At 70.7% G+C, this 55,813-nt stretch carries 51 protein-coding genes and 1 pseudogene (1 of these 52 cut by a window edge); 29 read left to right on the top strand and 23 right to left on the bottom strand.

The genetic code is table 11. The annotated features are described in order from the left end of the window. Positions 1 to 271 precede the first annotated feature (271 nt). Both ACFVJQ_RS04220 and ACFVJQ_RS04215 read left to right on the top strand, forming a co-directional pair. Positions 272 to 1,777 (top strand): glycosyltransferase family 29 protein, encoded by a 1,506-nt coding sequence (locus ACFVJQ_RS04220; RefSeq protein WP_385512702.1) that lies wholly within the window; start codon positions 272 to 274, stop codon positions 1,775 to 1,777. Then, complete coding sequence (locus ACFVJQ_RS04215; RefSeq protein ID WP_385780770.1) at positions 1,774 to 4,110, top strand: glycosyltransferase; 2,337 nt, start codon at positions 1,774 to 1,776, stop codon at positions 4,108 to 4,110. The genes ACFVJQ_RS04220 and ACFVJQ_RS04215 overlap by 4 nt, the downstream gene beginning before the upstream one ends. An 82-nt stretch (positions 4,111 to 4,192) precedes the next feature. On the opposite strand, the gene ACFVJQ_RS04210 is transcribed toward ACFVJQ_RS04215, so the two are convergent. From ACFVJQ_RS04210 to ACFVJQ_RS04200, 3 genes are all read right to left on the bottom strand, one after another. Beyond that, positions 4,193 to 5,188: a hypothetical protein gene (locus ACFVJQ_RS04210; RefSeq protein WP_385780768.1), complete on the bottom strand. Its 996-nt coding sequence runs from the start codon at positions 5,186 to 5,188 to the stop codon at positions 4,193 to 4,195. Between the two features lie 206 nt (positions 5,189 to 5,394). Beyond that, complete coding sequence (locus tag ACFVJQ_RS04205) at positions 5,395 to 6,726, bottom strand: alpha-2,8-polysialyltransferase family protein (protein ID WP_385517685.1); 1,332 nt, start codon at positions 6,724 to 6,726, stop codon at positions 5,395 to 5,397. Next, a complete protein-coding gene (locus tag ACFVJQ_RS04200; protein ID WP_385780765.1) occupies positions 6,726 to 7,712 on the bottom strand; it encodes a glycosyltransferase family 2 protein in 987 nt (328 codons plus the stop codon). The genes ACFVJQ_RS04205 and ACFVJQ_RS04200 overlap by 1 nt, the downstream gene beginning before the upstream one ends. Before the next feature lie 198 nt (positions 7,713 to 7,910). Between ACFVJQ_RS04200 and ACFVJQ_RS04195 the strand changes: the two genes are divergently transcribed. Genes ACFVJQ_RS04195 through ACFVJQ_RS04175 form a run of 5 tightly spaced genes read left to right on the top strand, consistent with a single transcriptional unit; the run spans position 7,911 to position 12,894 of the window. Next, on the top strand, positions 7,911 to 9,260 hold the full coding sequence (locus tag ACFVJQ_RS04195) for a DUF6716 putative glycosyltransferase (protein WP_385780763.1): 1,350 nt from the start codon (positions 7,911 to 7,913) through the stop codon (positions 9,258 to 9,260). A 41-nt stretch (positions 9,261 to 9,301) separates the two neighbouring features. Continuing rightward, on the top strand, positions 9,302 to 10,582 hold the full coding sequence (locus ACFVJQ_RS04190; protein ID WP_224735115.1) for an N-acylneuraminate cytidylyltransferase: 1,281 nt from the start codon (positions 9,302 to 9,304) through the stop codon (positions 10,580 to 10,582). Positions 10,583 to 10,596: 14 nt separating this feature from the next. Continuing rightward, the gene (locus ACFVJQ_RS04185) at positions 10,597 to 11,535 is read left to right on the top strand and encodes an N-acetylneuraminate synthase family protein (RefSeq protein WP_224735114.1); all 939 of its coding nucleotides are present in this window, start codon (positions 10,597 to 10,599) and stop codon (positions 11,533 to 11,535) included. A gap of 58 nt (positions 11,536 to 11,593) precedes the next feature. Further along, positions 11,594 to 12,658: a hypothetical protein gene (locus tag ACFVJQ_RS04180; protein ID WP_385780759.1), complete on the top strand. Its 1,065-nt coding sequence runs from the start codon at positions 11,594 to 11,596 to the stop codon at positions 12,656 to 12,658. Positions 12,659 to 12,714: 56 nt separating this feature from the next. Further along, positions 12,715 to 12,894 carry a hypothetical protein gene (locus ACFVJQ_RS04175; protein WP_129801984.1) on the top strand — a complete coding sequence of 60 codons (180 nt, stop codon included), beginning with the start codon at positions 12,715 to 12,717 and terminating at the stop codon, positions 12,892 to 12,894. Here the strand turns inward: ACFVJQ_RS04175 and ACFVJQ_RS04170 are convergent. After that, complete coding sequence (locus ACFVJQ_RS04170) at positions 12,883 to 13,545, bottom strand: class I SAM-dependent DNA methyltransferase (RefSeq protein WP_385780756.1); 663 nt, start codon at positions 13,543 to 13,545, stop codon at positions 12,883 to 12,885. The genes ACFVJQ_RS04175 and ACFVJQ_RS04170 overlap by 12 nt on opposite strands. A 263-nt stretch (positions 13,546 to 13,808) precedes the next feature. Here ACFVJQ_RS04170 and ACFVJQ_RS04165 point away from each other — a divergent pair, with 263 nt between their 5' ends. The 9 genes from ACFVJQ_RS04165 (at position 13,809) to ACFVJQ_RS04125 (ending at position 24,228) form a co-directional block, all read left to right on the top strand. Next, positions 13,809 to 15,038 (top strand): M20 family metallopeptidase, encoded by a 1,230-nt coding sequence (locus ACFVJQ_RS04165; protein WP_385517713.1) that lies wholly within the window; start codon positions 13,809 to 13,811, stop codon positions 15,036 to 15,038. Positions 15,039 to 15,305: 267 nt separating this feature from the next. Further along, entirely contained in the window at positions 15,306 to 16,358 is a 1,053-nt protein-coding gene (locus ACFVJQ_RS04160) for a BMP family protein (RefSeq protein WP_385517696.1), read from the top strand. 476 nt (positions 16,359 to 16,834) lie between these two features. Beyond that, positions 16,835 to 17,887 carry a BMP family protein gene (locus ACFVJQ_RS04155; protein ID WP_385517699.1) on the top strand — a complete coding sequence of 351 codons (1,053 nt, stop codon included), beginning with the start codon at positions 16,835 to 16,837 and terminating at the stop codon, positions 17,885 to 17,887. Between the two features lie 161 nt (positions 17,888 to 18,048). Continuing rightward, positions 18,049 to 19,644 (top strand): ABC transporter ATP-binding protein, encoded by a 1,596-nt coding sequence (locus tag ACFVJQ_RS04150; RefSeq protein ID WP_385517715.1) that lies wholly within the window; start codon positions 18,049 to 18,051, stop codon positions 19,642 to 19,644. Next, positions 19,644 to 20,765, top strand: a complete 1,122-nt coding sequence (locus ACFVJQ_RS04145) for an ABC transporter permease (RefSeq protein WP_385517702.1) — start codon at positions 19,644 to 19,646, stop codon at positions 20,763 to 20,765. The genes ACFVJQ_RS04150 and ACFVJQ_RS04145 overlap by 1 nt, the downstream gene beginning before the upstream one ends. Further along, positions 20,762 to 22,027 (top strand): ABC transporter permease, encoded by a 1,266-nt coding sequence (locus tag ACFVJQ_RS04140; RefSeq protein ID WP_385780753.1) that lies wholly within the window; start codon positions 20,762 to 20,764, stop codon positions 22,025 to 22,027. The genes ACFVJQ_RS04145 and ACFVJQ_RS04140 overlap by 4 nt, the downstream gene beginning before the upstream one ends. Continuing rightward, positions 22,024 to 22,419 (top strand): cytidine deaminase, encoded by a 396-nt coding sequence (locus ACFVJQ_RS04135; protein WP_385517707.1) that lies wholly within the window; start codon positions 22,024 to 22,026, stop codon positions 22,417 to 22,419. The genes ACFVJQ_RS04140 and ACFVJQ_RS04135 overlap by 4 nt, the downstream gene beginning before the upstream one ends. Positions 22,420 to 22,490: 71 nt before the next feature. Continuing rightward, complete coding sequence (locus ACFVJQ_RS04130; RefSeq protein ID WP_385780750.1) at positions 22,491 to 23,774, top strand: thymidine phosphorylase; 1,284 nt, start codon at positions 22,491 to 22,493, stop codon at positions 23,772 to 23,774. Positions 23,775 to 23,841: 67 nt separating this feature from the next. Continuing rightward, positions 23,842 to 24,228, top strand: coding sequence for an STAS domain-containing protein (locus tag ACFVJQ_RS04125; protein WP_385517790.1), 387 nt, complete (start codon positions 23,842 to 23,844; stop codon positions 24,226 to 24,228). Here the strand turns inward: ACFVJQ_RS04125 and ACFVJQ_RS04120 are convergent. Together ACFVJQ_RS04120 and ACFVJQ_RS04115 are read right to left on the bottom strand one after the other, a co-directional pair. Next, positions 24,112 to 25,128: a sigma-70 family RNA polymerase sigma factor gene (locus ACFVJQ_RS04120; protein ID WP_385517787.1), complete on the bottom strand. Its 1,017-nt coding sequence runs from the start codon at positions 25,126 to 25,128 to the stop codon at positions 24,112 to 24,114. The genes ACFVJQ_RS04125 and ACFVJQ_RS04120 overlap by 117 nt on opposite strands. Before the next feature lie 546 nt (positions 25,129 to 25,674). Next, a complete protein-coding gene (locus ACFVJQ_RS04115) occupies positions 25,675 to 26,946 on the bottom strand; it encodes an MFS transporter (RefSeq protein ID WP_385780747.1) in 1,272 nt (423 codons plus the stop codon). A 63-nt stretch (positions 26,947 to 27,009) separates the two neighbouring features. Here ACFVJQ_RS04115 and ACFVJQ_RS04110 point away from each other — a divergent pair, with 63 nt between their 5' ends. Further along, the gene (locus ACFVJQ_RS04110; RefSeq protein WP_224737226.1) at positions 27,010 to 27,963 is read left to right on the top strand and encodes a LysR family transcriptional regulator; all 954 of its coding nucleotides are present in this window, start codon (positions 27,010 to 27,012) and stop codon (positions 27,961 to 27,963) included. Positions 27,964 to 28,002: 39 nt separating this feature from the next. Here ACFVJQ_RS04110 and ACFVJQ_RS04105 read toward each other — a convergent pair whose 3' ends face one another. Next, positions 28,003 to 28,764 (bottom strand): alpha/beta hydrolase, encoded by a 762-nt coding sequence (locus tag ACFVJQ_RS04105; protein WP_385517780.1) that lies wholly within the window; start codon positions 28,762 to 28,764, stop codon positions 28,003 to 28,005. A 113-nt stretch (positions 28,765 to 28,877) separates the two neighbouring features. Here ACFVJQ_RS04105 and ACFVJQ_RS04100 point away from each other — a divergent pair, with 113 nt between their 5' ends. Both ACFVJQ_RS04100 and ACFVJQ_RS04095 read left to right on the top strand, forming a co-directional pair. Then, positions 28,878 to 30,041, top strand: a complete 1,164-nt coding sequence (locus tag ACFVJQ_RS04100) for an adenosine deaminase (protein WP_224737224.1) — start codon at positions 28,878 to 28,880, stop codon at positions 30,039 to 30,041. A gap of 142 nt (positions 30,042 to 30,183) precedes the next feature. After that, entirely contained in the window at positions 30,184 to 30,540 is a 357-nt protein-coding gene (locus tag ACFVJQ_RS04095; protein ID WP_385517777.1) for an ATP-binding protein, read from the top strand. Between the two features lie 79 nt (positions 30,541 to 30,619). On the opposite strand, the gene ACFVJQ_RS04090 is transcribed toward ACFVJQ_RS04095, so the two are convergent. The 5 genes and pseudogenes from ACFVJQ_RS04090 to afsQ1 all read right to left on the bottom strand — a co-directional run bounded on the left by ACFVJQ_RS04090 (position 30,620) and on the right by afsQ1 (position 34,589). Then, positions 30,620 to 30,820: a PspC domain-containing protein gene (locus ACFVJQ_RS04090; protein WP_385263609.1), complete on the bottom strand. Its 201-nt coding sequence runs from the start codon at positions 30,818 to 30,820 to the stop codon at positions 30,620 to 30,622. Positions 30,821 to 31,162: 342 nt separating this feature from the next. Beyond that, a pseudogene (locus ACFVJQ_RS04085) lies at positions 31,163 to 31,663 on the bottom strand (VanZ family protein); the annotation flags it as partial. 81 nt (positions 31,664 to 31,744) lie between these two features. Beyond that, entirely contained in the window at positions 31,745 to 32,350 is a 606-nt protein-coding gene (locus ACFVJQ_RS04080) for a hypothetical protein (protein ID WP_385517770.1), read from the bottom strand. Beyond that, the gene (locus tag ACFVJQ_RS04075) at positions 32,350 to 33,855 is read right to left on the bottom strand and encodes an ATP-binding protein (protein WP_385517768.1); all 1,506 of its coding nucleotides are present in this window, start codon (positions 33,853 to 33,855) and stop codon (positions 32,350 to 32,352) included. Before ACFVJQ_RS04075 ends, ACFVJQ_RS04080 begins: the two co-directional genes overlap by 1 nt. A gap of 56 nt (positions 33,856 to 33,911) precedes the next feature. Continuing rightward, complete coding sequence (gene afsQ1, locus ACFVJQ_RS04070) at positions 33,912 to 34,589, bottom strand: two-component system response regulator AfsQ1 (protein ID WP_073940367.1); 678 nt, start codon at positions 34,587 to 34,589, stop codon at positions 33,912 to 33,914. A 262-nt stretch (positions 34,590 to 34,851) separates the two neighbouring features. On the opposite strand from afsQ1, the gene ACFVJQ_RS04065 reads away from it, so the two are divergent. After that, the gene (locus ACFVJQ_RS04065; RefSeq protein ID WP_385517765.1) at positions 34,852 to 35,622 is read left to right on the top strand and encodes a SigE family RNA polymerase sigma factor; all 771 of its coding nucleotides are present in this window, start codon (positions 34,852 to 34,854) and stop codon (positions 35,620 to 35,622) included. Between the two features lie 148 nt (positions 35,623 to 35,770). Here ACFVJQ_RS04065 and ACFVJQ_RS04060 read toward each other — a convergent pair whose 3' ends face one another. Then, on the bottom strand, positions 35,771 to 36,472 hold the full coding sequence (locus tag ACFVJQ_RS04060; RefSeq protein ID WP_385780741.1) for a uridine kinase: 702 nt from the start codon (positions 36,470 to 36,472) through the stop codon (positions 35,771 to 35,773). Between the two features lie 933 nt (positions 36,473 to 37,405). Beyond that, positions 37,406 to 38,080 (bottom strand): PH domain-containing protein, encoded by a 675-nt coding sequence (locus ACFVJQ_RS04055; protein WP_385517760.1) that lies wholly within the window; start codon positions 38,078 to 38,080, stop codon positions 37,406 to 37,408. 116 nt (positions 38,081 to 38,196) lie between these two features. On the opposite strand from ACFVJQ_RS04055, the gene deoC reads away from it, so the two are divergent. The 3 genes from deoC to ACFVJQ_RS04040 are packed head-to-tail and all read left to right on the top strand — an operon-like array spanning position 38,197 to position 41,466. Then, positions 38,197 to 39,147: a deoxyribose-phosphate aldolase gene (gene deoC / locus ACFVJQ_RS04050; protein ID WP_129802082.1), complete on the top strand. Its 951-nt coding sequence runs from the start codon at positions 38,197 to 38,199 to the stop codon at positions 39,145 to 39,147. Positions 39,148 to 39,152: 5 nt separating this feature from the next. Continuing rightward, complete coding sequence (locus tag ACFVJQ_RS04045; RefSeq protein ID WP_224734971.1) at positions 39,153 to 40,589, top strand: aldehyde dehydrogenase family protein; 1,437 nt, start codon at positions 39,153 to 39,155, stop codon at positions 40,587 to 40,589. Then, positions 40,582 to 41,466: an aldehyde dehydrogenase family protein gene (locus ACFVJQ_RS04040; RefSeq protein WP_385780738.1), complete on the top strand. Its 885-nt coding sequence runs from the start codon at positions 40,582 to 40,584 to the stop codon at positions 41,464 to 41,466. The genes ACFVJQ_RS04045 and ACFVJQ_RS04040 overlap by 8 nt, the downstream gene beginning before the upstream one ends. A gap of 46 nt (positions 41,467 to 41,512) precedes the next feature. Here the strand turns inward: ACFVJQ_RS04040 and ACFVJQ_RS04035 are convergent, their stop codons facing one another. The 3 genes from ACFVJQ_RS04035 to ACFVJQ_RS04025 form a co-directional block, all read right to left on the bottom strand. Then, a complete protein-coding gene (locus ACFVJQ_RS04035; RefSeq protein ID WP_385780735.1) occupies positions 41,513 to 43,144 on the bottom strand; it encodes a phospho-sugar mutase in 1,632 nt (543 codons plus the stop codon). Between the two features lie 59 nt (positions 43,145 to 43,203). Next, a complete protein-coding gene (locus ACFVJQ_RS04030; RefSeq protein ID WP_385780732.1) occupies positions 43,204 to 44,028 on the bottom strand; it encodes a purine-nucleoside phosphorylase in 825 nt (274 codons plus the stop codon). A 114-nt stretch (positions 44,029 to 44,142) separates the two neighbouring features. Next, positions 44,143 to 44,580, bottom strand: a complete 438-nt coding sequence (locus ACFVJQ_RS04025) for a gamma-glutamylcyclotransferase (protein WP_385780729.1) — start codon at positions 44,578 to 44,580, stop codon at positions 44,143 to 44,145. Between the two features lie 105 nt (positions 44,581 to 44,685). Between ACFVJQ_RS04025 and ACFVJQ_RS04020 the strand changes: the two genes are divergently transcribed. Together ACFVJQ_RS04020 and ACFVJQ_RS04015 are read left to right on the top strand one after the other, a co-directional pair. Beyond that, positions 44,686 to 46,134 carry an NAD(P)H-quinone dehydrogenase gene (locus ACFVJQ_RS04020; RefSeq protein WP_385780725.1) on the top strand — a complete coding sequence of 483 codons (1,449 nt, stop codon included), beginning with the start codon at positions 44,686 to 44,688 and terminating at the stop codon, positions 46,132 to 46,134. A 167-nt stretch (positions 46,135 to 46,301) separates the two neighbouring features. Then, positions 46,302 to 47,270: a DeoR/GlpR family DNA-binding transcription regulator gene (locus ACFVJQ_RS04015; protein WP_385510956.1), complete on the top strand. Its 969-nt coding sequence runs from the start codon at positions 46,302 to 46,304 to the stop codon at positions 47,268 to 47,270. Positions 47,271 to 47,357: 87 nt separating this feature from the next. Here the strand turns inward: ACFVJQ_RS04015 and ACFVJQ_RS04010 are convergent, their stop codons facing one another. Continuing rightward, on the bottom strand, positions 47,358 to 49,130 hold the full coding sequence (locus tag ACFVJQ_RS04010; RefSeq protein WP_385510955.1) for an acetyl/propionyl/methylcrotonyl-CoA carboxylase subunit alpha: 1,773 nt from the start codon (positions 49,128 to 49,130) through the stop codon (positions 47,358 to 47,360). 406 nt (positions 49,131 to 49,536) lie between these two features. Between ACFVJQ_RS04010 and ACFVJQ_RS04005 the strand changes: the two genes are divergently transcribed. Beyond that, entirely contained in the window at positions 49,537 to 49,998 is a 462-nt protein-coding gene (locus tag ACFVJQ_RS04005; protein ID WP_385780722.1) for a hypothetical protein, read from the top strand. On the opposite strand, the gene ACFVJQ_RS04000 is transcribed toward ACFVJQ_RS04005, so the two are convergent. From ACFVJQ_RS04000 to ACFVJQ_RS03985, 4 genes are all read right to left on the bottom strand, one after another. Next, positions 49,967 to 50,587, bottom strand: coding sequence for a Maf family protein (locus ACFVJQ_RS04000; protein WP_385510953.1), 621 nt, complete (start codon positions 50,585 to 50,587; stop codon positions 49,967 to 49,969). The genes ACFVJQ_RS04005 and ACFVJQ_RS04000 overlap by 32 nt on opposite strands. A 31-nt stretch (positions 50,588 to 50,618) precedes the next feature. Beyond that, positions 50,619 to 50,747: a morphogenic membrane protein MmpB gene (gene mmpB, locus ACFVJQ_RS03995; protein ID WP_385510952.1), complete on the bottom strand. Its 129-nt coding sequence runs from the start codon at positions 50,745 to 50,747 to the stop codon at positions 50,619 to 50,621. Positions 50,748 to 50,857: 110 nt separating this feature from the next. Next, positions 50,858 to 51,067, bottom strand: coding sequence for an acyl-CoA carboxylase epsilon subunit (locus ACFVJQ_RS03990; protein WP_385510951.1), 210 nt, complete (start codon positions 51,065 to 51,067; stop codon positions 50,858 to 50,860). A 17-nt stretch (positions 51,068 to 51,084) separates the two neighbouring features. Beyond that, positions 51,085 to 52,668, bottom strand: coding sequence for an acyl-CoA carboxylase subunit beta (locus ACFVJQ_RS03985; protein ID WP_224734960.1), 1,584 nt, complete (start codon positions 52,666 to 52,668; stop codon positions 51,085 to 51,087). Positions 52,669 to 52,778: 110 nt separating this feature from the next. On the opposite strand from ACFVJQ_RS03985, the gene ACFVJQ_RS03980 reads away from it, so the two are divergent. Beyond that, positions 52,779 to 53,645, top strand: a complete 867-nt coding sequence (locus ACFVJQ_RS03980) for a biotin--[acetyl-CoA-carboxylase] ligase (RefSeq protein ID WP_385510950.1) — start codon at positions 52,779 to 52,781, stop codon at positions 53,643 to 53,645. Positions 53,646 to 53,794: 149 nt separating this feature from the next. After that, positions 53,795 to 54,955 (top strand): adenylate/guanylate cyclase domain-containing protein, encoded by a 1,161-nt coding sequence (locus ACFVJQ_RS03975; RefSeq protein WP_385510949.1) that lies wholly within the window; start codon positions 53,795 to 53,797, stop codon positions 54,953 to 54,955. Positions 54,956 to 54,962: 7 nt separating this feature from the next. On the opposite strand, the gene ACFVJQ_RS03970 is transcribed toward ACFVJQ_RS03975, so the two are convergent. Further along, positions 54,963 to 55,565 (bottom strand): hypothetical protein, encoded by a 603-nt coding sequence (locus tag ACFVJQ_RS03970; RefSeq protein ID WP_385510948.1) that lies wholly within the window; start codon positions 55,563 to 55,565, stop codon positions 54,963 to 54,965. Between the two features lie 202 nt (positions 55,566 to 55,767). Between ACFVJQ_RS03970 and ACFVJQ_RS03965 the strand changes: the two genes are divergently transcribed. Continuing rightward, positions 55,768 to 55,813: the beginning of an enoyl-CoA hydratase/isomerase family protein gene (locus tag ACFVJQ_RS03965; RefSeq protein WP_385510947.1), read on the top strand. The gene runs 755 nt beyond the window's last position; the window shows 46 of its 801 coding nt (coding positions 1–46); its start codon is at positions 55,768 to 55,770; its stop codon lies off the right edge, out of view.

Here is a 55,813-nt window from a genome sequence, read left to right as displayed (position 1 = left end):
TACCTCGTTTGTCCGCAGGCCTGTTCGGGCGCCCATCCTGCCCAATGCACCCGTATCAGTCATAACCCCCGGAGGTGTCTGTCAACGCCCTTTGACGCCGCCCGCCACCCTAAACGTCGTTCGACGGAATTCCGTTCGACGGAAACACGATTTGCCCACCGGTCCCGAGCGGTTCACCTTGTCGTCGTATTGGTTTCTTACTGTTCTCCAATCCACCACGTTTACCCAGGCAGATCCTTGCCTGCTTCGTCATATCCAGAGCAGGAGCACCATGACGGTTCGCAGCAGATGGTCCCGTTCCCGAACAGGGGACCCGGCATCGGCGGCCACTGACGCCGGGCCGCCGACCGCACAGGTGAACCCGGCCGAGCTGGAGGACTGCCTGCGTGCCTGCGCCGTCCACAGCGGCAAGCTCGTGGGCAGCCTCGACCGGCGCCGAACAGCGCTGGCCGAGAAGCTGCGCGAGCTGCTCGCCCTGTGGGCCGCACAGGAGCAGCCCCAGCCGGCCGCGACGGGGGCCGGCAGCCTGATCCGGCGTGGCGCCAAGGCCGTCAGCGGTAGCGGGCTGAGCAACGAACTCCTCGACGCACTCCTCGCCGTCGGCAACAAGGCCCTGGACTGCGGCTACGACGACGAGCTGAACCTCGCCCTGCTCATCAACGACACCGTGCTGACGCAGCGCAAGAACTCCCGCGCCGGCTGGCGGCTGCGCGGCCGGCTGCTCGAGGCGATGGGCCGCCCGGCCGCCGCCGTCGAGGCCTTCGACCGCTACCTGAGCCTCACTCAGGAGGACGGCTTCGGCGTCCGCGCCAAGGTGGCCGGCCTGCGCACCGCGCAGGAGCGGCGCGGCGAGCTGCTCGCCCTGCTCCAGCGGACCGTCCCGGACGCCGCCGCCTTCGCCGCAGGCCCGGCGACCGACGTGTGGGCCGACGGTCTCGAGGCGCACTCCGCCGGCGACTGGGACGCCGCCCAGGCCCGCCTCGTGGGAGCGCTGCTGGCCATGGACCGCGCGGAGGCTCCTGAACAGGAGTTCCAGGAGGCGCTCAGTCACTACCTGGACCTGTGCACCGGCATCCACCAGCGGCCCACCCCCGAACTCACCGAGGCGATCGCCCTGTTCGCCGAGCAGCGCCGCAACCGGATGCGCGGCCCGCTGTCCGACCCGCTGTTCGGCGGCCTGCAGTGGATCAGCCTCGGCGAGTTCCGCAACAGGATCGCCGGCAAGTCCATCTGCCTCATCGCCAACTCCGGCAAGGTCGGCGAAAGTGCGATGGGCGCCGAGATCGACGCCTACGACCTGGTCGTGCGCTTCAACTCGTACAAGATCGACGCGGTGCACACCGGCAAGCGGACCGACATCCACGTCTCCATCCACAAGCACGGCTTCAACTGGGACCAGCCGGTCGACACCCGCCTGATCTTCGGCGGCATCTCCGGCGACTGGAAGTGGTCCCTGCGCAACCGCCTGGTGCCCGGCGCACAGAAGTACCTGGGCGACGAGTCGCTGCGCTGGCCCGTGCGCAACATCGGCAAGCTGGGCACCGACGTGTGGCCCGCCATCCCGACCTCCGGCTTCAACATGCTCTGGCTGCTCGACTTCCTCGACGTCAGCCCGACCCTCGACCTGATCGGCTTCGACTTCTACGAGAGCGGTGCCTACCGCATCGACGCAGCGATGAAGATGCCCATCACCTCCGTTCACGAATACACCAGCGAGAAGGCGTGGGTCATGGAACGGGCCCAGAGCGTCTCCGGCATGAGGATTTCCCTGAGATGACCGCGACCCACATATCCGCCGCCGAGGCCCGCACCGCGGCCCCGGCCACCGATGCCCGCGCGCTGACCGGCAAGCGCCGTATCGCCTTCGCCAGCTTCGTGGACGAGAACTACCTGCCCGGTTTCCTCGCCCTGCTGCGCTCCCTCGCCCTGTCCAACCCGGGCGTGTGCGAGGACTTCATCGTCCTGCACGACGACCTCAAGCCGTCCTCCGTGGCCCGCATCCGCGCCCTGCACCCGCGCGTGAGCTTCCGTCGCGTCGACGCCGACCACTACGACTCCTACGCCAAGGGCGACCAGGACAACTACCTGGTCCGCAAGGCGTACTTCATCCTCGACGTCTTCAAGATCCGCGACTACGACACCGTGATCACCCTGGACACCGACATGGTCGTCCTCGGTTCGATCTCCGAACTCCTCTCGCTGCGCGAGGGACTCGCCGCCGTACCGCAGTTCTTCTACGGCCAGCACAAGCTCAACAGCGGCCTGCTCGTCATTCAGAAGGAGTATCTGAGCGACGAGTTCTACGCGAAGATCGACCAGGTCGGCCGCAGCGGCTCCTACGAGCTCGACAAGCACGACCAGGGCATCCTCAACGCCGTCCTCGACGGCGACTTCGTCCGCCTCGACGCGAAGTACAACTTCGTGAAGCGGCGGCTGTCCGGCGACCTCCCCGTCCCCGACGACACGGCCATCCTGCACTTCACCGGCCGCCACAAGCCCTGGCAGGGCGGCGAGGCCGGCTACGAGCAGGCGCAGGAGCGCTGGCGCGAGTTCGACCTGAGCGACGCCGAGCTGCAGGCCGCCTACCTCACCGGCGGCGGCACCATGCACCACGACCTGCTGGTGCACTTCGGCACCCCGCACGTCGAGCGCACCGGCCATGTCGACACCGCCCGCCGCGTCGCCCACGCGCACATCGCCAAGGGTGACTACCAGGCCGCCGTCGACATCATGGAGCGCGTCCACCTCCCCATCGACGAGGCCTGGCCGCACGAGGTCTACGGCCACGCCCTGATGAGCGTCTCCCGCTACGAGGAGGCCAGGGCCCAGCTGCTGCTGGCCACCGCCGCACCCAACCGCGCCGCGACCGCCTTCGCCCGCCTCGCCCAGATCTCCTGGGTGCACGGCGACGACGCCACCGCGCAGAAGTACGCCGTCCAGGGCCTCACCGTCGACCCCACGCACCGGGCCAGCCGCATCTGGCAGCAGCGCACCCTCGGCGTCCCCGCCCAGCAGTCCGGCAGCCCCGCCGAGCAGCTCGCGCACGTCGCCTTCTACATGGACCGGCAGGGCAACGCGGGCGACAAGCTGCTCCCGGAGAGCGTGCGCCTCGGCTTCGACCCCGACACCACCAGCCGCCGCTGGCACTCGGTGCACGCCCACCGCCTGTTCGACGAGGCGGCCCTGGAGCGCGTCAACGCCCGCCGCGGACTGGTCATCGGCGGCGGCGGCCTGTTCATCCCGGACACCATGCCCAACGGCAACAGCGCCTGGCAGTGGAACGTTCCGGACGAGCTGCTGAAGCGCATCGACGTGCCGATCGCGGTGTACGCCGTCGGCTTCAACGCCTTCGACGGACAGTCCTACCGCGCCCAGCGGTTCCGGGAGTCGCTGCGCCTGCTCGTCGAGAAGTCCGCCTTCTTCGGGCTGCGCAACCACGGCTCGATCGAGAAGGTACGGGCCATGCTCCCGGCCCACCTGCACGACAAGGTGCGCTTCCAGCCCTGCCCGACCACGGTCACCCGCCAGCTCGTCGCGAACTGGCAGGACCCGGCGACGCGCGACGACACCATCCTCATCAACGCCGCCTACGACCGCGCGGGGCTCCGCTTCGGCCACGACTACGGCTACTTCCTGGCCCAGATGGCCAAGGCGGTCAGGGAGCTCGGCAACCTCGGCGAGGTGCAGTGCGTGGCGCACTCGCTCGACGACGAGAAGCTCGCCTTCGACCTGCGCCGCGAGCACGGCGTCTCGATGCCCGTCATTCCGATGTACGACTTCGAGAACGACGAGATCCGCGACCTGTACGCCAGGACCAGGCTGGTCATCGGCATGCGTGGCCACGCGGGCATGATCCCGTTCGGCTGCGGCACGCCCATCATCAGCCTGATCTCGCACCCGAAGATGGCGTACTTCCTGCGGGACATCGAGCGCCCCGAGTGGGGTGTCTCCGTGCACGACCGCAACCTCGCCGACGTGCTGGTGGAGCGCTCCCGCGACCTGCTCGCCGACCACGACCGGACCGTCGCCGACGTGCACGGCCGGCAGCAGGAACTGTGGAAGATCACCCAGGCGAACGCAGCGGAGCTGCGCACCGTCCTGGGCGGCTGACACACGACAAGGGCCGCCCGGCCGGGACACGCGTCCCGGCCGGGCGGCCCTTGTCGGTCGAGCGGGTCCCTCGGCCCCTCACTCAGCTGCGTACCGCCTTGCGGACCAGCCGCTTGATGCGGGTCATCGGGGAGCGCCCGGCGGCCTGCCGGCGGTCCTGCTCGTAGGCCTTCTTCAGCTGCTCGAAGTGGTCGGCGCGGGTGCGGCTGAGGTACTCGTCCGAGGTGAGCGGCCTGGCGATGGCCCAGGCCTGCTTGTGCTTGCCGTCGTAGTGGGCGACGTACGCCTTGGCCAGCTCCAGCACCGACTTGAACGGGATGCCGCCGGTGTGGTCGCGGTCGATGCGCTCCTGCACGGCGGAGATCAGCTCCAGCTTCCGGTCGTAGCCGAAACTGTCCTCGCTGATGGCGGTCAGCACGTCCTCGGGGATGGGCTTGACGACCTCGAAGGCGAGGGTGGAGCGGATCGGCGGGCCGGCGATCTCGATGTAGGGCAGCAGGGCACCCGTGCTGTAGTGCAGCCAGGGCAGGCGCGGTCCCGCGAAGTCCTGGTGCAGGACGACCGATCCGGGCCGCAGCCGGGTCAGGAACCGCTCGGACACACACTTGAACACGCGGGCCGTCTTGGCTATGTCGATGTGCAGGAACTCGACGGGCGTGCGGTCGTCCGGGTCGGAGGTCTGCCAGAGGTCACCGGCGTGGATCTCCAGGAAGGGCAGGAACGGCTCCAGCCGCTGGCGGAACTCGTTCAGGAAGGAGTTGTCGCCCTCGGGTGCCTTGCCGGCGTCGAAGAACTTCTCCGTGGCGAAGGTCCCCTTGCCGACCCGGAAGAAATCGTAGGCGTGCAGCCGTCCCGTCTTCTCGTCGAACACCGGGCTCTCGTGCAGCCCCATGGCCAGCGCATACGTCGAACCGCCCCCGCCGGAACCCAGCTCGACCAGTCGGTCCTCGCCCGTGAGGTGATGCCGGCCCAGCAGGTAGAGGAACTTCAGCTCCCACGAACTCACCTGTGTGTAGGGGAGGTTGTCCGGGAGCTGGACATCGTCGAAGAGGGAGTAGAGCCGGCCGAGGTTCGTCATGGGGGCCTCACGGATCGGTTGAGGTTGTTCTGAAGACCTGGTGCGCGATTGCGTGATCGTAGGCACCTGCACGACCGACCCGTTCGATTGTTCCCGGCTGTTCACCTGCTCTTCGCCGAAGCGCGGGGAACGAGGGAAACCCGGTGACCGTCCGGGACCCGGCGGGTGGACGACGCCGTGGTCCACCCGCCTCCGGACGGTTCACCTCAGCGGCGTACCGCCTTCTTCAGCGCCCGGGCCTGCCGGACCACCCGGCGGGCCGCGGAGTTGCGCGGCAGGAACGACAGCCGCTCCGGGATACCGCCCGGCAGTCCCAGCGACGTGAGCCGGCGCTTCTTGAAGTAGCGCTGGGTGCGCGGCCCGAGGTGCTGGGAGAGGAAGCGTTCCGCTGCGGGCCTCAGGCCCGCCTGGATCTGCGGCTGCATGGTGAAGCCGACCGCCTCGACCAGGCCGGTCAGCAGCTCGTCCGCGAGCGTCTCCTCGCCCTTGCCGTCCTCCAGGTCCGGCAGCAGCGCGTCGGCCAGGGTGACCGGGAGGCGGTTGCTGTTCTGGTAGGGGGTGAGCCGGTCCAGCAGCGGCGCGGTGCCGATGCGGGCGACCGGCAGGTCGTAGAACGCGGACGCGGTGAACAGCGCGGTCGAGAAGCAGCCGACGACCAGCGCGGGCTGTGCCTTGGCGAACAGCACCTCCGCGAGCACCGGCGTGTCCAGCACGGTGAGGTCGACGCCGAGCTTCCCGGCCTCGCTCTCCAGGGCGCGGCTGTAGCGGGCCGGCGCGGTGGGGTGCGGCTTGAACACGATGGAGCGGTGCCCGCGGGCCACCGCCCCCCGCATCATCCGCACGTGCAGGTCCTCCTCCTCGGCCGGGGAGAGGATGTTCAGCGCGGACAGGTACTGGCCGAGCAGCAGCGCCGCGTTGTCCGGCAGCAGGGGCAGCTCCCCGGCGGTGTCCGTGAGGCCGCTCATCACCTTCAGGAAGGCGTCCGTCGGCACCACCTGCGCCGGCACGTCGAACTCGGTGAGCAGCAGCGGCGTGAGCCCCGGCACCAGGTCCAGGTGCAGCAGCCGCCGCACCCGGGTGCCGACCAGCGGGTCGAGCTTGTTGCGGGTGGGGCCGTAGCTCATCAGCCCGTCGGCGTAGACGACGAGGGGGGCGCCGGTGAAGATCTGGGCCAGCCCGAGCGCCGGGTTCACCTGGATGGACTCCATGACGAGCTCCACCCGGTCGTCGCCCAGCCCCCACAGCAGCCGCAGATGGCGCTCGAACAGCGGCAGGTCGTCGGGGCGCGGCGCCCAGGCGCCGGGGTGGAAGGGCCGGATCGCCTCGTTGTACGACAGGACGTCGTCGAAGTGGTCGCGCAGCGTGCCGAAGCCCGGCATCTCGTCGACGGCCGGGGTGGTCTCCGGCGTCGCCGAGTTGTTGAACACCAGCAGCACCCGGCGGTCCGCCTCGGCGAAGCACTCCGAGTCGATCGCGGCGGCCAGGGTCGCGGCGCCGTACAGCGTCGAGACGCAGAAGATCTGGGTGGTACGGGACATCAGGCAGCCGCCTTCGCTGTGGTGACCCGGCGCCGCAGCCGCCGCAGCTTGGAGGCGCGGCGCAGGTCCATGGTGTCGAGTACGTCGCCGAGCGCGTCCTGCGGCATGCGCTTTATCGCCGCCGCGCTCATGATCCGCAGCTGCTTGGCCACGGCCGGTTCGAACTTGTCGATCTCCGACAGGTGGTGGGCGATGATCGCGCAGTAGGTGCGCACCGCCTTGGGCAGCAGCACGTCGGCGTCCCGGTCCGCCGCCGTCTCCTCGACGACCTGGTCGAAGGCACGAATGAAGTCGAGCTGGCGGACGTCACCGATCTGCGTGAGGGAACCGGCGACCCCGCGCCGGTAGAACACGCCGAGCAGGTTCAGCACGGCGAAGGACTCCGCCTCGCGGTGCAGCTTCCAGATCCACGGCCGGTCCTCGGCCGTGCGCAGTCCGTTGGTGAAGTGCAGGACGCCCTTGTCCAGCAGGCGGCGGTGGAAGGCGCCCGCCCAGGCGTAGGCGTAGTCCACCGAGGTCGTGCGGTGGGCGGGCAGGATGTGGTCGCGGGGGTTCATCACCTCGTACCGCCGCCCGACGGGCGCACGGGTCACGCTGCGGGCGCGGGCGGTGGCCTGGACGTGGTCGGTGCGCACGAAGTCGCAGCCCAGTTCCTCGATGGCCGCCACCAGCTCGGTGTAGTAGCCCGGGGCCAGCCAGTCGTCACCGTCCAGGAAGGTGATGTACTCGCCGGTCGCGGCATCGAGGCCGGTATTGCGAGCGGTGGCCAGCCCTCCGTTTTCCTCTCTGCGGATATAGCGCACCTGAGCGACCGCGGAGAGTTCATCGGCCGCGCGTTCGAGAATGGCCGGCGTTTCGTCCTTCGATTTGTCATCGACCAGGATGAACTCGAAGTCCGGCCTGGCATTGGCGCGAAGGCTTCTCAGGTTGTCGGGGGCGTATTGCTGCACGTTGTAGAACGGCACGATCACGGAAAGCTTTGGCACCTGCGAAAGCCTAGGAGGTGGCCCCGCTGCGGAACTTTCCGGTGAGGGTACTGAGGGTGAACTCAATGTGTCGGAACGGTGCATCCCGTGTACTTCCTGGACTTCGGCGGGGCAGTTCGGCTCTCGGTGGGTTGCTGTTAACTTTTCGTTGAGGCGAGGTTGGCCAGTAACTAGAAATTGCTTCCTAGCGTCTTGGACGTGCCACCAAGTACAACGAAGCCCACGCGGATCGCAGTACTCGCGGACTCCGACACCCGATGGAAATGGGGTGCCCTGACCGCGAGCCGTATCGCTCCGGGCCCGTCCATGGAAGCCGGACCGCAAGGCGAGGCGCAAGTTGCCCCTGCCCTGGACGGATTTCTGCTGCGCGGCCGGGCGACCCCCACCCCCCGCCAACTGGCCGAAGTGGGCGTCCGCGCCGACTCTCTCAGGGAGGTCACGGCCGTCGAGTTCCTGCGGATCATGGCGCAGGAGTCGTACGACGTCCTGGTCCTCTCCCTGGTCGGCGGCGGCGTCCAGGCGATGCTGCACGGCCTCGGGCGTGTCTGGGCGGACCGCGAGACGCGGCCCGTCGTCGTCACCGGCTATGTCGGCGTCGTCTACGAGAAGCTCGCCGACGGCCTTCTGCTGCGGCACGGCGCGGACCTCGTCCTCGCCAACTCCCGCCAGGACGCCGAGCGTTTCCGCGCGGTCTACGACGGGGTCGGCGCCGACTCCTCCGCGGTCACCGAGGTGGCACTGCCGTTCCTGGGCGGCGCGAAGTACACCGGCGAGCACGACCCCTACACCGTCGTCTTCGCCGCCCAGCCGTCCGTTCCGGAGAGCCGCAAGGACCGGACGTACCTGCTGGACCGCCTGGTCCAGCACGCGCGGCTGCATCCCGGACGCGAGGTGCTGCTCAAGCTGCGCTCCAAGCCGGGCGAGCACACCACCCACATCGAGGAACTGCCGTACCAGAAGCTGGCGCAGAAGCTCGGCGACCTGCCGCCCAACTTCCGGCTGGTGTACGGCAACATGGGCGAGGTCCTGGACCGCACCGACCTCCTGGTCACCGTCAGCTCGACGGCCGCGCTGGAGTCACTGCACCGCCGGATCCCCACCGTCGTCCTGACCGACCTCGGCGTGCGCGAGGTGCTCGGCAACCACCACTTCGTCGGCTCCGGCTGCCTCGCCTCCTGGGACCAGCTCGACGCCGGGTACCGGCCCACTCCGGACGCCGACTGGGTGGCCCGGCAGGGCGTCGCAGCGGACGGCTCGTACGACACGGCCTTCGACGCGGCCCGCGAGCGGATCACCAAGCTGCTCGGCCGGCCCGGCGGACTGCCGCCCCTGACGCCGTACTACACACCCGCGACCGCCCCCGGCTACCTGCCCGGCATCCTCGCCCGCCACCACCTCGGCCCCGACGGCACCCCGCTGCCCGGCGCCCCCGCCCACGACAAGGAGCCCGGCCCGGTCCGCCAGATAGTCCGCCGCGCCGCCCGCGGCGCCTACCGGCACGGCGTCCAGCGGGTCGCGCCCGTCATCCGGCGGATGGGGGAGCTGTGAGCCACGGGACCTCACCTCACGCACGTCAAGGAGTAGAGCCAATGTCCAACCCGGAAGCGGGCCAAGGCGCTTCGGTGCGCCGGGTGCTCGCGGTGATCCCCGCGCGCGGTGGCTCCAAGGGCGTGCCCGCGAAGAACCTCGCCCCGGTCGGCGGCATCCCGCTGGTGGCCCGCGCGGTGCGCGAGTGCATCGCCAGCCGCCTGGTGACCGACGTCGTCGTCTCCACCGACGACCAGGCCATCGCCGCCGCCGCCCGCTCGGCCGGCGCCGAGGTCGTGCTGCGCCCCGCCGCCATCGCCGGTGACACCGCCACCTCCGAGGCCGCCGTGCTGCACGCCATGGACGCCCACGAGGCGCTGCACGGCTCCCCGGTCGACGCCGTCCTGCTCGTCCAGTGCACCAGCCCGTTCCTCATCCGCGAGGACATCGACGGGGTGGCCGGCGCGGTCGTCGAGAACGGCGCCGACACGGCCGTCACCGTCGCCCCCTTCCACGGCTTCATCTGGCGCGACGCCGACGCCGAGGCCGCGGCCGACAGCGTCGTCACCGCCGCCGACTCGCTCAGCACGGGCGGCGGCTACGGCGTCAACCACGACAAGTCCTTCCGCCCGCGCCGCCAGGACCGCCCCCAGGACCTGCTGGAGACCGGCGCCGCCTACGCGATGAACGCGGCCGGCTTCCGCGAGCACCAGCACCGCTTCTTCGGCCGCACCGAGCTGGTGCGCACCGACCCCGCGCGCGTGCTGGAGATCGACGACCCGCACGACCTCGCCCGCGCCCGGGCCCTCGCGCCGCTGTTCGACGCGGACCGCCCCGGCGCCCTTCCGACCGCCGCCGACATCGACGCGGTCGTACTCGACTTCGACGGCACCCAGACAGACGACCGGGTGCTGATCGATGCCGATGGACGGGAGTTCGTCTCCGTGCACCGCGGAGACGGCCTCGGCATCGCGGCCCTGCGACGCAGCGGCCTGACCATGCTGATCCTGTCCACGGAGCAGAACCCGGTCGTCGCCGCCCGGGCCCGGAAGCTCAAGATCCCGGTGCTGCACGGCGTCGACCGGAAAGACCTCGCGCTGAAGCAGTGGTGCGAGGAGCAGGGCATCGCGCCGGAGCGCGTGCTCTACGTCGGCAACGACGTCAACGACCTGCCGTGCTTCGCCCTCGTCGGCTGGCCGGTAGCGGTCGCGAGCGCCCACGACGTGGTACGCGGCGCCGCACGCGCGGTCACCACCGTCCCCGGTGGCGTCGGCGCGATCCGAGAGATCGCCGGCTGGATCCTCGGACCCTCTCTCGACTCTCTCGACCCCTCCACCAAGTAAGGAAAGTTCCTGCCATGAGCACCAACTCCCGCCTGCGTACGTTCGGTTCCCGCGAGGTCGGCCCCGGCAAGCCCGTCTACATCTGCGGCGAGATCGGCATCAACCACAACGGCGAGCTGGAGAACGCCTTCAAGCTCATCGACGTGGCCGCCGAGGCGGGCTGCGACGCCGTCAAGTTCCAGAAGCGCACCCCGGAGATCTGCACCCCGCGCGACCAGTGGGACATCGAGCGCGACACCCCCTGGGGCCGGATGACCTACATCGACTACCGCCACCGCGTGGAGTTCGGTGAGGCCGAGTACCGCCAGATCGACGAGTACTGCAAGGAGAAGGGGATCGACTGGTTCGCCTCCCCGTGGGACACCGAGGCCGTCGCCTTCCTGGAGAAGTTCGACGTCCCCGCCCACAAGGTCGCGTCCGCGTCCCTGACGGACGACGAGCTGCTGAAGGCGCTGCGCGCCACCGGCCGCTCGATCATCCTCTCCACCGGCATGTCGACCCCGAAGCAGATCCGCCACGCGGTAGAGGTCCTGGGCTCCGACAACATCCTCATGTGCCACGCCACCTCCACCTACCCGGCGAAGGCCGAGGAGCTGAACCTCCGCGTGATCAACACGCTGGAGAAGGAGTTCCCGAACGTCCCGATCGGCTACTCCGGCCACGAGACCGGCCTGCAGACCACCCTCGCCGCGGTCGCGCTCGGGGCGACCTTCGTCGAGCGTCACATCACCCTGGACCGCGCCATGTGGGGCTCGGACCAGGCCGCCTCGGTCGAGCCGCAGGGCCTCACGCGCCTCGTGCGCGACATCCGCACCATCGAGGCCTCCCTCGGTGACGGCGTCAAGAAGGTCTACGAGTCCGAGCTGGGCCCGATGAAGAAGCTGCGCCGCGTCCAGGGCGTCGTCGCCGAGGCGGAGATCGCCGCAGCGGCGGGCGAGCCGCTCCAGGTCTGACGTCACCGTCAGCCCCTCACAACCCCACAACGCCCTACGACGGGACGGTCGTACGCCGATGAGCCCCCGCGCCGGGAATGCCGGCCCTCACACTCTCGCCTTCGTCGAGAGTCCGGTACAGCTCCTGAACGTGCTGGAGTGGGCGCATGTCCACGCACCCGGCGCGGGGCTCACGCTCGTGGTCCTCTCGCCCGTCGACCCGATGACCCGCGGCCAGCTGCGCCGGATGGCGGAACTGGCGCGCGAGGAGGGCTACGAGGTCCGCTGGGAGGAGGCGCGCGGCGGCGCGTCGGCACCCTTCCAGACGATCGGCGGGCTCATGGGGCCGCTGCGCCGCGCGGAACGGATCGTCATGGGCGATCCGTTCTCGCGGTACGTACAACTTCTGCTGACGATCACGCGGGCCCGTGACCTGGTGGTAGTGGACGACGGGACGGCGACGATGGAGTTCGTCGCCCAACTCGCCCGCGGTGAACGCCTGGAGCGCTGGCACCGGCGGGGCAGCCGTCCCGGCCCGCGCGATCTGCTCTTCGCCCCGGTGTCGTCCTCCGCCCGGCGCCGCCTGACGCCCGGCGAGCGCCGCCGGGTCGAGATCTTCTCCTCGATGCCGATCGACGAGGCGCCGGGCGGCGTCACCGTCACCGCGAACGACTTCTCCTGGACCCGCACCCGCTTCGGCCCGCCTCGCATCACCAAGAGCGCCGACATGGTCGGCACCTCGCTGGTCGAGACGGGCGTCGTGGACGGCGAGCGGTACATCGACGCCGTACGGTCCCTCGCCAAGGCGCACGGGGCCCGCCGCTACTTCGCCCACCGCCGCGAGAGCACCGACAAACTCCACCGGCTCGCGGTGGAAACGGGCCTGGAGATCGTCCGCCCCGACCTCCCCCTGGAACTCATCGCCCGCCGCGGCCCGGTCGGCCGCACGATCCTCAGCTTCCCGTCCACGGTCGTCCACACCCTCCCGCTGGCCCTCGCCGGCACGGACGTCCGCGTCGCCGTCTGCGACATCAACCCCGAATGGCTCACCCGGACCGCCTCACCGCGCGCCCAGGGCTTCCTGGACGGAGTGACGGGGACGGCCCGCGATGTGCACCGGCTGTCGGCGGTGCGGGCGGTGTAGCGATCCGCGAATGAGAGGATGCGCGGACCGCAGCACTCGCAAGCAGGGGGAGAGGCATGGAGATACTCGTGTTGTCCGGCGTTCTGGCGCTCGTCGTCGGGGGGTGCGTCTGCGTGGTGTGGGCGGAACGGGGCGGCCCGCGCTGGGTACGCGTCGTGGCCGCCGTGACCCGGACGGCCGGCGAGCTGCTGAGCCGGTCCGGAAGTTCGCGCAGTCGCTCCGGCTCAGACGACTAGAGACTTGCGGGCCAGCAGGAACGCCCGCGGGCGCTTCTCCTCGTCCTGGGGCTCGCGCAGGACACGGGCCTGGACGTCGAGGCCGGCCTTCGTCAGGAGGTCGGCCACCTTTTCGGGCGTACGCCAGTGGTAGTCCAGGGCGATCTCGTGACCGAAGCGTTCCGTGAGGTGGAGACGATCCTCCGTGTCGCCGTGCTGAAAGCCCACCAGGACGTGTCCGCCGGGGAGCAGAACGCGGTGGAACTCGGCGAACGTCGCCGGCAGGTGCTCGTCCGGGATGTGGATGATCGAGTACAGCGCCAGCACGCCGGCCAGTGTCCCGTCCGGCAGGTCCAGGCTCGTCATCGAACCCACGTGGAAGCGCAGACCGGGGTGCGCCCGGCGGGCCAGCTCCACCATCCGCGGGGAGACGTCCACCCCGAACACCGGGACACCGAGGCCGTCCAGCATCGCCGTGACCCCGCCCGGGCCCGAACCCAGGTCGGCCACGGGGGCGGGGGCGTGCGTACGGGCGAGGTCGGCGAAGGCGCCGATCACGGCCCGGTCCACGGGCATGCCGGGGCCGTCGGGGAAGTGGGCCGCGTAGTCGTCGGCCATCGCGTCGTAAGAGCTGCGGGTGGCCTCCAGGAAGGCCGCGTCCAGATCGGTCACGGTCGCGCAGGCTACCGGGGGAGCGCGTGCCGTGGGCGTCCGACAGATGAACGGGAGCGCGCGGGTGGGGCTGGGCGTGGTATGCGTGGAGGAACGCGGTGCCCGTGATCGGCTCAACCGGTAAAAACCGGCGAGTTTACCCACCCAAGTTGATGCCTATGCGTCCGACGGCCAGATTTTCTTCCCCTAACGGGCTGAACTTTTGTTGATCTCGGGTCAGTTGGCCGTCCGGGCGTCCTACCCTTCAGAGGGTGAAGCAACAGATGTCACTGGAGTCCGACGCCGACCTCCCCTGGGCCGCGCTTCCCGGCACGCTGCCCGAGGCGCTGCGTGCCGAACTGGTCGCCTTCCGGCGCGACCTGCACATGCATCCGGAACTCGGCAACCAGGAGTTCCGCACGACCGCCGCGATCAAGGCACGCCTCGAGAAGGCCGGCCTGAAGCCGCGGGTGCTGCCCGTCGGGACCGGGCTCGTATGTGACGTCGGCGCCGACGGCGGGCAATGGCGCGGCGGGGCCCCCATGCTCGGGTTCCGGGCCGACATCGACGCCCTGCCCATTCCGGACGCCAAGACCGAATGCCCCTACCGGTCCACCGTGCCCGACCGGGCGCACGCCTGCGGGCACGACGTACATACGACCGTGGTACTCGGCGCCGGGCTCGTCCTCGCCGAGCTGCACAAGCAGGGACTGCTGCCGCGGCCCGTGCGGCTGGTCTTCCAGCCGGCCGAGGAGGTGCTGCCCGGAGGTGCCGCCGACGCCATCGACTGCGGGGTGCTCGAGGGGGTGGAGCGGATGATCGCCGTGCACTGCGACCCCAGGGTCGACGCCGGGCTGATCGGACTGCGGGAGGGCCCCATCACCTCCGCCTGCGACCGGCTGGAAATCGCCCTGGACGGGCCCGGCGGGCACACCGCCCGGCCCCATCTGACGACCGACCTCGTCACCGCCGTCGCCCGGGTGGTGACCGACGTGCCCGCGCTGGTCGCCCGGCGCGTCGACACCCGCAGCGGGCTCGCCGTGACCTGGGGGCGGATCGAGTCGGGGCACGCACCGAACGTCATCCCGCAGCACGCCGAGCTCTCCGGAACCGTGCGCTGTCTGGACCTCGACGCCTGGCGGCAGGCGCCCGACATCGTGCACGCGGCGATCGACGAGGTGGCCAATCTGCACCGCGCCAAGTCGGAGATCAACTATGTGCGCGGCGTTCCCCCCGTGGTCAACGAGGCCGAGACGACCGAGCTGCTGCGCGAGGCCATGACCGCGCGGCGCGGGGCCGACTCCGTCGAGGGGACCGACCAGAGCCTCGGCGGCGAGGACTTCTCCTGGTACCTGGAGCAGGTGCCCGGCGCCATGGCCCGGCTCGGCGTGCGCACCCCCGGCGAGCGCACGGTGCGCGATCTGCACCAGGGCGACTTCGATGTCGACGAGTCCGCCATCACCGTGGGCGTGGAGCTGTTCACCGCGGCGGCGCTGGTCCACGGCGGGCGGTAGGCCGGTCGTTCAACGTCGTTCTCCTCCGGTTGCGGCCTGCCAGGCGTGGGGGCAGCCTGGTGCGCGTAGTGATCAGAGATGCCCTTCACCGCGCCGGGATCGCCCCAGGTGCACACCATTCGAGCCGGTGGTTCACAAGGACGTAACCGGCCACCGGCACGAATGGATAACGGCCACGCAGAAGTCCGTTCCCAGGAGTGTCTACGCGCGTTAATGTGCGCCGAACCGAGCACCCACTGCGGGGCTTTGGAGAATGGGGAACTTCAGATGCGTCGGATATCCAAACTGACCCGCGTCGCGGTGGGGGTCGCGTCGCTCGCACTCGCCGCCACGGCCTGCGGTGGCACCAGCGGTGAAAGCGGTGGCGGTTCCGGTTCCAAGGAGGACCTGGGCCTCGCCATCGCGTACGACATCGGCGGCAAGGGCGACCAGTCCTTCAACGACGCCGCGTACGCCGGTCTGCAGAAGGCCGCGAAGGAGTTCGGCTACAAGACCGCCGACATCGAGCCCACCGAGGGCGAGACCGACGCCGACAAGGAGCAGCGCCTGGCCTCCCTCGCCAAGCAGGGCTACAACCCTGTCATCGGCGTCGGCTTCGCCTACGGGCCCGCTATGCAGGCCGTGGCCGAGAAGTACCCGGACACCACGTTCGGCATCGTCGACTCGGTCGTCGAGGGCGACAACGTGGCCTCCCTCGTGTTCGCCGAGGAGCAGGCCTCCTACCTCGCCGGTGTCGCTGCTGCCAAGGCCACCAAGACCAACACCGTGGGCTTCGTCGGCGGTGTGGACATTCCGCTGATCCACAAGTTCGAGGCCGGCTACAAGCAGGGCGTCGAGGAGACCAGTGGTGGCAAGGTGAAGGTCGTCTCGCAGTATCTGACGCAGACTGCGGAGGAGGGTGGCTTCTCCAGCCCCGACAAGGGCAAGGCCGCCGCCGAGGGCCAGATCGAGAAGAAGGCCGACGTCGTCTACCAGGCGGCGGGTCTGTCCGGGCAGGGTGTCATCGAGGCCGCGGCCAAGGCCAAGGTGTGGGCGATCGGCGTCGACTCCGACCAGTACCAGCAGGAAGCCCTCTCGGCGTACAAGAACTACATCCTCACCTCCGCGCTCAAGGACGTCGGCGGGGCGGTGTACACGCTGGCCAAGTCCGTCGAGGACGAGAAGCCGCTGACCGGTACGCAGACCTTCGACCTGAAGGTGGACGGCGTCGGGCTGTCCGAGAGCAACCCGGAGTTCGCGAAGATCGCCGGGCTTCAGGATGCCGTGAACAAGGCCAAGGAAGGCATCATCGGCGGCTCCATCAAGGTCAAGACCGAGTAGCCGTCGTACGCGGGTGGATCGGTGAGAAGCGGGTGGGCGCGTTCGGCGTCCGCCCGCTTTCGGTATGCCTGCGGGTGCCTGCGGCGCTTGTGCGGGGTGCCTGCGGCGGCCTGTGCGGGTGCGTGGTGGTGCGGGTTGCGCCTGCGGTTTCGTGGTGGGTCGGGGCCGCGCCGGGGGGTGTCCGTCCTCGGTCTGCCGATGGGTTTCTTGGTGGGGTGTGCCGGCGTTCACGGCAGCCGCTGCGGGCGGACACCCCCCGGCACGTCCCCTTCCCGCCGTGGGCGGCCGCGCATCACCGAGTGCCACGTTCCGTTTGCAGGCGGCAAGGCCGTGACCTGGGGTGCGGGTGGTATTGGCCACGGGCGGATAACAAGGTGGACAGAAGGGGTTTTCAGGCAGGTCTACGCGCGTTAATCTGCGGCGAAGCCAGCGCCGAAGCTGAACCGTCCGGCGCTTGTACGACAGGAGCACCACACATGCGCCGGGTTTCCCGCATCGCGGTCGCAGGCGCAGCGACCGCATCCCTCGCCCTTGCTCTGTCCGCCTGCGGCGGCACCTCGACCGAGAGCTCGTCCTCCGACTCGAAGGGCGACAAGGGCCTCGCCATCGCCTACGACGTCGGCGGCAAGGGCGACCAGTCCTTCAACGACGCCGCTTACGCGGGCCTGGAGCAGGCGAAGAAGGAGTTCGACTACGAGACGGCCGACATCGAGCCCACCGAGGGGGAGACGGACGCCGACAAGGCGCAGCGTCTGTCGTCGCTGGCGAAGCAGGGCTACAACCCGGTGATCGGTGTCGGCTACGCGTACGCGCCGGCCGTCAAGGAGGTCGCGGAGAAGTACCCCGACACCACCTTCGGCATCGTCGACGACGCCCAGGTCCAGGCGGACAACGTGGCGGACCTGGTCTTCTCCGAGGAGCAGGCCTCCTACCTCGCCGGTGTCGCTGCTGCTAAGGCCACCAAGACCAACACCGTGGGCTTCGTCGGCGGTGTGGACATCCCGCTGATCCACAAGTTCGAGGCCGGCTACAAGCAGGGCGTCGAGGACACCAGCGGTGGCAAGGTCAAGGTCGTCTCGCAGTACCTGACGCAGACCGCGGAGGAGGGTGGCTTCTCCAGCCCCGACAAGGGCAAGACCGCCGCCGAGGGGCAGATCGAGAAGAAGGCCGACGTCGTGTACGCGGCGGCCGGTCTGTCCGGGCAGGGTGTGATCGAGGCCGCCGCCGCCAACAAGGTGTGGGCGATCGGGGTCGACTCCGACCAGTACAAGCAGGAAGCCCTCGCCAAGTACAAGGACTACATCCTGACCTCGGCGACGAAGGACGTCGCCAAGGCGGTGTTCGGCCTGGCGAAGTCGGTCGAGGACGGCAAGCCCGTGACCGGTATCGTCAAGGGCGATCTGAAGACCGGCGAGGTCGGTCTCGCGGACTCCAACCCGAAGTTCGCGGACGACGCCGAGCTCCAGGAAGCCATCGAGACGGCCAAGGAGAAGATCATCAGCGGCGAGATCAAGGTCAAGAGCAGCTGACAGGGTACGACTTCGAGCAGTCAGTAACCGCGGGGTTACGTCCGCTCAACGGGGTACGGGGAGGCTGTCTCCCTGTACCCCGTTGTCTCGGCGCGTCACCCCTTTGTATGCCGTAGGGGCGCTACGCGCGTAGACGACCCCCGTCCCCAGGAGAGTGCGCCATCAACGCGTCCAGCAGCCCTCCGGCAGGAGCGGCGGTCAACGGTCAGGCGACCGCCGTCGAACTCGCCGGGATCACCAAGCGTTTCCCCGGCGTCGTGGCCAACCACGACATCCACCTCAGCGTCCGCAAGGGCACCGTCCACGCCCTCGTCGGCGAGAACGGCGCCGGCAAGTCGACGCTGATGAAGATCCTCTACGGCATGCAGAAGCCGGACGAGGGCACGATCACGATCGACGGCGAGCAGGTCACCCTGCACAGCCCCGCCGACGCCATCGCCCGCGGCATCGGCATGGTGCACCAGCACTTCATGCTGGCCGACAACCTCACCGTGCTCGAGAACGTGGTGCTGGGCAGCGAGAAGCTGTACGGCATCGGCGCCAAGGCCCGCCGCAAGATCAAGGAGATCTCCGAGCGGTACGGCCTCGGGGTGCGCCCCGATGTTCTGGTCGAGGAACTCGGCGTCGCCGCCCGCCAGCGTGTGGAGATCCTCAAGGTTCTGTACCGGGGTGCCACCACGCTGATCCTGGACGAGCCCACGGCCGTCCTGGTGCCGCAGGAGGTGGACGCGCTCTTCGACAACCTGCGCGAGCTCAAGGCGGAGGGCCTGTCGGTCATCTTCATCTCCCACAAGCTGGGCGAGGTGCTGTCCGTCGCGGACGAGATCACCGTCATCCGGCGCGGTACGACCGTCGGTACGGCCGTCCCCGCCGAGACCACCCCGCGCCAGCTCGCCGAGATGATGGTCGGCAGCGAGCTGCCCACGCCGGAGACCGCCGAGTCCACGGTCACCGACCGCCCCGTCATCACCGTGGAGAAGCTGCGCCTGGAGGCGGCCGGCGGCAAGGCTCTCCTGGACGACATCAGCTTCACCATCCACGCCGGCGAGGTCCTGGGCATCGCCGGCGTCGAGGGCAACGGCCAGACCGAGCTGGTCGACGCGCTGATCGGCCTGCGCCATGCCGACTCCGGCACGATCCGGCTCGCCGACGAGGAGATCACCGGCTGGGCCACCCGCAAGCGCCGCGAGCAGGGCGTCGGCTACATCCCCGAGGACCGGCACCGGCACGGCCTGCTCCTGGAGGCCCCCCTCTGGGAGAACCGCATCCTCGGCCATGTCACCGAGCGGCCCAACGCCAAGGGCGTATGGCTCGACCCGAAGGCCGCGCAGGCGGACACGCGCCGCATCGTCGAGGCGTACGACGTCCGCACCCCCGGCATCGACGTCACCGCCGCCTCCCTGTCCGGCGGCAACCAGCAGAAGCTGATCGTCGGCCGCGAGATGAGCCACAAGCCGCGCTTCCTGATCGCCGCGCACCCGACCCGCGGTGTGGACGTCGGCGCGCAGGCCGCGATCTGGGACCACATCCGTGAGGCCCGCCGCGAGGGCCTGGCCGTGCTGTTGATCTCCGCCGACCTGGACGAGCTGATCGGCCTGTCCGACACGCTCCGGGTGATCTACAACGGCAAGCTGGTCGCCGACGCCGACCCGGCCACGATCACTCCGGAGGAGCTCGGTTCGGCCATGACCGGTGCTGCGACCGGACACCTGGAGCACGAAGAGACCCCTGAGCCCGGCGAAGACGAGGCCCGCTGATGAAGAAGTTCGACAAGGAGCGTGTGCTCCTCGCCGTGGCCGGACCGGTCATCGCGCTCGCCGTGGCCTTCGTGCTGAGCGCGATCGTGCTGATCGCCTCGGGCAAGAACCCGGTCGAGCCGTTCGCCGTGATGTTCGAGCAGGCCGGTTTCTCCGACATCCAGGTCCTGATCGTCAACCAGGCCTCGATGTACTACATCGCAGCGCTCGCGGTCGCCATCGGCTTCCGGATGAACCTGTTCAACATCGGCGTAGACGGCCAGTACCAGCTCGGCGCCATGCTGGCCGCGATCGTCGGCGCCCACATGAACCTGCCGGCCGCGATCCAGATCCCGCTGCTGCTCCTCACCGCCGTGTTCACCGGCGCCTTCTGGGCCGGCATCGCCGGTGTCCTCAAGGTCACCCGGGGCGTCAGCGAGGTCGTCGCGACGATCATGCTCAACGCGATCGCGACCTCCGTCATCGGCTACCTGTGGCTGCCGACCGTCTTCGGCGTCAAGGTCGGCAACAACAACACCACCGGCGAGATGCACGAGTCGGGCTGGGTGCCCGGCATCGACATGGGCGCCGCCGGCGAGATCTACGGCCTGGTCATCCTCGCCGTACTCCTCGGCATCGGCTACTGGGTCGTCCTCAACCGCACCCGCTTCGGCTTCGACCTGCGCGCCTCCGGTGCCTCGGAGACCGCCGCCGCGGCCAGCGGCGTGGATCCCAAGCGCATGGTCCTCACCGCGATGCTCATCTCCGGCGCCATCGCCGGACTCGCGGGCCTGCCGATCCTGCTCGGCGACACCCACACCTACAGCCTCAACTTCCCCACCGGCATCGGCTTCCTCGGCATCGGCATCGCCCTGCTCGGCCGTAACAGCCCCGTCGGTATCGCCTTCGCCGCCCTGCTGTGGGCGTGGCTCGACAAGGCCTCGCCCGAGCTGGACTTCCACGGCTACGACAAGGAGATCGCGGTCATCATGCAGGGCCTGATCGTGCTGTCGGTCGTCGTCTCCTACGAGGCCGTACGCGAATGGGGTCTGCGCCGCCAGCAGCGCCGGGTCGGCGCCGAACTGGCCGCCGGTCACGTCCTCGGCGCCCACAACACCACGAAGGAGGTGGCTGGCCGATGACCACCGCGACCGACGTCAACCAGCCCACGCTGCAGCCCGCGGCGCCGACCGGCCGCCGGATGTCCTGGCCGGTGCTGCTCCTGGTCATCGCCGGAGCCCTGGCGCTGACCTCGATCGTCCGCATCATCACCGGCGCCGACGGCATCACCAACGTCAGCCAGATGTCCACCGCGCTCCAGCTCGCCGTGCCGATCGGCCTCGCCGGTCTCGGCGGCCTCTGGGCCGAGCGCGCGGGCGTCGTCAACATCGGTCTCGAGGGCATGATGATCCTCGGCACCTGGTTCGGCGCCTGGGCCGGATTCCAGTGGGGCCCGTGGACCGGTGTCCTGGTCGGCATCATCGGCGGTGCGATCGGTGGCCTGCTGCATGCCTTCGTGACCGTCACCTTCAACGTCAACCACATCGTCTCCGGTGTGGCGATCAACATCCTCGCCCTCGGTGCCACCCGCTACCTCGCGCCTCTCGCCTTCGAGGGCCACCCGGGCGGCTCCGCCAAGCAGTCCCCGGCGGTCGAGTCCCTCGGCAACTTCACGGTGCCGGGCCTTTCCGACGGCCTCCGGGACCTCAACGACCAGGGCTGGTTCCTGATCTCCGACATCGCGGGCCTGCTGGGCGGCCTGGTCACCAACGTCTCCTGGCTGACCCTGATCGCCGTCGCGCTCGTCCCGGCAACCTGGTGGATCCTGTGGCGTACGGCCTTCGGCCTGCGGCTGCGCTCCTGCGGCGAGAACCCGGTCGCGGCCGAGTCCCTCGGCGTGAACGTCTACAAGTACAAGTACCTGGCCGTGATCATCTCCGGCGGCCTGGCCGGCCTCGGCGGCGTGTTCCTCTCCATCGTGGCCAACCCCTTCTACCTGGAGGGCCAGGTCAGCGGCCGTGGTTACATCGGTCTCGCCGCGATGATCTTCGGCAACTGGATGCCGGGCGGACTCGCCATCGGCGCGGGCCTGTTCGGCTACACCGACAGCCTCAACCTGCGCGGCGGCTCCGAGAACGTCCACGCACTGCTGCTGCTCGGCGCGCTGCTGCTGATCATCGGCGCGATCTGGCTGGCGGTCCGGAAGAAGTACGTCCAGGCCGTGATCACGCTGGTCGTCGGCGCCCTGGTGTTCGCCTGGTACGCCGGCACCAACGAGGTCCCCAACCAGGTCGTCTCCGCCACGCCGTACGTCATCACGCTGGTCGTCCTCGCCCTGTCGGCGCAGCGGCTGCGGATGCCGAAGGCGGACGGTCTGCCGTACCGGAAGGGGCAAGGCAAGTGACGCCCGCGGTCGACTGGGACGCCCTGCGGGAGGTGGCGCGCGAGGCCATGAGCCACGCGTACGCCCCCTACTCGGGGTACCCGGTCGGCGTCGCGGCCCTCGTCGACGACGGCCGCACGGTCACCGGCTGCAACGTCGAGAACGCCTCGTACGGTCTCGGCCTGTGCGCCGAGTGCGGGCTGGTCTCGGAACTGCAGCGCACCGGGGGCGGCCGCCTCACGCACTTCACCTGCGTGGACGGCAGGGGCGAGATCCTCGTCCCGTGCGGCCGCTGCCGGCAGCTGTTGTACGAGTTCGGCGGACCCGACCTGCTGCTGGAGACACCGGCAGGCATCCTGCCGCTGTCGGAGATGCTGCCGCAGGCCTTCGGGCCGGGGCACCTCCGCTCGTAACTCCCGTACGGCCCCTGGGACTTGACTCGCAGGGGCCGTACTCTTCGCAATCCCCGGAAGGAAAGCCAGCCATGGCCATGGACGTCATCTCCGTCATCCGCACCAAGCGGGACCGCGGTGAGCTCAGCGACGAGCAGATCGACTGGGTCATCGACGCGTACACGCGCGGCGAGGTCGCCGACGAGCAGATGTCGGCCCTCGCGATGGCCATCCTGCTCAACGGGATGAACCGGCGGGAGATCGCCCGCTGGACTGCCGCGATGATCGCCTCCGGCGAGCGCATGGACTTCTCGTCGCTGTCCCGCCCGACGGCGGACAAGCACTCGACGGGCGGCGTCGGCGACAAGATCACCCTCCCGCTGGCCCCGCTGGTGGCGGCGTGCGGCGCGGCCGTCCCGCAGCTGTCGGGCCGGGGCCTCGGTCACACGGGCGGCACGCTGGACAAGCTGGAGTCGATCCCCGGCTGGCGGGCCCTGCTCTCCAACGAGGAGATGCTGTCGGTCCTGGACGGCGTCGGCGCCGTGATCTGCGCGGCGGGCGACGGACTGGCCCCGGCGGACAAGAAGCTGTACGCACTGCGCGACGTGACCGGCACGGTGGAGGCGATCCCGCTGATCGCCTCGTCGATCATGTCGAAGAAGATCGCGGAGGGTACGGGCTCGCTGGTCCTGGACGTCAAGGTGGGCACCGGCGCCTTCATGAAGACGCTGGACGACGCGCGCGAGCTGGCGTCCACGATGGTGGGCCTCGGCACCGACCACGGCGTGAAGACGGTCGCGCTCCTGACGGACATGTCGACGCCGCTCGGCCTGACGGCGGGCAACGCGCTGGAGGTCCGCGAGTCGGTCGAGGTCCTGGCGGGCGGCGGGCCTTCCGACGTGGTGGAGCTGACGCTGGCCCTGGCCCGCGAGATGCTCGACGCGGCGGGCGTCCGCGATGCCGACCCGGCGAAGGCACTGGCCGACGGCTCCGCGATGGACGTCTGGCGCCGCATGATCGCGGCCCAGGGCGGCGACCCGGACGCCCCGCTGCCCACGTCGAAGGAACAGCACGTGGTGAAGGCGGCGACGTCGGGTGTCCTGACCCGCCTCGACGCCTACGACATCGGCATCGCCGCGTGGCGCCTGGGCGCCGGCCGCGCCCGCAAGGAGGACCCGGTGCAGGCCGCCGCGGGCGTCGAGCTGCACGCCAAGCCGGGCGACACGGTGAGGGAGGGCCAGCCGCTGCTCACGCTCCACACGGACACGCCGGAGCGGTTCGCGTACGCGCTGGAGGCAGTCGAGGGGTCCTACGACATCGCGGCGCCGGGCACGGACTTCACGGCGTCGCCGGTGGTACTGGAGCGCATCGCCTGAGCCGTGCCGCCGGCGGCACGGCTCCTTCGGACGGGATCGGTGCGGCGGCACCGGCCGTGATCCCCCGATGAGTTATGGCCGTCCCGTCGGTCTACCGCTCGTGGATGCCATGACCCCCGCCGAAATCGTGCTGGCCGGCCCCGTCACCCGGGATGAGGTGACAGGGCTGTGCGAGGACGTGCGGGGATTGTTGGAGGCCAGTGGGGCCTCGGTCGTGGTGTGTGACGTCGGGGGGCTCGGGCCGCCGGGCCTGGCCGCCGTGGATCTGCTGGCGCGGCTGGAGCTGGCGGCCAAGCGGGCCGGGGGCCGGATCCGGCTGCGGGATCCCGATCCGGCCCTACACGCCCTCCTCGACCTGGTCGGCCTCCGCTTCGAGATGGAGGGGCAGCCCGAACAGCGGGAACCAGCGCTTGGTGTCGAGGAAACAGTGGAACCCGGTGATCCGGCCGTCTGAGATCTCCAGCACCTGCACCGCCCACGGGACGAAGCCGCCCGACTCCGGATCCGGCTTGTAGTGGGCGAAGCCCGGCAGGCCGTTGACCTGGACGGGCCGCAGGCGTGAGTGGGCGCAGGCGGAGCCGAGGGTGGTCATGAAGCCGGTGATGTCCGCCGGGCCGCGCAGCCACAGGTCGAACGGCGGCATCGTCATGATGGCGTCCTCGTGGAGAAGGGCCGTGAGTGCCGTCATGTCGTAGCCCTCGAAGGCCGCGACATACCGCTCCAGGAGCTTCTGCTGCTCCTCGTCCAAGGGGTCGGAGACCGCCGCCTCGGCGCCCTTGTCCTCCCGCTCCGCGAGGGTCGCGCGGGCCCGCTGCAGGGCGCTGTTGACCGACGCGACCGACGTGCCGAGGAGCTCGGCGACCTCGCTCGCCTTCCAGGCCAGCACCTCGCGCAGGATCAGCACCGCCCGCTGCTTGGGCGGCAGCTGCTGCAGGGCAGCCATGAAGGCGAGGCGCACCGACTCCTTGGCGACGGCCGCCTCGGCCGGGTCGTCGGTCGTGGGCAGCACGCGGGCGTCCGGCATCGGCTCCAGCCAGGTGTGGTCGGGGCGGGGGGACAGAGCCGCCTGGGCGAGCGGCGTCGACTCGGAGAGATCCATCGGCCTGGCCCGCTTGTTGCCCGCGTTCAGCATGTCCAGACAGACGTTCGTCGCGATCCGGTACAGCCAGGAGCGGATGCTGGAGCGCCCCTCGAACTTGTCGAAGCTGCGCCAGGCACGGACCAGGGTGTCCTGCACCGCGTCCTCGGCCTCGAAGGAGGAGCCGAGCATGCGGTAGCAGTAGCCGGTCAGCTCGACTCGGTGCTTTTCCAGTGTGGCGTCGAGGTCCGTTGTCGTCGCCGTGCCGTTGCTCATGGTCCACCCACCCCTGTGGCCGTTCCTGTCCGTACGCGTCTTTGCGCCCAGCACTTCGGAAGCTACAGCAGGCCACTGACAATGGCCCCCGGAGTGGGAAAAGGAGCAGGTCAGATGGGGTGGATGGGGAGATGCACGGCGTTGCGCTGGGCCAGGGGGCGGGTCGCGCAGCCCGGTGCTTACGGGGCGCCGCCCGCGCCCACCCGTGCCGCCCCAGCGGCACGACTGCCCGCGGCCTGACGGAGTGGAGAGGCGCCGCCCGCGCCCACCCCTGCCGCCCTGGGGTCCCCCAGGCCCTTAAGGCACTGGGGAGGCACGACTGCCGCGGCCTGACGTGCAGACGCGGTCCCGCAGTCGCGCACGGCGGGAAGGGGACGTGTCGGGGGGTGTCCGCCCGCAGCGGCTGCCGTGAACGCCCGGCACCCCGACAAGAAACAGCCCGGCAGACCGAGGACGGACACCCCCCGGCGCGGCCCCGACCCACCCCGGCACAAGGCGCGACAGCAACCACGCACCACCCGCGCAGGCCGCCGCAGGCATCCCCGCCTACGCCACCCGCGCAGCCACCCGAGCCGCCCGCGAGCCCAGCACCGTGATGCCCACAACCCCCAGCACCGCCAGCAGCCCGACCCCAACGGTCCCGGCCCAGCCGCCCGCGTGGAAGGCCATGGCCCCCACCGTGCTGCCCGCGCTGGAGCCGATGTAGTAGGCGGACTGGTACAGCGCCGAGGCCTGGGCGCGGCCATGTGTCGCCGTCTTGCTGACCGCCGAGGACGCCGCCGCGTGCCCCGCGAAGAAGCCGCCGGTGATCAGGACCAGACCCAGCAGGACCAGCGGCAGCGATCCCGCCAGGGACAGCAGCAGGCCCGTCGCCGTGGTGCCGCCCGCCAGGTAGAGCGCGCCCCGGCGGCCCAGTCGGCCGACCAGCCGGCCCGCGGCCGACGCCGACACCGTACCGACCAGGTAGACCAGGAAGATCGAGCCCACGATGCCCTGGGGGAGCGAGAACGGGTCCTCGGTCAGGCGGTAGCCGATCACCGTGTACACGCCGCCGAAGACCGTCATGAACAGGGCGCCGATCGCGTACAGGCGGCGCAGCAGCGGGTCGGCGAGGTGGGCGCGGACCGTGCCGGCCAGGACGCGCGGGCGCAGCGAGCCCGGCGTGAAGTGCTTCGGGGTCGGGAGCAGGAGGCGGAAGGCGATCGCGCAGGCCACGGCGACCACTCCGAGGGCGCCGAGCGCGACCCGCCAGCCCCACTCCTGCGCCACCCAGCCGGTGATGACCCGGCCGCTCATCCCGCCGACGCTGTTGCCCGCGACGAACAGCCCGATCGCGGTGACCAGGGCCCTGGGCCGGACCTCCTCCGCGAGATATGCGGTCGCCGACGCCGGCAGCCCGGCCAGTGCCGCGCCCTGCACCGCCCGCAGTACCACCAGCGCGCCCATTGAGGGAGCGAAGGGGACCAGCAGGGCGACCGTCACCGCGACCGCCAGCGACGCGGTCATGACCGTACGCCGTCCGAAGCGCTCCGACAGGGCGCTCATCGGGAGGACGAACAGCGCCAGAGCGCCGGTCGAGGCTGCCACCGTCCAACTGGCCTCGCTCGCGGTCACGCCGAAGTCCCCCGACATCAGGGGGAGCAGAGCCTGCGTGGAGTAGAGGAGCGCGAAGGTCGCGACGCCCGCGAGGAAGAGGGCGAGGCTCATCCGCCGGTAGCCGGGCCCGCCGGGGGCCATACGGGAATCGGCGGCAGGAACGGCAGGAACAGTGGCAGCGGCGCCCACGATCGTGGACGCCCCGGTATCGGCGGGGTTCATGCCTCGAACCTAAGGACCCGACCATTCATCCGTCCAATGCATGGAATTGCCATAATCGTTCCCATGAAGCATCAGCAGAGGTCACAGGCGCGCCTGTCACCAAGCAGTGACACAGAAGACATCGTTGCGCTGCTCGCGCCGCGCCTGGCTCACTTCGCGGGAGTCGCCCGCACCGAGCACGTCACCCGGGCCGCGCAGGAGATGAACGTCCCTCAGTCGACCCTCTCGCGCGCCATGGTGCGCCTGGAACAGGACCTGGGCGTCGACCTGTTCGCCCGGCGCGGCCGGACCGTGTCGCTGACGACCGCCGGCCGGACCTTCCTCGCCTCCGTCGAACGCGCCCTCGCCGAGATCGAGCGGGCCGCCGAGGAGGTGCGCGCCGACGCCGACCCGGCCACCGGGAAGGTCGCGTTCGGGTTTCTGCACACCATGGGCGCCGAGACCGTGCCCGGCCTGCTGCACGCCTTCCGGGCCGACCATCCGGGGGTCCGCTTCAGCCTCGTCCAGAACTACGGCGAGGCGATGCTGGAGCGGCTGCGCGCGGGGGAGCTGGACCTGTGTCTGACCTCGCCCGTCCCGGACGCCCCCGACCTGGTCGCCCGCCGCCTCGACGAACAGAAGCTGCGCCTCGTCGTCCCGGCCGACCACCGTCTCGCCGGCCGTCGGCGGATCCGGCTCGCCGAGGCCGCCGAGGAGATGTTCGTGACCCTGGAACCCGGCTACGGCATGCGCCGGATCACCGACGACCTGTGCCAGGAGGCCGGTTTCAAGCCGCGGATCGCCTTCGAGGGCGAGGAGGCGGAGACACTGAGGGGGCTCGTCGCCGCCGGTCTCGGGGTCGCGCTGCTGCCGCCGCCGGCGGTGCCGCGTCCAGGCGTCGTCGAGCTGACGGTCACCGCCCCGCGCGCGGCGCGCGAGATCGGCGTCGCCTGGCTGGACGGCCGCCCGGACACGCCCCCGGTGGCGGCGTTCAAGAAGTTCCTGCTGTCACGACGCGGGCATCTGCTGCCCGACTGAGCCGTCCTGTCACCCTCAGGCGATGCAGGCGGACGGATCCTACCGCCGCAGCGACCGGCCGAACCCCGCGGCCAGCGGCATCCGCAGCCCCAGCGGCGGCGGTGCGGCGAGCGCGTCCTGGACGGGGCGGGAGAGGGCGTGTCCGAACAGCGCACCCATGACGAAGTCCTCGGCGAGGGCCAGCACCTCGTCGCGGTGCTGGTGCAACCCGTGCCGGTCGGAGTGGACTTCGAAGCGGCAGACGTCCCGGTTCACCTTCTTCACGCGGGCCGCGTACCGGAAGGACAGCTCGGGGTCGGTGCGCTCGTCGTTGGTGCCGTGCACGATCAGCACCTGCCGGCCGACGAGCTGTTTCACCGGTTCGGGTGGTGCCGCGACATCGTCCTCCGGCAGCCAAGGGGCGAGCGCCAGCACGGAGTTGACGGCCTCGTGGCCACCCGCGTGCAGCGCGGCCCGCCCGCCCATGTCGATGCCGGCCAGGCAGACCGGGACGTCGCCGTAGCGCCGTACCGCTTCGTCGGCCGCCCAGGAGGCGTCGTGGGCCAGATGGGCCTCGTTGCCGTTCCAGCCGCGGTAGCGGTAGTGCACGACGTGCGCGACCAGGCCCTCGTCGTGGCCGGCGCGCACCAGGCGGCGCCCCAGCCCCCGTACGGATGCGGCCGCGAGCAGGGGGGACGGCCGGCGGGCGGAGACCTCGTCGCCGCCGGGGAGCAGCAGCACCACCCCGTTCACCGCCGTCGGTTCCGGACCGAGCGCCCGCCCCAGCCGGGGCGCGCGGACCGGCGTCACTTCCTGTGCCATGACAGAACAGTGTCAGAAGTGCCGGTGTACACCACCCGTCCGCACGGTCACCGTTACGTATCGACGGTTTCGTACCACCGGCGATCTACGCGCGTAGGAGTTAGAGTGCGGAAATGACGAGCCAGACTGACCGGATGCGGCACACCCCGAGCCCGGACCAGATCCGCCGGGCGCCCAAGGTTCTCCTGCACGACCACCTCGACGGCGGGCTGCGCCCCGGCACCGTCGTCGAACTCGCCCAGAAGACGGGCTATCAGGGACTCCCCCAGTCCGACCCCGACAAGCTCGGCCTCTGGTTCCGCGAGGCCGCCGACTCCGGATCCCTGGAGCGGTACCTGGAGACCTTCTCCCACACCGTCGGCGTCATGCAGACCCGCGAAGCCCTCGTCCGGGTCGCTGCCGAGTGCGCCGAGGACCTCGCCGAGGACGGCGTCGTCTATGCCGAGGTGCGGTACGCCCCCGAGCAGCACCTGGAGGGCGGGCTCACCCTCGAGGAGGTCGTCGAGGCCGTCAACGAGGGCTTCCGGGAAGGTGAACGGATCGCCCGCGCCAACGGCCACCGTATCCGCGTCGGCGCCCTGCTCACCGCCATGCGGCACGCCGCCCGCGCCCTGGAGATCGCCGAACTCGCCAACCGCTACCGGGACCTGGGGGTCGTCGGCTTCGACATCGCGGGCGCCGAGGCCGGCTACCCGCCCACCCGGCACCTCGACGCCTTCGAGTACCTCAAGCGCGAGAACAACCACTTCACCATCCACGCCGGCGAGGCCTTCGGGCTGCCGTCCATCTGGCAGGCCCTCCAGTGGTGCGGTGCCGACCGGCTCGGGCACGGGGTGCGGATCATCGACGACATCGAGGTCGCCGAGGACGGCTCCGTCAAACTCGGCCGGCTCGCCTCGTACGTCCGCGACAAGCGGATCCCGCTGGAGCTGTGCCCCAGCTCCAACCTCCAGACCGGCGCGGCCAACTCCTACGCCGAGCACCCCATCGGCCTGCTGCGCCGCCTGCACTTCCGCGCGACCGTGAACACCGACAACCGGTTGATGTCCCACACCAGCATGAGCCGGGAATTCGAGCACCTTGTCGATGCATTCGGTTACACGCTCGACGACCTGCAGTGGTTCTCGGTCAATGCTATGAAGTCAGCATTCATTCCTTTCGATGAACGACTGGCAATGATCAATGACGTGATCAAGCCCGGATATGCAGAACTGAAGTCCGAATGGCTGTTCCAGCAGACCGCCTCCACCAGCGGATCTGCACCCCAGAAGGGCTGATCGGGGGCGGCAGATGTGGGCGGGCATTCACAAGCCGTCCGCATTTCGATGTTTGCGGCGCCTGCCATCGCGTGTTTACGTTCATGGACCGCTCCCCAAACACCGTCATCCCATTTCAAGTCAGTCAAGGACGCAATTCACCATGAAGCAGTCTGCTGCCAAGTCCCTCGGTGTCGCCGCCCTCGGTGCCGCCTTCGCCGCTGCCGGTGCGGGTGCCGCCAACGCCGCTCCGGCCGCCCCCGATGCGACCCAGGCCCTGGACGCCGTCACCCGGACGCTGCCGACGGAGAACGTCTCTCAGTCGCTGCCGGGGGCCGGCAAGGCGCTGGCGAAGGGGCAGCCCGCTCTCGGCAAGGGCCTGAACGCCGTCAAGCCGGGCTTCCAGAAGGAACTCTCGGGTGCGGCCGCGCCGGTCACCGGGCTGCTCGGCGGTATGCCGGTGCAGGCCACGGGTCCGGGCGCCAAGGGCCTCCCGGTGAACGGCCTCCCGCTGGGCTGAGCACCGGCCTCGTACGTGCCGATGGGGCGCACCCTGGTCCGGGTGCGCCCCATCGGTTCTTCCCCTGAGGGAGGGGCTTTCACCAGGCCGTCTGCGCCTTGCTCTCCGACGGCAGCAGGATCCACAGCGCGATGTAGAGCAGGAACTGCGGGCCGGGCAGCAGACAGGACAGCAGGAAGATCACGCGCATCGTGGTCGCGGAGGTGCCGAAGCGCCGTGCCAGCGCTGCGCACACTCCGCCGATCATCCGGCCGCTGGTGGGGCGGGCAAGGCGGGACATGGCGGCTCCTTGGTGAGCGTCGGTGTGAGGCCTCCCCTCGTGGCTGCCTCATCTGCCTACGACGCTACGCAGACGAACCGGGCAAAGCGTCGCTCTACGGGGCGATGCCGACCCTGGGAATCGTCGGGGTCCGACCCTGAGCCGCTCCTCCTGACGGAGGGGCGGGCCGTCGGGCAGGCCCTAGTTCGAGCGTGGAGGAGCGTCCAGCCGTAAGGCGGAGGAGGACGGCGAGGCGACGGGGGTCCCCCCACTGGAGCGGAGCCGAGCGCGGTGGAGTCGGCGACCGACGACAGCGCCGCCGGGGGCGGGCGTGCCGGCCCCCGCGACTCCGGCCGGGCCCGTCGGCCGGCCCCTACGGGAGGCCCGGCGTGGGGACTCCGGCCTGCGACGCAGCCAGTGGCGACCGGCCGGTACGACGACGATGTGGGCGAGGGCCACGCCCGCGGTGTTCAGCAGCAGCGAGTCGACGTCCACGACCTGCCCCGGCACCCCGGTCTGCAGCAGTTCGATGCCCAGCGAGATCAGCGCCCCGGCGGCCACCGTACGGACCAGCGACCCCAGGGGCGACACGGCCAACCGCCCGCCGGCCAGCGGAAGCAGGACGCCCAGCGGTGCCAGCAGCGCGAGCCCCGCGCCGATGCTCCGCGCCGCCTCGGACCAGCCGAGTGCCAGATCGGCCCGGATACCGGCGAGCGGACGCAGATTGGCGGGCATCACCCAGGGCACATCCAGCGGACGCAGCGTGAACCAGGCGACGAATGCGAGGTGCGCGACCAGGAGGACACCCCCTGTCACACGCATGTGGATCGCGGCGCTGCCGCCCACGGAGCCTTGACGCTGCACGCCCCCCAAGACGCGGCCTTCGGCACCATCGGTTCCGGGTTGTCACCCCCTACCCGGGTGAGGCCTGCGCCACACCCGGGTTCAGTCGCCCGTGACCTCCGTCGACGGCGGCTCCACCGAGCCCGGCCGGGAGCGCACCTCGTCCGTGCACTCGTAGCGGCGGGGCTCCTCGGTGCTCGGGCCGCCGAGGATCACCGAGCCGTCGCCTTCGGCTGCCGCCGAGTCGGAGAACGTACAGACGATCTGGGCGAGGGCGTACGAGGTGAGCGTCTCGGGGGCGGTGGTGAGGCGCAGCGTGTCCTCGGGGTCCCTGGGGCCCGGACCGCTCACGGTGATGCCGCCGCGTACGTCCGTGGAGTACCCGGCCTCCTTCTCCCGGGCCGACGGCGCCTTGGCGAGCTCGTCCAGCAGCCCCTGCGCCACTGGCACCCGCCGCTCGGAGTCCGCCGCGCCCTCGGGGACGCGCACGGCCCGGTCGACAGGCACCAGCGACGAACCGCACAGCAGAAACACCTGCACCGGCATCCCGCGCGAGGACTGGGTGGTGATGTCCGCCCCGGTGAGGGAGCAGTGCGCGCGCGACGGCGCGGGCCCGAAGTCCGTCGGCACCTCCGTGGCCCGGATCCCGCACCCGGCGAGCAGCCCCGCGAGCAGGGGAAGCGCCAGCAGACGTCCAGCCACCTTCATCAGGCGTCCCCCTTCTCCGAGCGCTCCTCCTCGGCCGCCTGCGCGAGCGCCGAGGCGTCCCGCGGCAGCCGCAGCGTGAACACCGCGCCGCCTTCGGGGGAGTTGGCGGCGGTGATCTCGCCGCCGTGGATGTGCGCGTTCTCCAGGGCGATGGACAGGCCGAGCCCGCTGCCCTCGGAACGCGGCCGGGAGGCGCTCGCCTTGTAGAACCGGTCGAAGACATGCGGCAGGACGTCCTCGGGGATGCCGGGCCCGTGGTCCCGCACCCGGATCACGACCTCCTCGGCCGCCTCCCGCACGGACACCCGCACCGGCGAACCGCCGTGTTTGAGCGCGTTGCCGATCAGGTTGGCCATGATCACGTCCAGTCGGCGCGGGTCGAGCCGGGCGTGGATGCCGCGTTCGGCGTCCAGCTCCACCGCGTCGAGCCAGGCCCGCGCGTCGATGCAGGCGGTGATCTGGTCGGCGACGTCGACGTCGTCCGCGACCAGCCGGGCGGTGCCCGCGTCGAAGCGGGTGACTTCCATCAGGTTCTCGACCAGGTCGTTCAGCCGCCGCGTCTCGCTCACCACGAGCCGCACCGCGGGCTCGATCATCGGGTCGATGCCGCCGCCCTCGGAGTCCAGCTCCTCCTCCAGCACCTCGGTCACCGCGGTGATCGCGGTGAGCGGGGTTCGCAGCTCATGGCTCATGTCGGCGACGAACCGCCGGGACGCCTCGTCCCGCGCGGCCATGTCCGCGACCCGCTTCTCCAGCGCATCGGCGGCGTTGTTGAAGGTCCTTGAGAGATCGGCCAGTTCATCCGTTCCGGACACCCTGAGCCGCGTGTCCAGCTTGCCCTCACCGAGCCGGCGCGCGGCCACGCCGAGGCGGTGCACCGGCTTCAGTACGGTCGTGGCGGCGGCCTGCGCCAGCAGCGCCGAGCCGATCAACGCGAGACCGGTGGCGATCCCCAGCGACCAGGCCAGCGAGTTGAGGTCCTTCGCCTCCGGCTCCAGCGACTTGAGCATGTACCCGGTCGGCCCACCCCCGATCACCCGCGTACCCGCGACGAGATACGGCGTGCCGTCATCGACGACCCGCTGCCAGTACAGGTGGTACGGCGACTTGTTGTTCGAGGTCAGCGGCTGCTGCTTGTTGACGGCCTTGCGCAGCGACTTCGGTACGTCCTCCAGCGCGAAGCCGTCATTGAGGCCGCCGGAACTGCCGTACACCGTCCTGCCGCTCGCGTCCTCGGCGACGAGCAGCACGCTGAAACGCTGGCTGCTGCTCGCCATCTGACCGGCGGTGCGCTGGAGTTCGTCCTGGCCGGGATGCTCGGGCAACGCACCCGCGCGGTTCTCCATCTCCTGCTCGAAGTCCCGCAGCACCGCGTCCTGGGCACGGGTGAGCACGGCCTCGCGGTTGAGCCAGTACGCGATCCCGGACGCGGACACCGCGGCGGCCAGTGCCACCAGCCCGAACACGATGATCAGCCGCAGCCGCAGGCTGGTGAAGCGCAGCATCGACAGACCTCCCTTGCGTGCCGCGGCCCAGCCGCGGAGGCCCCCTTGCGCTTCGGTCACTGAGGCGGATCCAGCCGGTAGCCGACACCCCGCACGGTACGGATCAGCGTCGGGGACGACGGCACGTCCTCGACCTTGGCGCGCAGCCGCTGGACGCAGGCGTCCACGAGCCGGGAGTCACCGAGGTAGTCGTGCTCCCAGACCAGCCGCAACAGCTGCTGCCGGGACAGCGCCTGGCCGGGCCGCCGGCTCAGTTCGAGCAGCAGCCGCAGCTCGGTCGGCGTCAGCTGGAGGTCCTCGCCGTTCTTCGTGACGGTCATCGCCGCGCGGTCGATGACGAGGCTGCCGAAGGCCGCCGCGTCGTTCGACTCCCGCTCGCCGCGCCGCAGCACGGCCCGGATCCGCGCGTCGAGCACCCGGCCCTGCACCGGTTTGACGACATAGTCGTCGGCCCCGGACTCCAGCCCGACGACCACATCGATGTCATCGCTGCGCGCGGTCAGCAGAATGATCGGCAACTGGTCCGTGCGCCGGATGCGCCGGCACACCTCGAACCCGTCGATGCCGGGCAGCATCACATCCAGCACGATCAGATCCGGTCGCTGCTCACGCAGCAGCTTCAGACCGTCCTCACCGCTGGCAGCGGTCGCCACGCGGTGTCCCTGGCGCGTCAGGGAGAGCTCCAGGGCCGTACGGATGGCGTCGTCGTCCTCGATCAGCAACAGGGAAGGCACGGGCTCATTCTGGCCCATGGTGGGGTGGCGTTTCGACACTCGGGCGAGTGCGTAGCCGTACGGCTCTTCTGAGTGACCATGCATTGCTGCTCGTACGCCGTGCTGTGTGTCTCGTACGAACGGCATACGAGCGGCCCCTGTGACAGCTCTGTGACAGTCGGCGGACACGGCCATGAAGGTCCCCGGGCAAGCTTTTGGACACAGCACGGAAGCAAGACGGAGCAGGGCCGAACACCGGCAAGTCCACGACGGGGGGCGCGAGATGAACACGCTGCACGGCACCAGCACCAGCGCAGTGGTCACGCGTCTGCACGACGTGAGCACGCACCGGGGTTCCGAGAAGTCCGGTGCCGTGAGCGGGCGGGGGTGCGCTCGCGGCGCCGGGCGTCAGCACACCGCGTATGCGCAGCAAGGGCTGCAGCCCTACATGGCGGTGGTTGACGGCTTCACGGGGGAAACACACGGGGGAGCCGCGTACGGGGAGGAATCGGGGGAGCGGCGTCGCTCGCTGTCGGAGGCGGAGTTCACCGCCTACGTCCAGGAGCGCCGCGCCTCCCTGTACGCAACCGCCTACCACCTCACCGGCGACCGCTTCGAGGCCGAGGACCTGCTGCAGAGCGCCCTCTTCTCGACGTACAGGGCGTGGGACCGGATCAGTGACAAGGCAGCGGTCGGCGGATACCTCCGCCGCACCATGACCAACCTGCACATCAGCGCGTGGCGGCGCCGCAAGCTGAACGAGTACCCGACCGAGGAACTGCCGGAGACGCCCGGCGACACGGACGCGATGCGCGGCACCGAGCTGCGCGCGGTCCTGTGGCAGGCGCTGGCCCGGCTGCCCGAACTCCAGCGGACGATGCTGGTCCTCCGGTACTACGAGGGCCGCACCGACCCGGAGATCGCGGAGATCCTCGACATCAGTGTCGGCACGGTGAAGTCCAGCATCTGGCGGTCCCTCCGCCGGCTGCGCGAGGACGAGGTCCTCAGCTTCGGCCGTGACGAGGAGGACGCCTTCGGGGAGCTTGTTGCCTGAAGGTCGGGGGGATACGGGGGAACATCACGGGGGATACGGGGGAAGCACCAGGGGGCTCGGGGGAGCACCAGGGGGAGCGGGACTGGAGGGCCGGGGGGTCCGTCCAGTCCCGCTTTTGTGTGTGGGCGTCGCTGCCGGTGCGTGAGTTTCAGGCCGCCGTACGAGCCGTGCACCGGCCGGCCGCCGCGGCCGCCAGCCGGCCCATCGCCTCGTCCTTGTCGCAGGCGTACGCCCCCAGCGCGGTCTGCCGGGCCACGATGGACCGCTCGGCGCGCATCAGACGCCAGCCGCGCCGCAGCAGGAAGGGGACCGACTTGCGTCCCTCCTTCAGGTCGCGCAGGAAGCGCCGGCGGAAGGTCCGCACCGAACCACGGCTCAGGCACAGTGCGTCGGCGAGGATCCCGAGTTCCCGGCAGTGCGTCACGATCTCGGCGGCGAAGACGCCCTCTGCGATGAACAGCGGGGTCCGGCCGATGTCGACGGTGTCCTCACCGGTGCGGGCGCTGAGCGAGATGTCGTACACCGGGACGTTCGTACGGCCCGTGCGGCACAGTTCCTCGATCGCGGCCACGGCCGCGTCCGCGTCCCACGACTCGGGGTGGTCCCAGTCGATGTCGGAGCTCCCCGCCACCAGGGGCAGCGTCGGGTCGGTGCCCTCCTTGTAGAAGTCGTCGAGCCGCAGCACCGGCAGGCCGGAGCAGGCGGAGAGGAGGGACTTGCCGGAGCCGGACGGGCCGCAGAGCAGCACGACCCGGGTGGGTATGGGTGGATGGGAACTCACGGGACACCAGTGTGGGGCATCGCCCGACTCCCGAACGACCCCGCGGGTCGCCTTTGATGCGTGCGTCACACCTCAACCGCCCTTTGTGTCGATTCGATTACCCAGGGTGGTAGAAGGCGGCGGCGGGGCTGGCCCGACGTGATACTCCCCAGAGGCCGACCGCCCGGCGCGTCCTGGTCGCTCTCGCAACCGCCGGCCTGGCCCTCGGGGCGAGCGCGACGAACGCGGGGCCGAGCGACGCCAGTCTCAGTGGCCGCCTGTTTCCGGGGACCCTCGGGCCGCTCGCTTCTTGGTCAGTGTCGTGCTTCCACGGCCCGCGTCAAGGGCGCTTCGCGTCGCCTGACGGCGATCGGCCTGCGGCCGCCCCTTGACCCGGTCCGTTCCAGCACGGGTGAGAAGCGAGCGAGCGGCCCGGAAGGCGGGTGGCCGAGGCAAGCGGTCACCTCCGTCGGCTGCGGGGCGGGCCGGGGTTTGCGGGCGCGGCAGCGGGGTGGCGGGACGCCGGGCCGGCTCAGCGGCTTGCGGGCGGGAGGGGTGCGGTGGGCGCGGTCGCGCCTCGCATGCACGCCGGGTGGGGTTGGCGGCTTGCGGCCGGTGGGGACGACGGCCGCACGTCGGCGGGGTGGGGGCACACCGGGTCGGTTCAGCGGCCTGCAGGTGGTGGGTGGCTGGGGCGCGCCAGGTGGTCGGGGCACGCCGGGTCGGTTCAGCGGGTTGCGGGCGGTGGGTGGCTTGGGGGCGCAGGGGGTGGGCGCGCCGGGTCGGTTCAGCGGGTTGGGGTGAGCGGGGCATGCTTCGGTAATTGGCCGCTTTGGGTCACCTCGGGAGTGGAAAAACCTGGTCGGTGGCTACGGGAGTGAGCCAAAACGGCCAATTGCTCACGGAGACGTGATCGGTGAGGTTCATGTGGCAGGAGGGGTGCGCCGTCCGTGTCGGCCCTCCTGGTCGTGTCCGGCCGGGCGGGCAAGCCGCGTGCAGTCGTACCTCGAGCGTCGGCAGCCGCTATCCCATCGCCGACAGAATCACCAGCAATGCCGCCCCCGCCACTGCCGGTGCCACCAGCTCGTACGCCCAGCGGACCGTCACCTCGCCCTGTGCGGTCGCTGCCTTCTCCCGGGCCTCCAGTATCTGGCGCAGGTCGTGGATGATCTGGTCGCTTTCGGCGCGGACCGGTCCGTCCGGCATGGCGGCCCCGTCCCCGAGGCCCCGGACGACACTCCGGCCGCCGCCCCGGCCGCTCTGCTCCGCCTCGCGTCGGGCCTCCTTGCGTGCCGCGCGCTTCCGGGCGCGGAGTGAGACGGGGACGGCCCACAGTTGGTACTTGGTGCCGGCCTTGGTGACGACCTCGTTGGTGTATCCCGACCGCAGCGAGGCGACCTCGCCCCAGGGCAGCACGATGACGCGGAACGGATTGCGCACCCGCAGTCGGTCTTCACCCGCGAACACGGCGGGGCGGACGGTGAAGGCGACGACCAGCGGTACCGCGAGGAGCAGCGCGGCGAGCGCCCGCCAGGGTGTCCGGCCCTCGCCCGCCACGATCGCGTCGATGCCGAGCCAGGCGGCGAGGGCGAGCAGCAGGACGCCGCCGACGAGGCCCATGGGCGACCGGTAGATACGGTCCCTGCTCTTGGGGCCGGGCGGCTGCGGCGCTGGTGACTGGTGGTCCGGGGTCGTCATGCCCCGATTCTGCACGACACCGTCGGCATCGCTCATGCGCGGTGGGTCCCTGCAGGAGGGGGTGGGCAGGAGGGGTGTACAGCCGCTACGCGCGTAGATATGCTCGTCTGGTGACCATGCCCACCTCTGCACACACCCTCACGGACGTGGCGGCCTCCGACAGCACGCTGCGCCGCTTCCTCCACGGGCTGCCCGGCGTCGACGCGGTCGGCCTGGAGGCGCGCGCCGCCTCGCTCGGCACCCGTTCCATCAAGACGACCGCCAAGGCGTACGCCATCGACCTCGCCATCTCGATGGTCGACCTGACGACGCTGGAAGGCGCGGACACCCCGGGCAAGGTCCGGGCGCTCGGCGCCAAGGCGGTCCACCCGGATCCGACGGACCGTACGACCCCGGCGACCGCGGCCGTCTGCGTCTACCCCGACATGGTGCCCCACGCCAAGGAGGCCGTCGCCGGCTCCACCGTCAAGGTCGCCTCGGTCGCCACCGCGTTCCCGGCCGGCCGCGCCCCGCTCGCGGTGAAGCTGGCGGACGTGCGCGACGCCGTGGCCGCGGGCGCCGACGAGATCGACATGGTCATCGACCGGGGGGCGTTCCTCTCGGGCCGGTACATGAAGGTGTACGACGAGATCGTCGCCGTGAAGGAGGCCTGTGGCGCGAGCGCCCGCCTGAAGGTCATCTTCGAGACGGGTGAGCTGTCGACGTACGACAACATCCGCCGGGCCAGCTGGCTCGGCATGCTGGCGGGCGCCGACTTCATCAAGACGTCGACCGGCAAGGTGGCGGTGAACGCGACCCCGGCGAACACCCTCCTCATGCTGGAGGCCGTACGGGACTTCCGTGCGCAGACCGGCGTCCAGGTCGGCGTGAAGCCCGCCGGTGGCATCCGCACCAGCAAGGACGCCATCAAGTTCCTGGTCCTGGTCAACGAGACCGTCGGCGAGGACTGGCTGGACAACCACTGGTTCCGCTTCGGCGCCTCCTCGCTCCTGAACGACCTGCTGATGCAGCGTCAGAAGCTGGCCACCGGCCGCTACTCCGGCCCCGACTACGTGACGGTGGATTGATCATCATGGCTTCCGTATTCGAGTACGCGCCGGCCCCCGAGTCCCGGTCCGTCGTCGACATCGCGCCCTCCTACGGCCTGTTCGTCGACGGTGAGTTCACCGAGGCGGCGGACGGCAAGGTCTTCAAGACGATCAGCCCCTCGACCGAGGAGGTCCTCTCAGAGGTCGCCCAGGCGGGCGAGGCGGACGTCGACCGGGCGGTGAAGGCCGCCCGGAAGGCCTTCGAGAAGTGGTCGGCGCTGCCCGGTGCCGAGCGCGCCAAGTACCTGTTCCGTATCGCCCGCATCATCCAGGAGCGCGCCCGCGAGCTGGCGGTCCTGGAAACCCTGGACAACGGCAAGCCGATCAAGGAGACGAGGGACGCCGACCTGCCCCTCGTGGCGGCGCACTTCTTCTACTACGCGGGCTGGGCCGACAAGCTCGACCACGCCGGCTTCGGACCGTCGCCGAGGCCGCTGGGCGTGGCGGGCCAGGTCATCCCCTGGAACTTTCCCCTGCTGATGCTGGCCTGGAAGATCGCCCCGGCGCTAGCGACCGGCAACACGGTCGTCCTCAAGCCGGCGGAGACGACCCCGCTCTCCGCGCTGTTCTTCGCGGACATCTGCCGCCAGGCGGGTCTGCCGAAGGGCGTCGTCAACATCCTCCCCGGCTACGGCGACACAGGCGCCGCGGTCGTCGCGCATCCGGACGTCGACAAGGTCGCCTTCACCGGCTCCACGGCGGTCGGCAAGGAGATCGCCCGTACGGTTGCGGGCACGAACAAGAAGCTCACGCTCGAACTGGGCGGCAAGGGCGCGAACATCGTCTTCGACGACGCCCCGATCGACCAGGCCGTCGAGGGCATCGTGAACGGCATCTTCTTCAACCAGGGGCAGGTCTGCTGCGCAGGCAGCCGTCTCCTGGTGCAGGAGTCGATCCAGGACGAGCTGCTGGAGTCGCTGAAGCGCCGCCTGTCGACGCTCCGCCTGGGCGACCCCCTGGACAAGAACACGGACATCGGCGCGATCAACTCCGCCGAGCAGCTGGCCCGGATCACCGCACTCGCCGAGCAGGGCGAGGCGGAGGGCGCAGAGCGCTGGTCCCCCGCCTGTGAACTGCCGGAGAGCGGCTACTGGTTCGCCCCGACCCTCTTCACGAACGTCACCCAGGCGCACACCGTCGCCCGGGACGAGATCTTCGGCCCGGTGCTGTCGGTGCTGACGTTCCGCACCCCGGACGAGGCGGTCGCCAAGGCCAACAACACCCCGTACGGACTGTCGGCGGGCATCTGGACGGAGAAGGGCTCGCGCATCCTGGCGGTCGCGAACAAGCTCCGCGCGGGTGTCGTGTGGTCCAACACGTTCAACAAGTTCGACCCGACCTCGCCGTTCGGCGGCTACAAGGAGTCGGGCTTCGGCCGCGAGGGCGGCCGCCACGGCCTGGAGGCGTACCTCGATGTCTGAGCGACTCAGTGTGTTCAAGACCTACAAGCTGTACGTCGGCGGGAAGTTCCCGCGTTCCGAAAGCGGCCGGGTGTACGAGGTGACCGACTCCAAGGGCAACTGGCTGGCCAACGCTCCGCTGTCCTCCCGCAAGGACGCCCGTGACGCGGTGGTCGCCGCCCGCAAGGCGTTCGGCGCCTGGTCCGGGGCGACGGCCTACAACCGCGGCCAGATCCTCTACCGCATCGCCGAGATGCTGGAGGGCCGGCGCGAGCAGTTCGTGCGCGAGGTCGCCGATGCCGAGGGACTGTCGAAGTCCAAGGCGGCCGCGCAGGTCGACGCGGCGATCGACCGCTGGGTCTGGTACGCGGGCTGGACGGACAAGATCGCCCAGGTGGTGGGTGGCGGGAACCCGGTCGCAGGGCCCTACTTCAACCTCTCCTCCCCGGAACCGACGGGCGTGGTCGCGGTCCTGGCCCCCCAGGAGTCCTCCTTCCTGGGCCTGGTCTCCGTGGTGGCCCCGGTGATCGCAACCGGCAACACCGCGATCGTGATCGCCTCCGAGAAGTCGCCCCTCCCGGCGCTCTCCCTCGGCGAGGTCTTGGCCACCTCGGACCTCCCCGGCGGCGTCGTGAACGTCCTCTCCGGCCGTACGGCGGAGATCGCGACCCCGCTGGCCGCGCACCAGGACGTCAACGCGATCGACCTCGCGGGAGCGGACGCCGACCTGGCGAAGGAACTGGAGATCGCCGCCGCGGACAATCTCAAGCGGGTGCTTCGTCCACAGCCTGTGGATTACGCGGAGACGCCAGGCATCGACCGCATGACGGCGTTCCTGGAGACCAAGACGGTCTGGCACCCGACAGGGTCGCTGGGCGCGTCCGGCTCCTCCTACTGAAACGACGGCGGACCGGGGCCCTCAAGGGCCCCGGTCCGCCGTCGTTTCAGATACCGGCCGCCGACGACAGGTCCCGCTTGATCGCCGCCAGCAGCTCCGCCGCCTTCGCCCGGGCGGCCGGGAGGCCGACGTGCGTGGCGACCGGGACCACGACCTCCAGGTAGCACTTCAGCTTCGGCTCCGTGCCGCTCGGACGGACGATCACGCGGGCGCCGTCCAGCGCGTAGCGCAGGCCGTCCGTGGGCGGGAGCTTCTCGGTGCCCTGGGTGAGGTCCTCGGCCTTCGTGATGGCCAGGCCCGCCAGGTGGGTGGGCGGCTGCTCGCGCAGGCGGCGCATGGCGTTCGCGATGACCGACAGGTCCTCCACGCGGACCGAGAGCTGGTCGGTGGCGTGCAGGCCGTGCTCCACGGCGAGGTCGTCGAGGAGGTCCAGGAGGGTGCGGTTCTCGGCCTTGAGCTGCGAGGCGAGTTCCGTGATGAGGAGGGCCGCGGTGATGCCGTCCTTGTCGCGTACGCCGTCGGGGTCGACGCAGTAGCCGAGGGCCTCCTCGTAGCCGTAGCGCAGGCCCTCGACGCGGGCGATCCACTTGAAGCCGGTGAGGGTCTCCTCGTAGGGGAGCCCCGCCTTCTCGGCGATCCGGCCGAGGAGGGAGGAGGAGACGATCGACTCGGCGAAGGTGCCCTGTACGCCGCGGCTCACGAGGTGCGCGGCGAGCAGCGCGCCGACCTCGTCGCCGCGGAGCATGCGCCAGTCGGCGCCGTCCTTCACCGCGGCTGCGCAGCGGTCGGCGTCCGGGTCGTTGGCGATGATCAGGTCCGGTTCCGTCTCGCGGGCTTTCGCGAAGGCCAGATCCATCGCGCCGGGCTCTTCCGGGTTGGGGAAGGCGACGGTGGGGAAGTCCGGGTCCGGGTCGGCCTGTTCGGCGACGAGAACGGGCTCCGGGAAGCCGGCGCGGGCGAAGGCGGCGAGGAGGGTGTCCTTGCCGACGCCGTGCATCGCCGTGTAGACGGTCCGGGCGGTGCGGGGGGAGCCGGGGGCCAGGACGGCGTCCGTGCGGGCCAGGTAGGCGTCCAGGACGCCGTCGTCGAGGGTCTCCCAGCCGGCGGTGGGGCGGGGGACGTCGTGCAGGGACCGTACGGCGGCGATCTCGGCGGCGATCTCGGTGTCGGCGGGTGGCACGATCTGGGAGCCGTCGCCGAGGTACACCTTGTAGCCGTTGTCGCGGGGCGGGTTGTGGCTGGCGGTGACCTCGACCCCGGCGACCGCGCCCAGGTGCCTTATGGCGAACGCCAGCACGGGGGTGGGCAGCGGCCGCGGCAGGACGGCGGCGCGCAGACCGGCGCCGGTCATCACGGCGGCGGTGTCCCGGGCGAAGTCCTCCGACTTGTGCCGGGCGTCGTAGCCGATGACGACGAGGCCGGCGGTGTGGCCCTGCTTCTTCAGGTAGGCGGCGAGGCCTGCGGCGGCACGGATGACGACGGTCCGGTTCATCCGCATCGGCCCGGCACCGAGCTCGCCCCGCAGACCCGCCGTGCCGAACTGCAGCGTCCCGCCGAAGCGCGCCGCCAGCTCGGTGACGTCCTTGGCGTCGATCAGCGCGGCGAGTTCCGCACGGGTGTCCGCGTCGGGGTCCTCGGCCAGCCACGCCTGGGCCCGTGCGAGGAGATCGTCGTGCACGTCGGGTCAACCTCTCGTTGTGTTCGTACGGTGTGCTCCGGTCACCTGCCGGCGGTGACCTACAGCCGGTCGAGCACCTGACCCAGCAGGGCGCCCATCCGCGCCGCCGAGTCCCGGCCCGCCTGCAGAACCTCCTCGTGGTTCAGCGGCTCGCCGGTCATGCCCGCCGCGAGGTTGGTCACCAGGGAGATGCCCAGCACCTCGGCGCCCGCCTCGCGCGCGGCGATGGCCTCGAGGACCGTCGACATGCCCACCAGGTCCGCGCCGATGGCGCGGGCCATGCGGATCTCGGCCGGCGTCTCGTAGTGCGGGCCGGGGAACTGCGCGTAGACGCCCTCCTCCAGGGTGGGGTCGATCTCCTTGCACAGGGCGCGCAGCCGCGGGGAGTACAGGTCGGTGAGGTCGACGAAGTTCGCGCCGACGATCGGGGACGTGGCGGTGAGGTTGATGTGGTCGCTGATCAGGACCGGCTGGCCCGGCCGCATGCCCTCGCGCAGGCCGCCGCAGCCGTTGGTGAGCACGACGGTCTTGCAGCCGGCGGCGACGGCGGTGCGCACGCCGTGCGCCACGGCGGCGACGCCGCGGCCCTCGTAGTAGTGGGTGCGGCCGAGGAAGACCAGGGCACGCTTGTCGCCGATCCGGTACGTGCGGATCTTGCCGCCGTGGCCCGCGACGGCCGGCGGCGGGAATCCGGGCAGCTCGGTGACCGGGAACTCGGCGTCGGGAGCGCCGAGCGCGTCCACGGCCGGAGCCCAGCCGGAGCCCATCACGAGGGCGACGTCGTGGGACTCGGCGCCGGTGAGTTCGCGCAGGCGCGCGGCGGCGGCGTCGGCGGCGGCGTACGGGTCGCCCTGGATGTCGTCCGGAAGAAGAGATGCGTTCACGCGCACGAGGGTAGCCGGTCTCGGCCTACGCGCGTAGATGACGGAGGTCACGGGATGGCGATCGTTGTCTTGTCGTTTCCGACGAAAGCGGTCGCGCGGAGGGGTGGCGAGCGCTCAGCAGGGCCTCTTGCGCAGCTCCATCACGTAGTCGTGCGGCGCCCCGGCCGACTCCGCCGCATCCGCGATCTCGCCCAGGTAGCGGGCCGACGGCAGGCCGCCCTCGTAGGCGTTCAGGACGTACGCCCAGGCCGTCTCCTCGCCGTCGAGGGTGTGCACGCGGATCCGCATCCGGCGGTAGACCTCGAGGCCGACGCCGACCCACCGGTCGAGTGACTCCTCGTCCATCGGTGCGATGTCGTACAGCGCCACGAAGACCTGGGAGCCGGGCGACTCGACGACGGTCGCCAGCGCCCCCTCCCACCCCATGTGCTCGCCGCCGAACGTCAGCCGCCAGTCGTTCAGCCATCCCGTGGCCCGCATCGGCGAGTGCGGGGCGCGGCGCGACATCAGCCGCGCGTCGAGATGGGCGGCGTACGCGGCGTGGAGGGACATGGGTCGAGCGTACGGCAGTCGGCTCGCGTGTCACTTCCGTCCCTGGGGTACCTGTGGTGGCCGGAGTGGGCCCCGGGGCGGTCGCACGTTGAAGGGTGCGGGACAATGGAGTACGTGACTCGGATCGTGATCATCGGTGGCGGACCCGGCGGATACGAAGCGGCGCTGGTCGCCGCACAACTCGGCGCGGAGGTGACCGTCGTCGACTGCGACGGTCTGGGCGGAGCGTCGGTGCTGACCGACTGCGTGCCGTCCAAGACCCTCATCGCCACGGCCGAGGTGATGACCACCTTCGACTCCTCCTACGAGGAGCTGGGGATCATCGTCGCGGACGACACCCCGCCCGAGGAGGTGGCCGCCCGCATCATCGGCGTCGACCTCGGCAAGGTCAACCGACGGGTCAAGCGGCTCGCGCTCGCCCAGTCCCACGACATCACCGCCTCCGTCACCCGGGCGGGTGCCCGGGTGCTGCGCGGCCGCGGCCGGCTGGAGGGCATGCAGGCCCTCGACGGTTCGCGCAAGGTCGTCGTGCGCGCCGCCGACGGCACCGAGGAGACCCTCACCGCCGACGCCGTCCTCATCGCCACCGGCGGTCACCCGCGCGAGCTGCCCGACGCCAGGCCGGACGGTGAGCGCATCCTCAACTGGACCCAGGTCTACGACCTCGACGAGCTCCCCGAGGAGCTCATCGTGGTCGGCTCCGGTGTCACCGGCGCCGAGTTCGCCGGCGCCTACCAGGCCCTCGGCTCCAAGGTCACCCTCGTCTCCTCCCGCGACCGCGTGCTGCCCGGCGAGGACCCGGACGCGGCCGGCGTGCTGGAGGACGTCTTCCGGCGCCGCGGCATGAACGTCATGGCCCGCTCCCGCGCCGCCGCCGCCAAGCGGGTCGGCGACCAGGTCGAGGTCACCCTCGCCGACGGGCGGGTCATCTCCGGCTCGCACTGTCTGATGGCCGTCGGCGCCGTCCCCAACTCCGCGGGCATGGGTCTGGAGGAGGCGGGCGTCAAGCTGCGCGACTCCGGGCACATCTGGACCGACAAGGTCTCCCGGACGACCGCTCCGGGCGTGTACGCGGCCGGCGACGTCACCGGCGTCTTCGCCCTCGCATCCGTCGCCGCCATGCAGGGCCGTATCGCCATGTACCACTTCCTCGGCGAGACGGTGGCCCCGCTCAACCTCAAGACGGTCTCGTCGAACGTCTTCACCGACCCCGAGATCGCCACCGTCGGCTACACCCAGGCCGACGTGGACGGCGGCATCATCGACGCCCGGGTCGTGAAGCTGCCGCTGCTGCGCAACCCGCGCGCCAAGATGCAGGGCATCCGGGACGGCTTCGTCAAGATCTTCTGCCGCCCGGGGACCGGGATCGTGGTCGGCGGTGTGGTCGTGTCGCCGCGCGCCTCGGAACTGATCCACCCCATCTCGATCGCCGTCGACAACAATCTGACGGTCGAACAGATCGCGAACGCGTTCACCGTGTACCCCTCCCTTTCGGGGTCGATCGCCGAGGTGGCCCGGCAGCTCCACACCCGCAAGGCGACCGCCGAGAGCTGACGGCCGAAACCGACTCCCCGCTGGTCACGGGGAGTTGCCGACCATGCGGACGGCATAGGCAACGGGAGTACGCCCCTATACCACTTCCCGCTGTTGTGTGCGAACAACTTCTGTTATTCGGCGCAAACTGCTGAAAGCAGACGGTCGTTGGGGTTACTGTCAGTTTCGTGTTCGCTGCAGAACGTCGCCAGTTGATCCTCGAAATGGTGCGAGCGAACGGGGCCGTGTCGCTCCGTGAGCTCGCCCGCGTCGTCCAGACCTCCGAAGTGACCGTACGGCGGGACGTGCGCGCACTGGAGGCAGAAGGACTCCTCGACCGCCGGCACGGCGGTGCGGTACTGCCGGGCGGATTCACGCGGGAGTCCGGCTTTCCGCAGAAGTCACATCTCGCGACCGCCGAGAAGACGGCCATCGCCGACCTCGCCGCGGGCCTGGTCGAAGAGGGCGAGGCCATCGTCGTCGGGGCGGGTACGACCACGCAGGAGCTGGCCCGCCGGCTCGCGCGGGTGCCCGGCCTGACCGTCGTCACCAACTCCCTCCTGGTGGCCCAGGCCCTGGCCCACGCCAACCGGGTGGAGGTCGTGATGACGGGCGGGACACTCCGCGGTTCCAACTACGCCCTCGTCGGCTCCGGCGCCGAGCAGTCCCTCCAGGGGCTGCGGGTGTCGAGGGCCTTCCTCTCCGGGAGCGGGCTGACCGCCGAACGCGGTCTGTCCACGTCCAACATGCTCTCGGCGTCCGTCGACCGGGCCCTCGTCCAGGCCGCCGCGGAGGTCGTGGTCCTCGCGGACCACACCAAGCTCGGCACGGACACGATGTTCCAGACGGTCCCGACCGACGTGATCGCCCGCCTGGTGACGGACGAGCCCCCGCCGCACGACGACCGCGCGGCCACCGAGTTGCAGGCCCTGGCCGACCAGGGCGTCCAGATCGCCGTGGCGGGGACGGGCGCGTCGGGAAACGGAAGCGCGGGGGGTGATGCCGCCCCGGCGCGTCAGCAGCGCCGGGACGTACCTCTCCCGGGCCCGCGCCGCAGCCAGGTCCCCGGCGGCCCGACCCTGCGCACGGCCGCGGTCCTGGGTGACCAGACACCGGGGACGGACCGGGCACGGGTGGCGGACCTACGGCGACGCTGAACCGCCGGCGGCTGTGCTGTCTGAAGTCCTCGATCCGCGGACCGACGCGCCGGACATGGCCGACGCGCCGATCCCGGGTCAGCCGGGTCAGTCCTTGATCTCGCAGATCGCCGCACCGGATGTGACCGACGCGCCGACCTCCGCGCTCAGGCCCTTGATGGTGCCGGACTTGTGGGCGTTGAGGGGCTGCTCCATCTTCATCGCCTCCAGGACGACGACCAGGTCGCCTTCCTTGACCTCCTGGCCCTCCTCGACGGCGATCTTGACGATGGTGCCCTGCATGGGCGAGGTGAGGGTGTCGCCGGAGGCCGCGGGGCCGGACTTCTTCGCGGCGCGTCGCTTGGGCTTGGCGCCGGCGGCGAGGCCGGTGCGGGCCAGGGACATGCCGAGGGAGGACGGCAGGGAGACCTCCAGGCGCTTGCCGCCGACCTCGACGACGACCGTCTCGCGGCCCGGCTCCTCCTCCGCCTCCCCGGCGGCGGGGGCGGTGAAGGGCTTGATCTCGTTGACGAACTCGGTCTCGATCCACCGGGTGTGGACCGTGAACGGCTCGGTGGAGCCGGTGAGTTCGGGGGCGAACGCCGGGTCCGTGACCACCGCGCGGTGGAACGGGATGGCCGTGGCCATGCCCTCCACCTGGAACTCCTCCAGCGCACGGGCGGCCCGCTGCAGGGCCTCCTTGCGGGTGCGGCCGGTGACGATCAGCTTGGCGAGCAGGGAGTCCCAGGCCGGGCCGATCACGCTGCCGGACTCCACACCGGCGTCCAGGCGCACGCCCGGACCCGACGGCGGGGCGAACGTGGTGACCGTGCCGGGCGCCGGGAGGAAGTTGCGGCCCGGATCCTCGCCGTTGATGCGGAACTCGAAGGAGTGGCCGCGCAGTTCGGGGTCGTCGTAGCCGAGCTCCTCACCGTCGGCGATGCGGAACATCTCGCGGACCAGGTCGATGCCCGCGACCTCCTCGGTGACCGGGTGCTCGACCTGGAGACGGGTGTTGACCTCCAGGAAGGAGATCGTGCCGTCGAGGCCGACGAGGAACTCCACGGTGCCCGCGCCGACGTACCCGGCCTCCTTGAGGATGGCCTTCGACGCCCGGTACAGCTCGGCGACCTGCTCGTCGGACAGGAACGGCGCCGGGGCCTCCTCGACCAGCTTCTGGTGCCGCCGCTGCAGGGAGCAGTCACGCGTCGACACGACGACCACGTTGCCGTGCTGGTCGGCCAGGCACTGCGTCTCCACGTGCCGGGGCTTGTCCAGGTAGCGCTCGACGAAGCACTCCCCGCGCCCGAACGCGGCCACCGCCTCACGCACGGCGGAGTCGTACAGCTCGGGCACCTCCTCGAGGGTCCGCGCGACCTTCAGACCGCGGCCACCGCCGCCGAAGGCGGCCTTGATCGCGATCGGCAGGCCGTGCTCCTCGGCGAACGCGACGACCTCGTCGGCGCCGGACACCGGGTCCGGCGTGCCGGCGACCAGCGGGGCCCCGGCGCGCTGGGCGATGTGCCGGGCGGCGACCTTGTCGCCCAGGTCCCGGATCGCCTGCGGCGGCGGGCCGATCCAGATCAGGCCCGCGTCCAGGACCGCCTGCGCGAACTCGGCGTTCTCGGACAGGAAGCCGTAGCCCGGGTGGATGGCGTCCGCACCGGACTCGCGAGCGGCCTTCAGGACCTTCTCGATGTCGAGGTAACTGGTGCCCGGGGTGTCACCGCCCAGGGCGAACGCCTCATCCGCGGCACGGACATGCAGAGCGTCCCGGTCCGGGTCGGCGTAGACGGCCACGCTCGCGATACCGGCATCCCGGCAGGCCCGGGCCACGCGGACAGCGATTTCGCCACGGTTGGCGATGAGCACCTTGCGCACGATGAGGCTCCCTCCTTGAAACAAGCCGAGTTTAGGGACTGCCGACACGGCACTTCGACCCGTCCCCAATGGTGAGCTTGCCCACACGGAGCGTGATTCGAGGCTCGCTCGACCCGCGAAATCCCTTGTGGCACGGCGGTACGCAGGATTCCTCCGGAAAACCCTAGCCCTCCAATGTGGTCAAGGTCTCTGTGAGAGCGTGCTGCGCCCCACTCCGTTTCTTTGTCGAGTCCCTACGAATGGCCCAACGCATCTTTGCTCTCCGCAGAACCCTTGTCCCGAGGTTTACCCGTTAGTAGCGTTCGCGATGGCTCGAACATACTTGGGGTAACAGCAGTACTGATCGGATGACGCTCGACAGCTCGACGGCTCGGGAAGTGGGTGGGGACCGGTGGTGCGCAGGCCGGTGGCGTGGATCGTGGCGGTCGTGCTCTTCGTGGAGGCGCTCGGCGTAGCGGCACTGAACTGGTTCCTGGGGGTCGTGGTCGACCGGCAGGACATGTCCCTGGCGGGGCTCGACCCGGACATGATGTCCGTGTCCTCGAAGATCGGCGGGATCGTCTTCGGTCTCTACTTCGCCCTGTGCGGCCTGGTCGCGCTCCTGGTCGCCCTGCGCGACCGCGCCCCCGCCGGGCTCGGCCGGGTCCTGCTGATCAGCGCCGCCGTGGTGCACGGTCTGCTGGGCGCGTTCACGTGGGGCCTGGTGGGCTGGACGGCGTTCCTGTTCATGATGGTCGTGCTCGGGCTCATCGTGCTGCTGCTCATGACGTACGACGACCGGGCGGAGCCGGCCGACGCCGTGCCCGAAGGCGGCAAGGGGGGCGACGGCTCCCCGGTCACCCCTCCGCCTGCGCCCACAACTCCGTGATCCCGACGCCCAGGTCGGCCAGCAGCCGGCGGACCAGCGGCAGGCTGATGCCGATCACGTTGCCGTGGTCGCCGTCGATGCCGTCGATGAACGGGGCCGAGCGGCCGTCGAGGGTGAAGGCCCCGGCGACGTAGAGGGGCTCGCCGGAGGCGACGTACGCGGCGATCTCCTCGTCGGTGGGGTCGCCGAAGCGGACGACGGTGGAGGCGGTGCCGGAGGCGTACCGCCCGCTGAGCGTGTCGTAGATGCAGTGGCCGGTCTGGAGCGTCCCGGCCCGTCCGCGCATCGCCTTCCAGCGCGCGGTGGCCTCCTCGGCGTCCGCGGGCTTGCCCAGGGCCTGGCCGTCCAGTTCGAGTACCGAGTCGCAGCCGATCACCAGGGCGCCCTTGACCTCGGGCTTGGCGGCGACCACGGAGGCCTTCGCCTCGGCGAGGGCGAGCGCCAGCTCGGCGGGGGTCGGCGCGGTGACCGCGTCCTCGTCGACGCCGCTCACGATGACCTCGGGGTCGAGTCCGGCCTGGCGCAGCAGCCCGAGCCGGGCGGGGGACTGGGAGGCGAGGACGAGTCGGCGGCGCGGCTGATCAGTCATGCGGTCAGCGTAACGGCGTCGCCCGGGCGGCTCATCCCAGCCCGGTCACGATCATCACGAGCACCATGGCCAGGGCCACGAGAACGCCCAGTCGCCGCACCATCGCCTGCGTCTCACGCAGTTCCTCGGGCGGCTCGTTCTCCGGGTCGGACCACAGCATGCCCTCGATCGTCGGGCGGTGACATCGGGCGGCGCCTGAGTACGCGTACTCAACTTCTGCACGACTTCGGCGACCACCTGGGTGATCGCCGAAGTCGTCGCGGACATGCTTCAGGCGGGCCAGTACGTACGCGCCCAGACCGCCGGGCCCGGCTGGGGCAGGCGGCGGGTGGCGATGCGGGACGGGTCCGACCAGGAGTCCCTCGGGCCGGGCGCGCCGGGCGGTGTGGTGGATTCCGCCGCGGCGCGGGCCCTGACCACCGCCAGGGCGGCGGCGAGCTCCTCAGGGGTCGGATTGCCCCGTACGACCTTGATCGTCATCTCGGCTCCCAGCAGGCCTAGAGGGGGATGTTGCCGTGCTTCTTCGGAGGCAGGGATTCCCGCTTCGTGCGCAGCTGACGCAGCCCGCGCACGATGTGGCCCCGGGTGTCCGACGGCATGATCACCGCGTCGATGTAGCCGCGCTCGGCCGCGATGTACGGGTTGAGGAGGGTGTCCTCGTACTCCTGCATGAGCCGCGCCCGGGTGGCCTCCACGTCGTCCGCCTCGGCGATGGTGCGGCGGTGCAGGATGTTGACCGCGCCCTGGGCGCCCATCACGGCGATCTGGGCGGTCGGCCAGGCCAGGTTGAGGTCGGCGCCCAGGTGCTTGGAGCCCATGACGTCGTACGCCCCGCCGAAGGCCTTGCGGGTGATGACCGTGATGAGCGGGACGGTCGCCTCGGCGTAGGCGTAGATCAGCTTGGCGCCGCGGCGGATGATGCCGTCGTGCTCCTGGTCGACGCCCGGCAGGAAGCCGGGGACGTCGACGAAGGTGATGACCGGGACGTTGAAGGCGTCGCAGGTGCGCACGAAGCGGGCCGCCTTCTCGCTGGCCTTGATGTCGAGGCAGCCGGCGAACTGCATCGGCTGGTTGGCGACGATTCCGACCGGGCGGCCCTCGACGCGGCCGAAGCCGGTGACGATGTTCGGCGCGAACAGCGGCTGCGTCTCGAAGAACTCGGCGTCGTCCAGGACGTGTTCGAGCACCGTGTGCATGTCGTACGGCTGGTTCGCGCTGTCCGGGACGAGCGTGTCCAGCTCGCGGTCCTCGTCCGTGACGGTGAGGTCCGCCTCCTCCGGGAACGCCGGCGGTTCGGTGAGGTTGTTGGACGGCAGGTACGACAGCAGCTGCTTGACGTACTCGATGGCGTCCTTCTCGTCGCCGGCCATGTGGTGGGCGACGCCGGAGGCGGAGTTGTGGGTCCGGGCGCCGCCCAGCTCCTCGAAGCCGACGTCCTCGCCGGTGACGGTCTTGATGACGTCCGGGCCGGTGATGAACATGTGCGAGGTCTGGTCGACCATGACCGTGAAGTCGGTGATCGCGGGCGAGTAGACCGCACCGCCCGCACAGGGGCCGACGACCAGGCTGATCTGCGGGATCACCCCGGAGGCGTGCGTGTTGCGGCGGAAGATCTCGCCGTACGCCCCCAGCGAGGCGACGCCCTCCTGAATGCGGGCGCCGCCGGAGTCGTTGATGCCGATGACCGGGCAGCCGGTCTTCAGCGCGAAGTCCATCACCTTGACGATCTTCTGGCCGTAGACCTCGCCCAGCGCACCGCCGAACACGGTGAAGTCCTGGGAGAAGACGGCGACGGGACGGCCGTCGACGGTCCCGTACCCGGTGACGACCCCGTCCCCGTACGGCCGGTTCTTCTCCAGTCCGAAGTTGGTGGAGCGGTGCCGGGCGAACTCGTCCAGCTCGACGAAGGACTCCTCGTCGAGCAGCAGCTCGATACGCTCACGGGCCGTCAGCTTGCCCTTGGCGTGCTGTTTTTCGACGGCTCGTGCCGAACCGGCATGGGTCGCCTCCTGGATGCGGCGCTGGAGATCCGCGAGCTTCCCGGCGGTGGTGTGAATGTCGATCTCTTCCGGCTCGGACATCGGGATGCGGCTCCCTGCCTGCTCAAAAGGGGGGACGGTTACTCATCCGTAGCGTAGTGCGGGGCCCTTGGATCGGCAGTGCGGCGTTTACCACACCTAGGGTGGCTTGCATGAAGCCGCACGATGCAGCAGAGCCGAACAACAACCGGTGGTCCGACCTGGAGCGGCCGCCCCTCAACGCCACGGCCCTGCGCCGCGCCCTGGTGCGGGAGGGCGGCCTGTGGTCGGAGGTGGACGTGGTGCAGCGCACCGGCTCCACCAACACCGACCTGGTGGCCCGTGCCGTCGAGGGCAAGGCCGGGGAGGGTGCGGTGCTGGTCGCCGAGGAACAGACCGCCGCGCGGGGCCGGCTCGACCGCCAGTGGACGGCGCCGGCCCGCTCCGGCCTGTTCTTCTCCGTACTGCTGCGCCCGGCCGGGATCCCGGTGGCCCGCTGGGGTTGGCTGCCGCTGCTCACCGGCGTCGCCGTGGCGACGGGACTGTCCCGGGCGGCGGGCGTCGACACGGCACTCAAGTGGCCCAACGACCTCCTGGTGACCGTCGGCGGCGAGGAGCGCAAGGCCGGCGGCATCCTGGCGGAACGGGCGGGCGACGACGGCGTCGTCATCGGCGTCGGCATCAACGTGACCCTGCGCGAGCCGGAGCTGCCGGTACCGACCGCGGGCTCGCTGGCGCTGGCCGGAGCGGTGAGCACGGACCGGGATCCGCTGCTCAGGGCCGTACTGCGGTCGCTGGAGGACTGGTACGGGCGGTGGCGGGCCGCCGGGGGTGATCCGGCGGTCAGCGGTCTGCAGGAGACGTACGCGGCCGGGTGCGCGACGCTGGGAAGGGTGGTGCGGGCCGAGCTGCCGGGGGATCGGTCGATCATCGGAGAGGCGGTTGCAGTGGACGGCGACGGGCGGTTGGTGCTGGCGACGGAGGAGGGAGTGCGGGAGCCGGTGGGGGCGGGGGACATCGTGCACCTGAGGCCGGCGTGAGTCTGCCGGTGTGCGGCGCCGGGGACGGTTGCACTCGCCCACGACTGCCCGCAGGCTGCGCAGGCCTGCGAAGAGTGAGCTGGCCCACAGCTGACGTAAAGTTGGGGCCGGTCGATACCTGACCGCGGCAGATCGGAAGGGCAACAGGCGTGAGCGTCGATGACACGGGCTCCGGCACGGGCGCGCACGGCCGAGTGGATCAACCCCCACTCTCGGCATCGCTCGAGCACGGGGACTCCCACGCCACCGACTCCGGCGAGGATCCGCTGGCCCTGCGCCTCGAACAGCTCATCCTCGGCGCCGAACGCCGCTACACCCCGTTCCAGGCGGCCCGCAGCGCCGGCGTCTCCATGGAACTGGCGTCCCGTTTCTGGCGGGCGATGGGCTTCGCCGACATCGGGCAGGCCAAGGCGCTCACCGAGGCGGACGTCCTGGCCCTGCGCCGGCTGGCCGGTCTCGTCGAGGCCGGGCTGTTGAGCGAGGCGATGGCCGTGCAGGTGGCCCGCTCCACCGGGCAGACGACCGCCCGGCTGGCCGAGTGGCAGATGGACTCCTTCCTGGAGGGCCTGACCGAGCCGCCCGAGCCCGGCATGACCCGCACCGAGGTGACGTACCCGATCATCGAGCTGCTCCTGCCCGAGCTGGAGGAGTTCCTCGTCTACGTCTGGCGGCGCCAGCTCGCCGCCTCGGCCGGCCGGGTCATCCAGACCGGGGACGACGAGGAGATGGTCGACCGCCGCCTCGCCGTCGGCTTCGCGGACCTCGTCGGGTTCACACGACTGACCCGCCGTATGGAGGAGGAGGAACTCGGCGAACTCGTCGAGGCCTTCGAGACCACGTCCGCCGACCTGGTCGCCGCGCGCGGCGGGCGGCTCATCAAGACCCTGGGCGACGAGGTGCTCTACGCCGCCGACGATGCGGGCGTCGCCGCGGAGATCGCGCTGCGGCTCATCGAGACCCTGGCGAACGACGAGACGATGCCGGAGCTGCGCGTCGGCATAGCGTTCGGCACGGTGACCACGCGTATGGGCGATGTGTTCGGTACGACGGTGAACCTGGCCTCCCGGCTGACGTCGATAGCTCCGCGTGACGCCGTTCTGGTCGACAGCGCGTTCGCGGAGGAACTGATCCGCACCGGTGAGGCTCCCGCTTCCGAGGCGGAGGCCGCCGAGGCCGTGGCCGCCGCGGAGAAGGAGGGCGAGGAGCCGCCGACGTACCGCTTCGCGCTCCAGCCGATGTGGCAGCGTCCGGTGCGTGGTCTCGGCGTGGTCGAGCCATGGCTGCTCACCCGGCGGGGCGGGGCGTCGTAGGCCCTGATCAGTCGCTCAGCGTATCCACGCACAGGCCGATGACCGGCACGCACAGTCCGGGCTGGTCCGGCTGCGGGGCAGGCGACGGGCTGCTGGGCGTGGGTGTCGGGGTCGGCTGCGGGGCGGAGGTCGTCGGCGCCGGTGGCCGGGGCGGTTCCGTGGTGCCGGGCGCGGACGGGGCGCTGGACGTGGCTGAAGCCGCGGGCGAGGTGGCCGGGGGCGTCGGCGAGGTGGTCGCGGACAGGAGCGGAGCCGGTCCCGTGCCGGTGCTCGGCGTCGCGTCGGCCCCGCCGAGGGGAACGCCGGCCGAGGGGCCGGCGTCCGGGACGTCCGCGACGGTGGCGGACGCGGTCGTCGCCCGGTCGGAGCCGGTCACCGGATCCCGGCCGGGAGCCGCCTGTGCGGTGCCGAGGTCGTCGCCGCCGGACTCCGACGTCATCCGTACGAGGCTCAGCGCACCGGCGGCCAGCGCAAGCCCGCCGACGGCGAACAGGACCTTACGGGGGCGCGGACGCCGGTGCCGCCCCCGCCCGCTCTGCTGCCGGACGTCCGGGTCCTCGCCGACTGGGTTGTTGCTCGCCGAGGTGTGCGTCTTCGTGTTGGTCGTCATGGCGGTTCCTCCCCGGTGCCGTTGCGCCCCCGATGCGCCCGGCGGTGCGCACGTTATGCGCTCGCGCGGGGGACGGGGCGGGAGTCGCCCGGATGTCACTCGAACGGGGTGTCGGGCAGCGGTCACCCGCTCTTTCCTCGGAGGGGCGCGGCTGCGATGATCGGGACGAGTGCTGTTAACCGTCGTTAACCGGGAGGGTGTCGTGAGCGAGGAACGGTTCGGGGAGTTCGTGCTGGTGCGTCGGCACG

This window comes from Streptomyces sp. NPDC127197 (assembly GCF_042672405.1).
Lineage (GTDB): Bacteria > Actinomycetota > Actinomycetes > Streptomycetales > Streptomycetaceae > Streptomyces > Streptomyces flavusporus.
The sequence above is the reverse complement of the archived record's forward strand: the minus strand, read 5'-3'. Positions and strand labels throughout refer to the sequence as shown.

Coding starts and splice junctions, on each gene's coding strand:
- ACFVJQ_RS04220 (WP_385512702.1), top strand. CDS start 272: ATGACGGTTCGCAGCAGATGGTCCCGTTCCCGAACAGGGGACCCGGCA.
- ACFVJQ_RS04215 (WP_385780770.1), top strand. CDS start 1,774: ATGACCGCGACCCACATATCCGCCGCCGAGGCCCGCACCGCGGCCCCG.
- ACFVJQ_RS04210 (WP_385780768.1), bottom strand. CDS start 5,188: ATGACGAACCTCGGCCGGCTCTACTCCCTCTTCGACGATGTCCAGCTC.
- ACFVJQ_RS04205 (WP_385517685.1), bottom strand. CDS start 6,726: ATGTCCCGTACCACCCAGATCTTCTGCGTCTCGACGCTGTACGGCGCC.
- ACFVJQ_RS04190 (WP_224735115.1), top strand. CDS start 9,302: ATGTCCAACCCGGAAGCGGGCCAAGGCGCTTCGGTGCGCCGGGTGCTC.
- ACFVJQ_RS04185 (WP_224735114.1), top strand. CDS start 10,597: ATGAGCACCAACTCCCGCCTGCGTACGTTCGGTTCCCGCGAGGTCGGC.
- ACFVJQ_RS04180 (WP_385780759.1), top strand. CDS start 11,594: ATGAGCCCCCGCGCCGGGAATGCCGGCCCTCACACTCTCGCCTTCGTC.
- ACFVJQ_RS04175 (WP_129801984.1), top strand. CDS start 12,715: ATGGAGATACTCGTGTTGTCCGGCGTTCTGGCGCTCGTCGTCGGGGGG.
- ACFVJQ_RS04165 (WP_385517713.1), top strand. CDS start 13,809: ATGTCACTGGAGTCCGACGCCGACCTCCCCTGGGCCGCGCTTCCCGGC.
- ACFVJQ_RS04160 (WP_385517696.1), top strand. CDS start 15,306: ATGCGTCGGATATCCAAACTGACCCGCGTCGCGGTGGGGGTCGCGTCG.
- ACFVJQ_RS04155 (WP_385517699.1), top strand. CDS start 16,835: ATGCGCCGGGTTTCCCGCATCGCGGTCGCAGGCGCAGCGACCGCATCC.
- ACFVJQ_RS04145 (WP_385517702.1), top strand. CDS start 19,644: ATGAAGAAGTTCGACAAGGAGCGTGTGCTCCTCGCCGTGGCCGGACCG.
- ACFVJQ_RS04140 (WP_385780753.1), top strand. CDS start 20,762: ATGACCACCGCGACCGACGTCAACCAGCCCACGCTGCAGCCCGCGGCG.
- ACFVJQ_RS04130 (WP_385780750.1), top strand. CDS start 22,491: ATGGCCATGGACGTCATCTCCGTCATCCGCACCAAGCGGGACCGCGGT.
- ACFVJQ_RS04125 (WP_385517790.1), top strand. CDS start 23,842: ATGAGTTATGGCCGTCCCGTCGGTCTACCGCTCGTGGATGCCATGACC.
- ACFVJQ_RS04120 (WP_385517787.1), bottom strand. CDS start 25,128: ATGAGCAACGGCACGGCGACGACAACGGACCTCGACGCCACACTGGAA.
- ACFVJQ_RS04115 (WP_385780747.1), bottom strand. CDS start 26,946: ATGAACCCCGCCGATACCGGGGCGTCCACGATCGTGGGCGCCGCTGCC.
- ACFVJQ_RS04110 (WP_224737226.1), top strand. CDS start 27,010: ATGAAGCATCAGCAGAGGTCACAGGCGCGCCTGTCACCAAGCAGTGAC.
- ACFVJQ_RS04105 (WP_385517780.1), bottom strand. CDS start 28,764: ATGGCACAGGAAGTGACGCCGGTCCGCGCGCCCCGGCTGGGGCGGGCG.
- ACFVJQ_RS04100 (WP_224737224.1), top strand. CDS start 28,878: ATGACGAGCCAGACTGACCGGATGCGGCACACCCCGAGCCCGGACCAG.
- ACFVJQ_RS04095 (WP_385517777.1), top strand. CDS start 30,184: ATGAAGCAGTCTGCTGCCAAGTCCCTCGGTGTCGCCGCCCTCGGTGCC.
- ACFVJQ_RS04090 (WP_385263609.1), bottom strand. CDS start 30,820: ATGTCCCGCCTTGCCCGCCCCACCAGCGGCCGGATGATCGGCGGAGTG.
- ACFVJQ_RS04080 (WP_385517770.1), bottom strand. CDS start 32,350: ATGAAGGTGGCTGGACGTCTGCTGGCGCTTCCCCTGCTCGCGGGGCTG.
- ACFVJQ_RS04075 (WP_385517768.1), bottom strand. CDS start 33,855: ATGCTGCGCTTCACCAGCCTGCGGCTGCGGCTGATCATCGTGTTCGGG.
- ACFVJQ_RS04065 (WP_385517765.1), top strand. CDS start 34,852: ATGAACACGCTGCACGGCACCAGCACCAGCGCAGTGGTCACGCGTCTG.
- ACFVJQ_RS04055 (WP_385517760.1), bottom strand. CDS start 38,080: ATGACGACCCCGGACCACCAGTCACCAGCGCCGCAGCCGCCCGGCCCC.
- deoC (WP_129802082.1), top strand. CDS start 38,197: ATGCCCACCTCTGCACACACCCTCACGGACGTGGCGGCCTCCGACAGC.
- ACFVJQ_RS04045 (WP_224734971.1), top strand. CDS start 39,153: ATGGCTTCCGTATTCGAGTACGCGCCGGCCCCCGAGTCCCGGTCCGTC.
- ACFVJQ_RS04040 (WP_385780738.1), top strand. CDS start 40,582: ATGTCTGAGCGACTCAGTGTGTTCAAGACCTACAAGCTGTACGTCGGC.
- ACFVJQ_RS04025 (WP_385780729.1), bottom strand. CDS start 44,580: ATGTCCCTCCACGCCGCGTACGCCGCCCATCTCGACGCGCGGCTGATG.
- ACFVJQ_RS04020 (WP_385780725.1), top strand. CDS start 44,686: ATGGAGTACGTGACTCGGATCGTGATCATCGGTGGCGGACCCGGCGGA.
- ACFVJQ_RS04000 (WP_385510953.1), bottom strand. CDS start 50,587: ATGACTGATCAGCCGCGCCGCCGACTCGTCCTCGCCTCCCAGTCCCCC.
- mmpB (WP_385510952.1), bottom strand. CDS start 50,747: ATGCTGTGGTCCGACCCGGAGAACGAGCCGCCCGAGGAACTGCGTGAG.
- ACFVJQ_RS03990 (WP_385510951.1), bottom strand. CDS start 51,067: ATGACGATCAAGGTCGTACGGGGCAATCCGACCCCTGAGGAGCTCGCC.
- ACFVJQ_RS03985 (WP_224734960.1), bottom strand. CDS start 52,668: ATGTCCGAGCCGGAAGAGATCGACATTCACACCACCGCCGGGAAGCTC.
- ACFVJQ_RS03980 (WP_385510950.1), top strand. CDS start 52,779: ATGAAGCCGCACGATGCAGCAGAGCCGAACAACAACCGGTGGTCCGAC.
- ACFVJQ_RS03970 (WP_385510948.1), bottom strand. CDS start 55,565: ATGACGACCAACACGAAGACGCACACCTCGGCGAGCAACAACCCAGTC.